Below are 56731 nucleotides of genomic sequence, written 5' to 3' on the forward strand. Positions count from 1 at the left end.
ATAAACGAACGTAATTGCTCTTTGGTCCACAGTCCCATGTGCTCTCCCCAACCTTTCTACTACTTTCATTTTAGTAGGTTTTGGAGTTTACACAAACTATTTTACAGACTCCCGAAGAGTGTTATTGCATTATTTATGGCTATTATTTTGGTATTAACTAGTTTCTTATGGTATCAACAAAAAGGGCTCTTCGCTCTACTAGATGGGTAAAAGAGACAGCAAGGCTGCCGATTGAATGTTGCTTACGGCAGCCTTGTGTATGATACGGTCTGTGGCCTTTGTTTAATGTGAACATAACGAGTATGGAGGTGAATCAATCAATTTCTAGCCATGCTTCATAAAAAATACGTAGTTCTTTTCCCTCTTCTTTGGTTGAAAGAAGATATTTACAGATCATAGTACCTCCCCTGTAACCCAAGCGTTGTGCGGTGCTCCAAAATTCCTCCGCATTCATTTGCTTTTCTCGGTTCATCCAAAGCAATCCATACAAATATTTTCTTTCTTCATCGTCTCCTTCACGTAAAATATTTTTTGTCTCCGAATCTACAAACATGCCGCAGACCATTGAATCTACAAAGGGACTTGAAAGTATATCTGCCGATAGTCCAGGATCATCCAGATACAATTGTACCATCTCTTTATCCTGAAAATTAAAAGAGCGGACTGGGGACAACCGAGCTTTTATTACACACAGTGGTTGTGATTGCATATGTTTATATTTTTCTAATTTTATTTCTCTTGCCTGGATTCGTTCAGTCACTTGCTGCAAGTAGGTGATTTTCTGTTCCAAGTCGGTCTTTGTTTCTCTAAACAACAAGGCTAGTTCATCGGCACTCTTGGTGTCGATCTCTTTGATTTTAAATAATGGAAGCTCCAGACTTCTAAAAAAAATAATATCACAAATATCGAGCATCGTTTGGAAAGAAAAATTCCGGTAGTTGTTATCATTGTTGCGTTCGAAGCGGATCAGGCCCTCTTTATCCCAAAATCTCAAAGTCGACGTAGAAACACCGAGAGCTTCTGATACATCGCTGATCTTCATAAATTTTTCCATGAAATATTTCCTTCCTATAGAAAACTATATTGAATTGTCAAATACCTTTGTACTGATACGGTTATTGACTTTGAAGTAGCTTTAAAGTTTATAATTTTTCATTATAACATACTAATAATGCTAAAAAACTAAACTCTCTGAAAGGCTATATGATTATGAAACAGCTCTTGGACCTCTGACAAAAAAGTGGACACCAATTAACGTTGCTCACGCGATACTTTTGTAGTAAGCAGCTTTAATGTGGTCTGGGGCAATGAACCGTGAGTTCGTTTCTGATTGTAAAAGAGTTCGATGTACTCAAATACGTCTTGTTTTATTTTTTGAAAAAATATCTAAACTAAATCGTTCCCTAGAATTTCCTATCAAGTATAAATTGATAGGGAAATGAAAAGAATTTTTATAACATCACGTCTATATTTTTCTTATCATAAATAGGGAATTATTGTTTTATTAGGAGGAGTCGCAATGAATAGTAATGAAAACGCAGTATAAATTAACATAATGAGATCGCACAAAATGAGGAGAGAACAACGATGATTACTTTACTACTAATTATTATTTACCTCGCGTTTATAGGTCTTGGATTGCCGGATGCTTTGCTTGGCAGTGCTTGGCCCGTAATGAGACATGAAATTGGTGCCACAACCGAAATGGCAGGATATATAGCCATGACGGTCTCATTTTTTACGGTGCTATCCAGCTTATTGGCAAGCAGATTTTTACACAGATTTGGTACAGGGAAAGTAACTTTATTCAGTATCTTATCAACGACGATTGCCCTGCTTGGGTATTCTATATCCAACGAATTCTTATTTCTAATCCTTTTGGCGATTCCTTTGGGATTAGGTGCCGGTTCTGTTGATGCTGCACTAAGTAATTATGTAGCATTGCATTTCAAAGCCAAGCATATGAGCTGGCTGCATTGTTTCTGGGGGATCGGAGCAATGACTGGCCCTTTTGTCATGTCGTTTTCGCTTAATAATGATAATAACTGGCGTGCTGGATATCTTGTGGTAGGGCTGCTCCTTACTTTTGTTTTTGTAATATTACTTTCTTCGTTGTCTTTGTGGAAGATTTTCGAGAAAAGGAAATTAGAAGAGGGGGAAAGTGAGAAAAAACTCATAAGTAATAGAGAGGCATTTAGTATTCCTGGCGTTAAAATGTCCATGATTGCCATGCTTTGTTACAATGGTTCGGAAACAGCCGCTGGGCTATGGATGGCATCTTTTTTTATAGGGAGCAAAGGAATTTCTCCTGTCACTGCTGCAGCGTTCACTTCCTTGTTTTTTATGGGAATCATAATTGGGCGTATTATTTCGGGTTTCCTTTCGACTACTGTATCGAGTAAAATCCTGATCCGATACGGTGGAGTAGTTGGCTGTGCCGGACTACTGCTTCTTATTTTACCAGTCCCATCGTGGGCTGCTGCCGGAGCGTTGTTTATTGTAGGACTAGGTGGAGCACCAATCTATCCAAGTATTGTTCATGCAACACCAGAGCGCTTTGGCGAAAAGGCCTCCTCAAGTGTTATTGGACTCGAAATGGCAAGCGCTTATACGGGGTCCACACTCATTCCATTAGTCATGGGCGTTATCGCAAGCCAATTTGGAATGAATATGGTACCCATAATTCTGCTTATCCTTTTTAGTGTTATGTTTGTATCTACGGAAATGGTCAATAAAGTCTTTAAACATTAACGTGCGCAACGCAGTGCTGCTTAGGTAATCAACTTTAGTTGGAACTGTACTTGCAAAGCAAAGTAGCTCCTAAAGAATGAATCAATCGCTGTCGCAAAAGGGGGCTTTTTTGCTGAAATAGTTGTTGAAATGAAATCGTGTCGTGTCCACAAAATTCCATCGACCCCAGTCACCTCTCCCAGTCTATCATGCTTGGGTTTGAGAAAGTTTACATTATAAAAATCATAGCCAAGGTACTCATTTCTAAAAAGTTCTATCAGCTTTCGTTCCTTGTTCTCTATATAGAGGAGATTCCTCCAAATGCAAACTGACAAGTGGATTGAATCAATGATAATTGTTCGGAGAAAATAAAGTGATAGACTGGCTTCACGGCGGCCGGCTCGAGGAGATGCACATTACATTACGGAACGCTTTAGGATAGTACCGTGCCCGGATGCTATGATCGATTTGAGGAGATGCAGCTCATACTCCTGGTGTATTTGCCCATAGCGTCTACCATGCTGCTAATATTCTGCTATTCTATGTAGCGGATGAATCTGTTAAGGATACGAGATTGTAACAGGTAATGAATGAAATCAAATCGCGGACGGAATGACATTAGGTCTAATACTTATTGACGATGCCAAATCAGCTATGATATTCTGAATGCAATATAAAGGCAATGCAACTTACGGGTTCAACCTCATTCATTGGGGTTGAACCCTTTTTGCGTTGCTGGATATGCAAAGGAGAATAGTTATGACGACAAAAGAGGTATTGCTTCAGCGGTTGGATGCAATTGGAGAGATGCTGGAACAGAAAGGAGAAGCGTTAATGCTTATCGGACTTGGCTCAGTAGGGAAGGAGACTGCTCGAATTGACGATTATTCAGATTTGGATTTCTACGTCGTTGCTGCTCCTAACTGCAAACAACGATTTATCGATCAATTAGACTGGCTTGAGGATGTTCATCCGCTGGCTTATGCCTTCAAGAATTGTGATCTTGGCTATAAGGTGATGTTCGAGGACGGCATATATGGGGAGTATGCTGTATTCGAGGAATCGGAGCTGGAGTCAGCTGTTTATTCGGAAGGAAGAGTCGTGTGGAAGGCTCCAGCTTATGATAATGCTGCGCTTGCTCTTGGAACAAGCAGCATTCCTAGTGTGAGAGGCAGATCAGTTGATTTTGTTGTTAATGAAGCATTAACGAATTTATATGTTGGACTTGGCCGCTACGCCAGAGGGGAGAAATTATCGGCTGCAAAATTTATACAACAGTACCCCATAGATGGTTTGTTATCCATTATGCATTTATTGGAGAAAGAGGTGGATTATTATCCAGATTCATTCGGCAATGAACGAAGAATGGAGAAGCGATTCCCTGTCTTCGCAAGTAGAATTGGCCCGCTAATTCAAGGCTATGATAAAGTGCCAGAATCCGCCTTGTGTATGCTGAATTACCTTGAGGAGATTCATCCTATTAATACAAGATTAAGCGCTGAAATCCGCGCACTAGCTGCGAAGCTGATGACGAACCCGTCTTCAGGATAAAGCAATGCTATTCCTTCCCAAGAGCCTGGCTTCTATAATGAGGTCAGGCTCTTTGCCTTCTGAAAATTAAGGAAATCTTTAGATTCTCCTTAGATAGATTTTAGATTCCAATAGTATAATGAACCTAATAGAATGCATTGTTCAGGCTTTGCCCTTAGCATTGCAGGCTGAAACGAAGTCATTCAGGATATAATTGGAATAGACAATAATAGAACCAATCCTATACATGTGGAGGTGTGACCTTATGTCACAAGAGAGCCAGACAGGTCTTGTACGTATTTCGAATGATGTGGTGACAAGCATTGCAGGCATGGCAGCATTGGAAGTGCCGGGCATTGCAGCTATGTCGGGAGGCATATCTGAGGGAATAGCCAAGCGACTTAGTGGTAAAAGCATACAAAAAGGTATCACCGTAGAAGTCGGTCAACAGGAGGCTGCCATTGATCTGCGTATTATTGTGCACTACGGCAGCAGTATTCAAAAGATATGCACAGAGCTTCAGCACACGGTGCGTGATACGGTAGAGAATATGACGGGTCTGTCCGTTGTAGAGGTGAATGTGAAGGTAGATGGCGTCGCCTTCCGAGAAGAAGAGAAAGCTAGTCGTGCGGACGAGCTATTGCGCGTGAAGTAAGAGGAATAAGCTGTGCATGAACAGCTAAGGTATAGAAGTACAGGGGGAACTATGACATACACGATTCTGATAGCGGATGACGAGCCGGAAATCGTTGAATTGCTGCAGCTGTACTTAGAGAAGGACTACACAATTGTGGAGGCGGAGAACGGAGCACGAGCGTTGGAGCTCATACGGACACAGGACATTCATCTAGCTATTCTGGATATCATGATGCCGGGACTCGATGGCTTGCAGCTCATTAAGAAAATTCGGGCGACGCATCGATTGCCCGTGCTGTTCTTGTCCGCAAGAAGCGAGCATCATGATAAAATTCTTGGCCTTAGCCTTGGAGCAGACGACTATATAGCCAAGCCCTTCAACCCATTAGAAATTGTCGCACGCGTCGAAGCCTTGCTGAGGCGAGTCTATCAATTTGATGTACAGCAGCCCTCCCAAACGGATAATAGACCGATTCAGGTAGGCGAGCTGAAGCTGGATCGGATACAGTGTATTCTGTATCGCGCCAGCCAGCCTGTCCCACTGACACCAACTGAATATAAGATCGTGGATCTGCTGCTGGAGCAGCCAGGACGTGTATATACACGCAAGAAAATATATGAGGCAGTATGGGGAGATTACTATTCGCATGATGATAGTACAATCATGGTACACATTAGCAATCTGCGAGAGAAAATCGAAACGGATTCCAAGCAGCCGGTCTATTTGAAAACGATTAGAGGATTGGGGTACAAAATTGAAGCGCCTCCGGAAATCTAGAGAAAAGCGGCTGCTGCAAACGTCGCTTATGTTCGACTTCTTATTCTTCAATGGCATGCTGCTGCTGGTTCTGGCAGCGGTGTATGTAGGATTCACGCTGGATGTAATCAGAAGGGATGATAATGGCGCGGAGCCAGATCCCGACTTGAAGGTGGAAGCCAGCTATTATAGGGAAGGCAGCGGCAGCGTTGCTGAGCTTGAGCGGCTGCAGCTAAGCGGAGGCTGGCTTGAGCTGTTGAATGCAGATCGTCAGATCGTACGGGTAAAAGGTGTCAAGAGTGATCAGGTTCAAGCATATACCGAGTCAGAGCTGTATGAGCGGCTCAGCAACGCTAGTAGGCAGCCGTATTATTATTCTTTGTCCTCTCTTGAAGGGAATACGGAGGAACGTTATCTATTGCTCAAAATTCCACGGACGATGGTCAACATAAATATAAATCATGCAGAGACTGTGACGACGCTGCATTACCCGTATTCCTTCTACATTTTTCTAGGTATAGGGCTTATTCTGCTGCTTATTTTTGTATATAGCTATTGGGTGGCCAGACGTATTAAGAAGCCGCTGCAGATTCTTACGCTCGGTCTGAAGCAGATGATCGAAGGCAATTATAATACGCGGATTTCCCTCTATGCGGAGAAGGAATTTACCCAGATTGGGGATACCTTCAACTATATGGCTGATGTGATTGAACGGACGACGGCGGAGAAGCGGTATGCGGAGGAGAGCAAGCAGCGCTTAATCGTCAATCTCTCTCATGATCTTAAGACACCAATAACAAGTATTCAGGGTTATGCGCAGGCGCTGAACGAGGGCCGTGGCGAGGACAATGAACGTCAGAAACGTTACTTGAGCTACATTTATAACAAAGCCACTCAAGTGACGAAGCTGATCCAGAACATGCTAGAGCTGCTCAAGGTTGATTCCCCGGACTTCCTGCTCCGAATTGAACGGCAGGAGATTGGCGAGTTCCTAAGAGAAACGATGGCGGAGACTTATGGGGAAATCGAGCAGAAGAAGTTCATCCTTCAGTTCCAGGTTCCTGAAGAGGATGTGTATGCCAGATTCGATTCTGAGCTGTTGTCCAGCGTGCTGCACAACTTAATTTCGAATGCGGTTACGTATAATCCGCCAGGCACCAGCCTGCGTGTGGCATTAATTCCAATGGAGCATGAGATTGCAATTGAAATAGCTGATACGGGAATAGGCATCCCGCAGGAGCTGTGGGCTACGATATTTGATCCGTTCGTTCGTGGTGATGAAGCAAGGTCGACAACGGGAGGCACCGGGCTTGGTCTATCGATTGCTCGGAAGAACACAGAAAAAATGGGGGGCACGCTGCGACTTGGCAGTCATGGCGAGGAGTCGACGTTGTTCACCATCCGATTGCCAAGATAACTAAATGGAAGGTGAACACAGTGACTTTTGCCAAGCTGTTGTTATTTGCATTTTTAATGATTATCATAGGAATAGTTGTTGTTGGAATTAAATTCTAAGGGAGGAAAGCATGGCTAAGCTTAATTTGTTTATTCGTATATGTATAGCCTTAGTGCTCGTGCTGGGCATCGTTTATTTGGGGACGCTGGTTAACTTCATCTTTCGTCCCATCCTATCTTTATTCAGCGTTATTCTAATACCGCTGATGCTGGCCGGCTTTTTCTATTATTTGCTCCGTCCAGTTGTAAACTTCATGGAGAAGCATAAAATTCCCCGGACACTGGCGATTATCATTATTTATATCGTCATTGCTATTCTGCTCGCGGCGTTTGGACTAATCGTATGGCCGTCCTTGCGAACGCAATTAATTAACTTCGTAGAGAATGCGCCTATCCTATTCAATACCCTTACTAATGAGCTTCAGCAGCTAGAGGATAGTGAGTGGTTATCGGGAATTCTTCCGGCAGACTTTAGCCCCCTGTCCCAGCTGACGGAATACTTGAATAAAGGATTTGCTGTGGTAACGAATTACGTTACTGGCTTATTCTCTTTCTTCTCCAACTTCGCGATCATTCTGTTCACCTTCCCGATCATGCTGTTCTACATGCTGAAGGAGGGCGGGAAATTCGGACGCAAAATAGTGAGCTTCATTCCGAAGCGATTCCGCAAGGAAGGCAGTATCGTCGTGGAGGATATCGACAATGCATTAAGCGGATTTATCGTAGGCAGGGTCATCATTAATCTAGCTTTAGGAGTGCTTATGTACTTAGGCTTCCTGCTCATCGGATTGCCTTATGCGCTATTGCTGACGGTCGTAGCCGTTATCATGAACTTCATTCCGTTTGTAGGCGCGATCCTGTCGGCTATACCCGTGTTCATCGTCGGATTTATCGAATCCCCTTCTACGGCGATATGGTCGATTGTTATTATATTAGTCGCGCAGCAGATTCAAGATAACTTAATAGCACCTTATATATTTGGCAAGCAGCTGGATATTCATCCGTTGACAACGATCATACTCATCCTAGTCGGCGGTGATGTAGCGGGCATGATTGGCTTCCTGCTCATTATTCCAGTCTATATGATACTTAAGATTGTAGTTACGAAGAGCTACGAGATGTTCTTCAAGAATCGATGGGAAAATATTTAACCCGCCAGCTCAATGATGCAAGCCTGAGGTTTGTTTCGGGTACATTAGCTTATAATGGAAATATAGACTAATGAGGGATGAATCAGGAGGGCTTGAAGCTTGAGCGGATTGCAATTAAAGGGCTGGTGGATGAAGCTCATCGGCAAAACAGAGGAAGCAGCTGATCTGGACTATCAATCAGATGAGGTGGTTGAGCTCAAGGGTCGTACGTCGACTCGTGTGGTCAGTGCAGAGCTGGGACTTACGATACTCGAGCTCGCTCAGAAGAATGAGATAGAGTGGAGCTTCGAATGTAAAAAAGGGCTGTGTGCCCGATGTCGTTGTTATGTTAGTGAAGGAAGAAAGCATATATCCGAGCCCAATGATAAGGAAATTAAACGTCTTGATCCAGGTGAGATCGCATCTGGCTATCGACTCGGCTGTCAGACACGTATAATCAGTGATGGCAAAGTATCTGTTACGCTGACTCCTTATTGAAAATGGTTGCTTGTAAGGTACCCGTCCTGCCGCTAGATTCATACCATATTGGAATGGTATATGCCATTGACCAAATATGATGAATTCGGAGGGAGCCATGAATAAGGTCGCCTTCATTACAGGCATTACAGGACAGGATGGCATGTATCTTGCCGAGCTGCTGCTGAGCAAGGGCTATGTGGTGCATGGTCTAAGGCGCCGCAGCTCATTGTCCAACACTGGCCGAATCGATCGTCTTGTCGAGGCTGCAAGTCGTGCTGAAAGGCCGTTATTCCTGCATTACGGAGACTTGACGGATTCCACTAATTTGATTCGTCTAGTCCAGAGCATTCAGCCGGACGAAATATATAATCTGGCGGCAATGAGCCATGTGCATGTGAGCTTCGAGACTCCTGAGTATACAGCCAACGCGGATGGTATTGGCACGCTCCGGCTGCTTGAGGCGGTAAGGCTGCTCGGATTGACCGAGAAGACTCGGGTATATCAGGCTTCTACTTCAGAGCTATACGGACTTGTGCAGGCTGTTCCACAGAGTGAGACGACGCCCTTCTATCCTCGCAGCCCTTATGCGGTTGCAAAGCTGTATGGCTATTGGATTACCGTGAACTATCGAGAAGCTTATGGGATGTATGCATGCAATGGAATTTTGTTCAATCATGAGAGCCCAGTGCGGGGCGAAACCTTCGTAACGCGCAAAATAACACGGGCAGTAGCTCGAATTGCTTCCGGCATGCAGGAGACACTGGAGCTCGGCAATCTATCCGCTAAGCGGGATTGGGGCCATGCGCGTGACTATGTCGAAGCGATGTGGAGAATTTTGCAGCAGTCAGAGGCAGAGGACTTTGTCATTGCAACGGGTCAGACAACGGAAGTGCGTGAGTTCGTCCGGCTAGCCTTTGCTGAAGCGGGGATTGAAGTGGCATTCGAAGGCACAGCGGAGGATGAGTTCGGTTATGTTGTCTCCTGCAGCCATCCGAAGCACCAGCTTCCTGCCGGGCAAAAGGTAGTTCAGGTGTCTCCGCGCTTCTATCGGCCGACTGAGGTCGATCTGCTGCTCGGAGATGCGACGAAGGCTCTTACGAAGCTTGGCTGGGAGCCGGCTATCACGCTTACTGAGCTGGTCAGGGAAATGGTGGCAACAGATCTGGAAGAGGTACGCCGTGTATCTGATTTGCGCAAACTCGGGTACGATGTAAGCTTGGATTCGGAATAACTAGCAGCCATAATTTCAAGCGAAGGGGCTGTCTCAAAAGTATGAAGTTCGCTGGAGAGACAGCTCATTTTTAACCAAAATGTTTCAAAACATAAAAAAATAGCCGTACAGGGTGTCTAATCCTGTACGGCTATTTTTCACGATATGCTGTTCATTATCTAAGTTAGGTATCTTATTTCTTAAGCTAATGACTTTATTTCTTTCCATTTCACTCGATCTAGTCCCCAGCAACACCAAACCTATCCATTACTGTGTAGAAGATAGAGAAATAAGCTGCTTAACGAAAGAAAATGTGACGTTAGACGACAAAGGCACGATTCGTTATTTAGCCATTTCCATATATACGAGACTGACTTAAGTCTCAACGATGACTTATGAGACAGCCTTGAGCGGAGCACCTCCATAGGGAACCCCGCACAAGAACCGCTGTATTACAATTCGCGCAGACGCTCTTTAATTCGATTACTAATGTGCTGAATATCCAGCTCGCTAATTCCACCATAGGTAGGGATGTTAATGCCTTGTGCAGCGATGCGATTGGCAACAGGGAACTGCTCCAAGGGCTGCAGATTTTTGTAAGGGGGAAGAATATGCATCGGATAAAAGAATGGGCGGGTCTCGATGCCGTCTTCCTTCAGCATCGCCATGAACTGGTCTCGGCCTGCCGCATCTAATTTGTTCAGGACGATACTGAACATCCAATACACATTTTTGGCCCATGGCTGTTGCACGGGAAGGGTAAGCGCTGATTCCGATTGTAATTGCTCTGTATATAAGGAGGCGACACGTATTCTCTCCCCTACATGCCAATCTACATTTTCTAACTGAGCACAACCGACTGCCGCCTGAAGATTCGTTATCCTATAGTTATAGCCGATAACGGGGAACCAATATTTGCGCACTGGATCGATGCCTTGGCCTCGCAAGGTTCTCATAGTATTGGCTAATTGCTCATCATTCGTCGTAATCATACCGCCTTCGCCAGTCGTAATGATCTTATTGCCGAATAGGCTGAAGGTCGCTGTATGGCCGAGTGATCCGGTTCTCCGTCCTTTGTATTCCGCACCGAGTGCTTCTGCTGCGTCCTCTAGAACGAATAAGCCGTGCTTGTCGGCAATGGCTATAACCGCATCCATATCAGCTGGATGGCCATAGAGATGAACGGGAATGATGCCTTTCGTCTGCGGTGTGATTAAGTCCTCAAGCAGCTCGGCGTTCATATTCCATGTATCCGGCTCACAATCGATGAATACGGGCTTAGCACCGCAATACATGACAGCATTAGCTGTAGCAATGAATGTAAGCGTTGGGACGATAATCTCATCTCCAGGGCCGACTCCATGTGCGAGCAGCGCTAAATGCAGCGCGGTCGTTCCATTGCTGCAAGAAATCGCATATTTAGTGCCGCAATAGGCAGCAAAGTTATCCTCGAAAGCGGTAATATATTTGCCCGTAGATGAGATCCACGTTGAATCGATGCAATCCATTACATATTTTTTCTCATTTCCGTTAAAAACGGGAACGGCAACCGGATAAAATTTGTCCTTCAACATTCTGCCTCCCTCCGTGTTACGTTCGTTCCTCTGTCTGCATGGGTCTGATGATAGTGGCCGGAACTCCGACAGCGAGAACATAATCCGGTATATGGCGAATAACGACGGCGCCCGCGCCAATCATACAGCCTTTTCCTATATGCATGCCGTCAATGGCTATCGCACCTGTGCCGAGAAAGGATTCGTCTCCTACGGTGACGCTGCCCGAAAGCGTGCTTCCTGGAGCGATGTGGCAGGCTTCACCAATGACACTATCATGATCAATGGTAGCGCCGGTATTAATGATAGAGTAGGAGCCAATTCGGCAATCCGGCTGAATAATACTGCCTGCCATAACGGCCACGCCTTTGCCGAGTGATGCACTTGGCGCAATGTAAGCATGTGGACTGACAGCGTTAATAAGCTCGAAGCCAAGACTCTCTGCATACTGAGCCAGTCTCCGTCGTCTGGCATTGTTGCCGATCGCTACAAAGGCGTGACGAATGCCTTGCTCGAGCAGATCTGGCAGACTGCTGTCATCACCAATAACAGGTACACCGAGAACCGCTTTTCCTCGGTCCTGCGAGGTACAGCCGACGATCGATACATGCGGATCAGCTCGCAGCATGTCGATGATCACTTTAGCGTGGCCACCAGCCCCGATAATGACCGCTGAATTAGGAATAGAGTGATTGAGCATGTGGATCGCTCCTTCTGACAGTAAAGATAAGAATAAAAGCAGTTACTCTAATCATATTCAATGGAATGTTTTTTGCTTCACGAATGGCTAGACGTGTGTCTATTTATTGCAATATGGTCGAAATCCCCAGTCTGCTAGGGCAAATGCCGTTGCTAATTCCAACCGTGACAATACTCTAACTATGAAGAAGAAGGGATTGGAGGCTGGGTATGAAACGCAAAGGACGTCGCTCCAAGGGTTCGGTGAAGCGCGGCTCGCGAAATCGAGTAGCTCACAGTAAGCGCCGCAAGCATGCAAAGCCAAGAAAGCTGACAAGACGAGCGAGAAAAGGGAAAAGAAGAAGCAGAAGATTGTCAGGCAAGAAAGGAACGAGGACGAAGCGAAGAGGCAGAGCACATCGTTCCAGCCAGGCAGCTATTCAAGCCATTGATAGGGATGAGCTGCGAGCAGGCAATGCGGCTTTCAGGCAGCAGCTTGCAGGGAGCGGCAACATTATAGAATGGCTTCGCGAGGTATTCAAGCTGGAGCTGGAGCCTTTCCTATGGGAAATGTATCGCCAAGTACTGCAGCGAGAGCCGGATAATGGAGGCTTCCATGCCCATAAAAGCCTGCTTGAGCAAGGGACTCCGAAAGTAATCATAGCCGCATCATTATTGCAGAGCGAGGAAGCTGAGAAGGTGCTAAGCGCTGGAGCAGCGGGAGAAGCCAATACAGCTGCACATATTATTCAAAGCTTATATCCTGCAACCGATCTTGATTTCATCCACGCTATTCATATTCAATTCCTGCTAAGGGAGCCTGAGGGCGATAAGGTGAATAGCTATATTGACGCTTTAAGGCAAGGACTAGCACGGCGGGTATGGATTGCACAGCTGCTGTTGTCTGAGGAAGCACTGAGGCTGTTAAGCGGTGATGAGCTGCCTGCTGTAAGGTCTGACGTAAGCCTTAGACCGAACTATCGTAATGTTGGCATATTTCTATGCTTCGGCTCCCTGACGACGATGGATGGAGAGGGCATCGGACGCTTTATCGTAAGGCTATCTGAGGGCCTATTGTCGCTTGAACAGTCTTATATACTTCATGTGGCAACGACAGATGTCAACATCAGGGAAGTAGCGGCGATATTCGCCCCGCTTAGTGAAGCCTATCGCGATCGGGTGCATCTCTATCACTCGGATAGTATGGATACCATTAATCGGAACGTACCAGCCGAGGTATGGATTGTTCCATATGTCGGAATGGCTCTCGCACAATATTTGCATAAACCGTTCATCGTGTGCTTGCATGACTTGGTTTATATGCATTTTCCAGAGCTGTATTCAGCTGAGCATACTCATTATCAGTACATTCACTCCATTGCGCAGAAAGTAACCGTTAGTGCCTCAGCTGTTGTATTTGATTCCGAATTCATACGAAACCAAGAGGGCCTGTCCTTTCTCCAATTGCCAGCGCATAAAACAGCAGTCGTCCGGTTTGCTGCTCCGCGAGAGGAATACACAACGTTCGGAAGTCAGAGCGAGGAAGCATTCCGTGCCAAATATAAGCTATACAGCCCATATATCACCTTCCCCTCCGTTATTCGCCTTCACAAAAATCATGAGCGCTTAATTGAGGCTTTCTATTTATTCAAGCAGACAGAAGTAGGACTGAACTCTGGGCTTCAGCTTGTCTTCACGGACGATCTGGCCGGTAGACCACGTCAGAGGGAGATTGCAGCAGCGATCCAAATGGTCTCAGATCCCGTCCTTCGATCCTCAATTGTTTTCCTAGGGCGAATTCCATCAGTCGACCTGCCTTCCCTGTATAAACACGCAGTTGGTACGGTTGCGCCGACTTTATTCGAAGGCAGCTGTCCTTTCCCGATATTGGAATCCTTGCTCATGGATACCCCAGTAGCTTTTGGAAGGCTGGAGGTCGTGCAGGAGGTGATCTCGGACATGAGCAGCTTCGCGAGCTTCAATCCGCGAGATGTGCATGAAATGGCAGCGGCCATTGTTCGATTATATACGCAAGGCAAATCAGTCGTTCCAGCGCAAAAAGCCGCCTTGGGCGGCATTCTGCAAAGAAACTGGTCACATGTGGCGAGTGACTACGCCGTCATTCTTGAGCATGTTGCGAGTGCAGCACCTTAATAAATTCTTCTGCCGTAATAACGCCAGTAGGTTTCCCGAAGAACCTCAACATATCTTTTGGCAATATCATCCCATGTCTGGGTCGGGTCATGAATGCCTTGCATAGCAGATGCTTTGTAGGCTGGATAGTTGGCTGTCAGATCCTCAAGCGCTTGAACGATAGAATCCGGGTTATGCGGGTCAAACCAGGCAATCTTGGCACTATGCCGGGCTAGGTGCTCCCGCATAACCGGAATATCGGAACAGAGGACGGGGGTGCCGAGGCGAAGCGCTTCTTCCACCGGATAGCTGCCGCCGCCTTCGGACAGGCTTGGCATGATAAGTGCAACGGCATGCTTGATTAGAGCAGGGATATCTTGATCACTGACGAAGCCAAGCGGAAGGACATCTGTACCTACTCGAAGTCCCGTGGTTTTCATCGTGGATAGCAGAGTAGGAATCCAGCTGTGCTCTGGAGTTGCGTCTGGGAAAGGCAATTGCAGCGTCTCTGTCAAATATCCGGTTAGCACTAACGGATATTTCTGTCTGTCTTTGAATCGGGCGATCGCGAGTAGTAGATTGTTATGGTTCTTATGCGGAGACGTATTGGAAGGATAAATAATATATCTCTGTGGGACTTTACCCGCAAGAGCTGGAGAAACATTGTCTGCGTACAGCTTCGGTATCGGTGTTATCGCATGGGGAATGACATGAGCGGCTGCATTCCGATTGCCGAAATGCGCGATGAGACGATTCTTGACATGCTGAGACGATACGACAACCGAGGTGACATGATCCAGCCATTTTTTGGACAGTACCCAATGCTGCTTCAATTGTTGACCGTTAGTAAACGGAGGTACGTAATCGAATATCGTAGCATCGTGGAACGTACATAGAGTAGGACGATCAATGGCTTTGTGCTCATGTGTATGGGGCCAGTAGAAATAGACGACATCTATATTCGCAAGCAGGAAGGAGGAATCTGGATGGTCGATAACTTTATCGTGATAGATGACCTCCACATTCCTAATGGCATTAAGCTCTTGAATATTCCTAATCATGGAATGGGGGGCGACCACCAGTCTGATCTTATCGACACCAGGCTGTCTTGCCATCGCGCTAGTCAGGTTGTGGAGCAGACGCATACCCCCGCCAATAGAGAAGTTCGGGGACCATATGAGAATCCGCATGTTATTGCCCTCCTGTTGTCTATTTATATCCCGGCCATCTGAAGCAATAGCTCCAGCTTATTCATGTCTACGACGATATTATCCATCCCTACGAGAGCCTTAGGCGGCTGCTCAACTTCACATACCATTTCATAATAATGCACTCCTGCATGCCCGCAGAGCTTCCAGAAATAATTATCGATAAAAGTGTTCGGGGCAAGCTCAATAAGCGTTGCACCTGGCTCGCAGAATGCTACATTGACACTGCCGCTTCCGAAAGGAGCGACGATCATTCGGGCAGAAGAAAAAATAGCGACTTTGTCCTCTGTAGACAATGGAGTGAGCACAATTTTTCTGAAGCCCCTCATCTCCAGCTTGCGCATGACCTCGTCCTCGTTCACGACGAATCTCGCTTCTGCATCCTCTCTTGTAAGGTAAATTCGTTCATAGCCTTTTTTCTTCTTGATTGCCCTGTTATGCTTCAACCGCTCGGCGATGAACTGTGAGCCCCAAGGTGGACATTTGCCAACCATTAGTGGAACGGCAGGCACGATCAGAGCGGAGGCTCGCAGATGGAAATCCGGTCTATCGACTTCTATGATTTTGTCCATCGGTATGCCCAGCATGCTTAATGATTCATAGTGAAAAGGATGCCTAAGCTTGCCAACCAAATATTTATCAATCGGTATCCCGCTCCTCTCAAGCAGATGGAGGCGGGGCAGTATATCAAAAAACCAATGGCCGAAAGTGTTCTGCGTGCCAATATGAAGATGAGGCATATTCCAGCCCCATACAAGCGTCGCAATCGTCTCATCTCTGAATTCGGGGTCTGGCAGCTCCGTGAACTCGAGTAGTGGGCAATCGAGCTCAACATCCCGAAGCCGTTTGTTATCAGGCGTGACGACATAACAATTGCTTGTCATCACGCGTCCATTCGGAATAATAGCCGTGAAGGCCTCGTCAAAGCTGCATTGCTGTACCCAGCGCCTAGGATCGATGCCTCTCACTTCCGGAAGGGTGATGGTTTGTGCAGGATGAATGACCCTATAGAAGTACGGCATCAAGGCAGGAGAAATGCCGGAGGATTGAATCCATTCACTCGTTTTATTATGAAATTGATTAGGAATCGGGAACATATGGTTGACACCTCCTACAGGTTTTCCGAAGGAAAACCACTTCGAAAGCAAAGGCTACAGGTTTTCCGAAGGAAAACCACTTCGAAAGCAAAGGCTACAGGTTTTCCGAAGGGAAACCACTTCGAAAGCCTAGCCACTAGCATAGTGGCTGATCAGGCGGTTCTGATCCTTTAGTAAAGCTCGGAATGGCTCGGGACAGCCCTTGGGAAAAAGCACACCAAGCCCATTCGAATGAGGAAAGTGTATGCGCGGGTAGGCGCTTAACTGTTCCCATAGCACATGTACACCGAAATCTGCAAGCCGTACATTCGTATCATGAAAGAGAATAATACCGTTCTCCGCTACCTTAGGCAGCCAAGATTGAAGGTCATGAAGGACGGCAGTATAGGTGTGGAGGCCGTCAATGTGAAGAATATCAATGGAGCCATCAGGAAAGGATGACAGTGCCTCATCGAAGGAGCTGCGAATAAGAGCGCTGAAGTGGGCGAATTCCCGCGAATGGAACGCCTGTACGGATTCATAGATCACATCGCTGATTTGTCCGTAAGGTCCTGTATGGCTATCACCCTGCCAGGTATCGACTGCGAAGCAGCGGGTTGGCAGCTGGGCATCCTTGACGGCCTGACAGAAGCTGAAAAAGGAGGTTCCATACCAGGTGCCAAGTTCAACAAGAATGTTCGGCTTGGCAAACCGGATAAGGTCGTAGGCGAAGCGGCGATGTCCAGACCAAGCACCTGCTGTCATATATTCATGAGGCAGCTCGGGAGCTTGGTCAGCTGCAAATTGCGGGTTGTGAAACTTCCAGTGCATCGATTAAACCTCCATATACAAGAATAGAAGCACAGAGTTACCCTATTTTATGTTCAGCTTAGGAGATAGGAAAGGGCAATTGAGCCAAGGGTATACACACATTTATTCAGGAAGCATCTTGCTATTGTGACTTGGACTGCTGATGACTACTGATGACTACTGATGGATGCGGTGAATGTACATGCGCCGTTACGCTCGTATAGACGATACATACACTGTTCATAGACCAATTTAAATAGAGCGGAGTGAAGGATCGTATGAGTCGAACGCCTAATAAGGCTGTCCGTAGATCACGCTATCGTCGGAGCAAATCCCGCCGCTCGCAGCGGAAGAATGTACGGCAGAGGATGGTAGGGAAGCGGCAATCTCGGTCATCAGCTATGTCTGGATACCGCCAGACTACGGCGTGGCAGGCTGGCATGAGGGCCATGCAATCCTCGCCTTTGCAGGAGAATAATGATGAGCAATCGCATGTCCAGCAGCTCTGGCAGGCCTACTATAGTCGAACCTTGATTCCTCAGAGACAATACAGCTCCATGATGCAAGCTTTCGTGAAGGGCTGCTGCTCCGTATCTGGAAGACAAGTGCCAAACTGGGTGCTGCTGCCAACTGAGAAAACGGTCGCTGTTGTCGTGCTTGTCATGAACGAGGAACGGTCGATAGACTACTTGATTAAGCAGTTAGAGCGTATGCCGCTTCATGAAATGGTGTTTGTTGTGAACGGCTCAACAGATACCAGTCTTGACCGTATTCGCAGCAGTCGAAGGGCAGTCGTTATTCATGACAGCACCGCGCTTGGACATGATGTTGGAAGAGCGATAGGAGCTAGAATAACAGCTTCCGATATCGTTCTGTTCATCGATGCAGACATTCCAATAGAAGCAGAGCAGCTCATTTCTTTTATACAAAAAGCAGGTTCAGGCATGGATGTTGTACTGAATGATCTGTTTCCGTATGTGGGTAAATTTGCAGATCGGGATGAGGTTTCAATCGTTAAGGAATTTCTGAATCGATCCGCCGCGCGCGAGGACTTAACGATTAATTCCCTTACAGCTGTTCCACATGCCTTAACTCGAAGAGCAATTCAGGTCATTGGAACTGCGAATCTGGCCATACCTCCTAAGGCACAGGCGATTGCCCTGCAGGCAGGGCTTAAGGTAGGCACAGGCGGAAGTGTAGATGTTATTAGACGAAATCGGCTAAGACAGTCGAACATTGGAGCAGGTAATACTATGGCCAGGCTCATTATTGGAGATCACATGGAAGCACTTGGCTTCGCTATGAAGTCGCAGCATCCGAGATTGCAGTATAAGGACAGAGTAAGGGCACGCAATCGTACGGAGCAGAAAGGGGAATAAGCATGTTAACCAGTATCATTATTCCTACCTTCAATGGGCTATCTCTGCTGCGCGAAGCCGTTGAATCCATCCGCCGCTGTACTCCTCAGCCCTATGAGCTGATCGTTGTGGATAATGGATCAACGGACGGTACGATTGCCTATTTGCAGCAGCAGCACATTTTGTTCGTATCGCTCCCTGTTAATACCGGGTTTCCGGTAGCATGTAATTGGGGATTGAAGCTTGCTAGGGGGGATTATCTGCTATTGCTGAATAATGATGTTCTCGTGACAGACAACTGGCTGAACAATCTCCTGCAGGCGTTCAAGGCAACAGATTCGATTGGGATTGCAGGGCCGATGTCCAATTATGTCAGCGGCAAGCAGCAGATGGCGATGGAGGGCAGCTATACGGAGGCAGCTGTGAGAATTGGGGTAGAAGCAGCGGGTCAGCAAGAGCAGGTTAATCGTGTAATCGGTTTCTGTATGCTGTTCTCACGTGACCTCATGCGAACAATCGGACTGCTAGATGAGCAGTTCTCTCCTGGTCACTTCGAGGATGATGATTATTGTTACCGGGCGCGGCTAGCGGGTTATCGGATCGTTATTGCAAAAGATTCGTTCGTCTATCATCATGGCAGTGCCAGCTTCATTCGTAATGATCAGGAATCTGTTGACCGCTTGCTTAAGCGTAACAGACAGCTGTTCATGAACAAATGGGGAGTTGATCCCCATCAGTTCATATAAGCAAGAGCTTGATCGTAGAGAGGGGACGTGACATGCAGGCTGCCAAATCTGGAAGAAGAGCATCTCAACTACGACGAAAACGCAATAAACAGCTGATGAAGAGCAAGAAGCACAAGAAGAGCAAGAGGAATATAAGAAATAGAGGCAGGCAAGGAGCAGTCGAAGCGAGCACCCCACCCTATAATGAGGGCTTCGATATTGGACATTCGGAAGGCTATGGAGCAGGGTATAAGGCTGCTAGGGAAGCTGCCTATCAGGAGGGTTACCGCACTGGATTCGCAGATGGCAAATATGAAGGCGGAGACGCGATTGTAGATCGTATCCTACCGGGAAATCATATTATGCCGGACACCCCATTGGAACAAATTATAGGTGCTGGTATAGCTGCTATGGAAGAAAGGGTCGTCCAGCTGCTGACGGTCCACCAGGTAGGTGACCTGATTATTCAAGCTTTAGAGGAGCAGAAGCCTCTATCCTTAATCAGACTTGGCGATGGCGAGCTGCTTACTCTGGCACAAGAGAAGACGATGTCCATCGAAGAGGTTCGCCAAGAAGGCAGCTTCCTCCCTTATGCAGGAGTACAGGTTCCAGATTTGACGATTCGAGATCAATTGTTCGAGGCTGTGAAGCGTGCGAATATTGTAGGTGTGCCGAAGCTTCGCCAGAGAAATTACCAGCCTTTGGCTGCAGCTGTATTCGATGCCTACGGTGTAGATTTTCGAGGAAGAGCTTTCACGGACTCACTGGTCAATTACGGCTTATATCAATCCGGTTATCTCATGCGGATCTTACAGGGGAGAAGAGTGCTTGTCATCGGGAACATGGCCGATAATCTGGCATCGGAGGTTGCCGCCAAAGGTATTGTGATTGCTGGAATCATTACTCCTGTTCAAGGTGCTCATGATGCTACAAGAGTGGCGCAGGCAGCCACTCAGTATGAGTTCGATCTTGCTATCGTATCTGCAGGTATTGCTGCGGTCCTGATTGTGGAGGAGATTGCCCGTGCTATGGGCAAGGTAGCCATCGATTTCGGCCATATGGCAGATTCTATTGTCAAAGGGGAGGCGCCTTTATTACCATAGCAAGCCTTATGTAGCCGTCCCATACAGGGGCGGCTTCAGTCATTAAGGAGTAGTTCCGATAGATGCAGTCAATGACGAATAAGAGATCGTTGCAGTCGTGCCTGCAGCAATTACAACACCTGAAACGGTTACTTGCAATGAATAAGCGTAAGTTCCAGCAGCCAGCGCACCAGTGAAGTAAGTGACCGGTATTACTCTGTTCAATGCGAAAGCGCCAAGAAGGGTAATAGCGAGAAGATCGGAGCTTACGACTGTTGCAACAGGTACACCATCTTGCAGTAGATCAACAGTAATCGTAGGGTTAAGAGCAACTGCCAGAATAGCTGTGAACGATAGAGTTACATTCACAACCCCATCTAGAATGACTTGATTCGAAGCAGCAGTGACAGGAACAGCGACCGTTACAGCTGTAACAGGAGTACCGGCAGCAGCGATAGGCGTAGGGAATGTTCCTTGCGCACCAACATTGGCAGAACCAGGACCTGCAGGGCCAGTAAGGCCAGTAAGGCCAGTAGCACCAGTAGGGCCAGTGGCTCCAGTAAGACCTGTTAAACCGGTAAGGCCAGTTAAACCAGTTAAACCAGTTAAACCTGTTTCACCCATTTTGTTATCGTCTCCTTTCAAAGAATATACTCAATTATATGTTGATAGAGATAGAGAGTGATGGTAATTGTCTCGGTGTGAGTACCTATTTTATGAAATATTGATAGATTCTACTGAGCTTATAATCTCTGAATCAGAATCCTTTCATTATATAGTGATTCGGCAGTTTCTCTACGATAGAACAAGGGCGGCGGTATTTGCCTTATTTCTGAACGCGAGGGTAATTCGTCCATTTGCATCGTTCTAGTAAAGCATACGATGTTCATATGGAATGGAAACCATCCAGCACCGTTTAGAAAAGAAAGGAGCTGCGGTTTGATTACAAGAGTAGATGCTATAGAAGTAGAAGCTATACAGTTACGAGGTGAGCTTCGTTGAAAGCAGTTATTATGGCAGGAGGGAAAGGGACGCGTTTCTGGCCCAGGAGCACGGAGGCGAAGCCGAAGCAGTTCCTATCACTCACTTCAGAGAATGAATCGATGCTTCAGCAGACGTATAGGCGCTTCCGCAGCTTTCTGGCTGAGGAGGATATATATGTTGCAGTGAGCAGCAATTATTGCCATCTGGTGAAGGAGCAGCTTCCAGAGCTTAGCGACGAGCACATTATTGTAGAGCCAGAGCAAAGAGACACAGCACCCTGCATCGCGCTGACGGCTCATTATTTCCTGAAGCGGGAAAGCGATGAGGTCATCGTTACAGCACCTTCCGATCAATACATTCCGGAATCGACAGAATGGATGGAGGCCCTGCGTATAGCAGAATATGCCGCTAAGGATGATGGGGTCGTCGTTACGCTCGGTATTGTACCTACTAGAGCAGAGACCGGATATGGCTACATCGAAGCGGATGACAGAGGAAGCGCAGGGAAATATGACGATCGGGTAAGGACAGTAAAGGCTTTTATCGAAAAGCCCTCCAGGGAAAAAGCAGAACGTTTGATCCAGTCTTCGAATATGTATTGGAATAGCGGTATTTTTATATGGAAGCCTTCGACAATTGCTTGCTATATGGAGGAGTTCCAGCCGGAGATGTGGTCTATATTCGGTCTGGAGGGGGATGAATTCAGTCAAGCCTACGGGCGTCTAACCAAGCTGTCTATCGATTACGCGCTTGTGGAGAAGCTGAATCGACTATATACGATACCGATTGCATTCATTTGGGATGATGTAGGCACTTGGACATCGCTTGAGCGGATTTTTGATACAGATGAGAATGACAATCTGCTCCTAGGCAGAGTGAATTCCTTCTCAACCCGCAACAGCATCGTATATGCCGAGAAGCGTCCGATCGTCGTGATTGGCGTTGAGGATTTGATTATTGTCTCGACAGACGAAGGTCTGCTCATCTGTCATAAGAAGGAAGAGCAGAACGTGAAGCATGCCTTAGCAGCCATCGATTCCGATCAGGAGGATCGCAAAGCATGAAAGCCTTAATTACAGGAATATCCGGTTTTGTCGGAAGCCATCTTGCGGAGCATTTGCTTAGTCGCCATATTGAAGTGACAGGTACGATTAGAAGCCGCAGTTCGCTGAAGCATATTGGGCATGTACAGCCGGCCATTCACCTGTATGAGTGCGAATTGACGGATTCTTCAGCCGTCGATAAGCTGATTGGAGATGTGAAGCCGGATCTTATCTTTCATCTGGCGGCGCAGAGCTTCGTCCCTGCATCATGGGCGTCTCCTATGGAGACGCTGAACAATAATCTAGCAGGACAAATTCACCTATTCGAGGCGATTAGAAAATCAGGGTTATCCTGCAAAATATTAATTGCTTGCTCCAGTGAGGAATACGGTCATGTGGACGCCAACGAGGTGCCGATTAAAGAGACGAATCCTCTGAGGCCCCTCAGTCCTTATGCCGTAAGCAAAATCGCTCAAAATTATTTGGGTTACCAATATTACAAAACGTACGGTCTTCACACGATTTGTACGCGTACCTTCAATCACACAGGCCCAAGACGAGGGGAGCAGTTCGTTACCTCTAACTTCGCCAAGCAAATTGTGGAAATTGAAAAAGGGCTTAAGCCTCCAATTCTGTTCGTAGGTAATTTGGAAGCCAAGCGAGACTTCACCGATGTTCGTGATGTGGTCCGTGCTTATCGTCTTGCTATGGAAAGCTGTGATCCGGGTGAAGTGTATAATATTGCATCCGGAAGAGGCCTAACCATTCGAGAAATGCTGGATATTCTACTCGCAAGAAGCACGGTATCCATTACAATCGAAGAACGTCCAGAGCGCTTTCGTCCTGCTGATGTAAAAGTGCTTATAGGCGATTACTCCAAATTTCATGCTCAAACCGGGTGGCAGCCAGAAATCCCGTTCGAGCAAACGATGGAGGATTTATTGAATTACTGGAGGACTGAGCTGCAATGAAAAGGAAGAAGACCCTTGGGTAACGATTCGAATCGTCCAAGGGTCTTCTATGTGTGTTAGGTATACGACTGTTTTTATAATAAAGAGAGTGCTTGCAAGCGTGCTTGGATTTTTTGACCCACTGCATAGGGAGAGAACTCCGTATGGATAGTGTGCTTGCCGCTGGCCGCAATTGCTGCACGCCACGGAATATCATGGACGAGCCTTTTCATATACTCAGCTGCATGATGAACATCAGGCTCAGCCCATGTCTGATAGCCTTTATAGGGTCCCCAGTCCTGACCGACTGGAATAAGCTGGTAGTTGACGGGACAAGAATTGGATGCGTTCATGAAATCGATATTGCCAGACCAATTCGTTCCGATGACAGGCTTGCCGAGGTACATCGCTTCAGCCAGGCCGAGTCCGAAGCCTTCTGCACGGTGCAGAGATACGAAGCAATCGACGTTCTGGAGCAGAGAGTTGACTTCTATCCGAGAGAGGACGCGATCGATGAGATAGATGTTGTTATGCTCAGCGACAAGCTGACGAAGGCTGATCATATCCTCTGGTCTGAAGTTCATATTATTGACCTTGAGCACTAAGCCAACACGGGTATCCTGCTTGTCGAAGGCTATCTTGAAAGCTTCAACAACGGCCTGAGGATTCTTGCGCAGCGTGTAGCTCTGGACATCATACATCGTCATAAAGAGGAATCGATCGGCTGGAAGGCTGAAGGTAGAGCGGGTAAGCTCAGGGGCGTAGCTAACCTCAATACCGTGCGGTATTGTAATGACAGGTACCGATGATTTGCGGCTGATGGATTCCGCTGCGAAGCTGCTGCATGTCCATACCTCCTGGACAAGCTTGAAGGCTGGAACGAATTCATCAGGGAAATCGGGCAGCTCCCAATGCCAATAGCCAATATTATACCGATTGTGGAATAACTCATTGCCGAAATGCTCCATAACAGGTGCCATATAGTCTGCGTTCATATGAAACACATTCGTATTGTATAGAGGCTTATCTATTTTCCTGGATGCCCAGCTCATGTCTGACATTCGAGTCGCAACCTTCAACGGGAAGTTGAGCATGCCAAAAGGGATGCCGGAGGTCTCGACAGACTTAGCTGCGAGCCTTGCAGATTCACCAATTCCCATCTCCGCATGAATGAAGCCTATGATATTCATTCCTTTGTCCCTGTTGGCATGCTCCTCAATAGGAAGGGGAAGGCTTTCTTTGGCAGGTCGTCTGCGTCGCCTCGCCGTAGCGGCGGCCCGTTGTCTTCTAGTGCTCCGCTTGCTCCGAAGCTTCCTTCTGCGGCGCAGCAGCTTGCTCTTGTTACGTTTTCTTAGCTTGCGTGTAATATGGGATGACCTTCGAGTCAGGCGCCTTGCGCTTTTTCTAGTGGTGGAGCGTTTGACTTTTTTTCGTCTGGCTATTCTCTTCATCTGTTCAATCCTCTCTGCCAGGGCCTGCCATGCCGTTAATGCTCCGAAGAGCGGATATGCACTTGACTACATCGTATTCAATCAAGCTCAATGGATAATGGACTAGAACCTACGTTGTATCAAAAACGGCTGATGACTAGTAAAGAGCAAACTAAGGGTATCTTTTTTATTGGTATTTGTTATAATGGAACTTATTGACGTAACCGAATAGTTCCGGGGAGCTGGTAGAAGACTGGCTGAGAGGGAATTCCATGACTAATTCCGACCCTTATACCTGATCTGGATAATGCCAGCGTAGGAATCGAAGAGCAGATGTGCTTATGGCTTTTATATAGAAGCACGAGAAGCAGACTTGTCGAACATGCCTATAGTAGGCGTCCTCCATTCCAGGAGGGCGCCTTTTTTGGTTGAATAGGGCAGCCTATTCAGATAACAGGAAGGAACTTCAGGTCATTAACAGCGGAGAGGGAGAGAGAAAGATGAAGAAGATTTGGAACAACAGGAGCACCAAGCCGTGGAGGCTAGCTATCGCCATTATGACTATCGTTATCTTCATTGCAGGCTGTGGCTCTACCAATCATGCACCAGAGAGCTCTGAATCTGGTACGCCATTAACGAAGGTGAAGGTGGTTCTGGATTGGACACCCAATACGAACCACACAGGTCTGTACGTAGCTCGTGACCAAGGCTTCTTCAAGGAGCAGGGGTTGGATATTGAGATTATTCAGCCAGGACAAGATGGAGCGGACAAAATGGTTGCCTCTGGCGGCGCAGAGTTCGGTGTCGGCTATCAGGAATCCCTTACGATGGCTCGTATTGCCGGCGTTCCAATCGTATCTATTGCTGCCGTAATTCAGCATAATACATCTGGATTCGCATCGCCGGTGGACAAGGGTATTGATTCTCCGAAGAAATTCGAAGGAAAAACATACGGCGGCTGGGGAGCTCCTGTAGAAGAGGCCGTCATTGCTTCCATTATGCAAGAGGAGCAGGCGGATGTATCCAAAGTCAATCTGATAAGTATTGGCGACACCGACTTTTTCTCAGCTGTGAAGCGCGACATTGATTTCGCATGGATCTATTATGCATGGACTGGCGTGGAAGCAGAGCTTCGGGGCGAGCCGATCAATATGGTTTATTTGACCGATTACAGTGACAAACTGGACTATTATACACCTGTACTTACAACAAGCGAGCAAATGATTGCCGATAAGCCTGAGATTGTCCAAGCGTTCGTTGCAGGAGCAGCAGCAGGATATGAATATGCTGTTGCAAATCCGGAGGATGCGGCAGAATTGCTGATTAAGGCTGAGCCGGATCTGAATGCCGAGCTCGTTCGTGCCAGCCAGAAGTGGTTAAGTCCTAAATATACAGATGATGCGCCGCGTTGGGGCGAGCAGAAGCTGGAAGTATGGGAGAATTACGCGAATTGGATGTTCGAGCATAAGCTGCTGGAGCAGGAGCTTGAAGCTGATCAAGCCTTCACGAATGAGTTTTTACCACAACCATAATAATGAATGTCTAAGGGGATATGAGAATGGCGAATGCACTAGTAAGTATACAGATCATTCCAACGACACCGGACGGTACGAGTGTTATTCCATTCGTTGACCGTGCGATTGAGATTATACAAGCGTCAGGTGTTCCATACCGGGTTGCTCCACTGGAGACGACGATGGAAGGCGAGATTGGACAGCTGTTCGATATTGTACAGCAGATGAATGAAGCGATGACAGAGATGGGCTGTCCGTCGATTATATCGCAAGTAAAAGTATATTATAATCCAGCAAAAGGTGCTTCTATGGACAGGCTGCTGGAGAAATACCCTGATGGGCAATAATCGTATACGCCTGTATAGCATATGGCCGCCGATAGCTGTACTGGCCGCTCTATTCATCATATGGCAGGCAGCTGTCGATATAGGTGGCATCCCCGAATGGATGCTACCTTCACCGCTTACTATTATCCAGGAAGCTGTTCAAGTATGGCCGCGGCTGATGGAGCATACACTGGCAACTATGCAATTGACATTGCTTGGTTTCGTAGGAGGTGCAGCGGCGGGCTTTGTGCTCGCCGCTTTGCTGCATCTAATCCCTGGTACGCGTACCGCATTCTATCCGCTGCTAGTCTTATCGCAGAATGTGCCAATTGTTGCAATCGGCCCATTGCTGACGATTTGGCTTGGTTATGGCATCCTGCCTAAGCTTATTCTAGTGTGGCTGGTCTGTTTCTTTCCCATATCAGTAGCTATGCTGTCAGGCCTTCGTGATACAGAGCCTTCTCTGCGCAATTATATGTCCATGATCGGTGCAACAAGATGGCAGCTCTTCTGGCGACTTGAGCTTCCGAATACGGTGACGCATCTATTCTCAGGACTCAAAATCGCCGGCTCCTATGCCGTACTTAGTAGCGTCGTTGCCGAGTGGATTGGTGCTCAGAAGGGGCTTGGACATTTCATGCTGCTCTCATCCAAAGGGTATAAGCCAGCAAGTGTGTTCGCAGCAGTGTTCCTCATTGTAGCTTTAAGTTTAACTATATTCGGTATCCTCTCCTTGATAGAGAGGCTCGTCGTGCGCTGGAGACCGCTGAAGGAAGGGAAGAAAGTGTGATGCATCAGGATAGCAGAAATCGTGGTCCCTCAGCATTGGAGCTGAAGGAAGTAGTGAAGCAGTTCGGCAGAGGAGCTGCATGGAAAGAAGTGCTTTGCGGCATCAGGCTGTCAGTCGCTGATGGAGAGTTTGTCTCGATCATTGGCCCTTCCGGCAGTGGCAAAACAACGCTGTTCCAGATTATTGGGGGGCTTGAGCAGCCTACAGAAGGTGAGATCTGGATTAATGGAAAGAATACGACAGGAGCACGCGGTCATATTTCCTATATGCCTCAGCAGGCCTCGCTTATGCCATGGCGCACCGTATCGGCGAATATTGAGCTGGCTCTGCAAATAGCAGGCGTAGGACGGAAGGAAGCAAGATTGTCCGCTCTCGATTGGCTGCAGCGGATAGGCCTGATAGAATATGCGGATGAATATCCTCATCTTCTATCAGGGGGAATGCAGCAGCGAGTCTCATTCCTTCGCGCATTGCTGGCACCTAAGGCACTAATGCTGCTGGATGAACCGTTCGGGGCACTTGATGCGCTGACGAGACAGCAAATGCAGCAATGGTTGATGGCGATCTGGGAGGAGAATCGCAGATCCGTACTGTTCGTGACTCATAGTATTGAAGAAGCGCTGACGTTGTCGGATCGGATTATCGTCTTATCCGCCGCGCCAGCAGTCATTTTGGAGGAAATAATCGTTCCATTCGAAAGGCCGCGCAGCAATATGCTGTGGCTGGATCCGAGGTTCAATGAGCTGAAACAGCATATTTATGAACAGCTTCATCCTCGTGTGGAAGGGAGGGAGTGAACTCGATGGCCAATAACCGTGTAATTGATGCCCATATCCATCTTGATCTATATGAGGAGCTGGAGAGAAATACATTGCTTACCCGCTCCTTCGCAGAGGATAGTGAGGTTGTCGCCCTAATAGCAGTATCGAAGCATGAGGAATCCTGCATCATAAACCGCGAGCTTGCGATGCAATATCCAGGCAAAGTGCATCCGGCTTATGGATTTCACCCCGAACAGCCACTGCCTGATGAGGCTGAGCTTGATCGGTTGTTCGCGTGGATAAGAAGCCGGCATCAGGCGAAGGAGAAGTTCGCGATTGGGGAAGTTGGATTACCGTATTATTCAAGACAGGAAGCGGAATCAACAGGCAGTGAATTCAATGAAGCCCCCTATATGAAGCTGCTAGACCGGTTCGCAGCACTATCCTCAGAGCTGAACCGGCCTCTGGTGCTTCATGCTGTATATGAGGATGCTGCTAAAGCATGCGACTTATTGGAGCTCCATAAGGTTAGAGCTGCTCACTTTCATTGGTTCAAAGGTGATGAAGAGGTTATAGCAAGGATGGCTGCTAACGGCTATATGATCTCGATAACACCGGATGTCGCTTATGAGGAAGAAATTCAATCCCTCGTCAGACGGTACCCGCTTGAGCTCATGATGGCTGAGACAGATGGTCCTTGGCCTTTCGAGGGGGAATATGCGGGTCGCAGCACAGAGCCAGCTATGGCGATTGATGTTGTGAAGCATATTGCACTGCTCAAGCAATTGCCGGAGGATGAGGTCTTCGAGACTCTTTATCAGAATACGGTCCGATTCTATCAATTAAATGAATGGCTGTAATATCAGTAATCATAGAGAGATATGCAGTTGACGGTGCAAGAGGGCCGCAGCTGTGTATCTTTTTTTTGCATCTGAGTAAGGGGATATTGTTCTGTTAGCAGTATGTCTATTTATGATGAAAAGCGACGATTGCCTAGTTGGGAAAGGTACGTTTTGGCGATAATGCAATACGCTGTATATAAACGTTCTCGGCAGAGTAGGACATGGCGGGCGGAGCATAAGCTCAAACATAACGAATATGGGATAGTGCAGCAAGGAGGACGTTATGATATCAATCGGCGTGTTTTGGGGTTACCAGAGTACAACATCCTTCGATCAAGAAGGTATTGGAAGATACTTCTTCCGCTTAATTGAAGGAATGCTATCGAATCTTTCCTACCGGATTACCGTTGCCGTTCAACCTAGCAATCAAGCTGAAGTGCAATCTGTGCTTCAACCTATGAGCAACAAATACCAAGGCAACCTCCAAATTAAGGTGTATACGAATCTAGCAAATCTGAATCAGCAAGCAAGAGTGGATGTATGGATTATACCGTCGGTCAGCCTAGATGCAGCACTGCAATTAGACAAACCGTATATTCTATGCCTCCATGATTTAATATACAGGCATTCAGAGATGAGTGCTTTGTACCGAAGCAAGGCTCCGGAATTTTGTAATCATCTAGATCAGCTTGCCCCCCGGATGTGCCAAAAGGCAGCGGTAGTCGTATTTAATTCAGAGCATATCCGCCAGCATGATGGATTCAAGGTGCTTGGATTGCCACAGGAGAAGACCGTCCTTATTCGTCCTTCGGCGCCTGTCGAGGAATTCCAGTCCTTCGGTGTGATGAGTGAGGGCCTGTTGCGGCAGAAATATCAGCTGCTAGGTCCTTATATTATTTTTCCATCAGCCATACGTTATCACAAAAATCATGAGCGTCTGTCTATGGCGTATCTTAACTTCATGCAGTCTGCTGAAGGCAGGCAATCCAATCTTCAGCTGGTATTCACGGATCATCTGAATAGTCACCCTATGGGGGCTGATATAGCAAATATTATCAATAGCAACCGTCATTCCAAATGGAGCAGCCAGATTCGGTTTCTTGGAAGAGTCAGCTCCAATCACTTGCCGAGCTTGTACCGTTACGCCAAAGGAACAATCGTACCTACGTTATTCGAGGGCAGCCTGCCATTCCCTATTCTAGAGTCCTTGACGATGGATACGCCAACGGCCGTGAGTCGTATTGCTGTAACAGAGGAGCTCGTGAAAGGAATGGATTCTTTTGTACACTTCAATCCTTACTCTGTTCAGGAGATCGAGCAAGCAATCAGTAGGCTGTGGAGGGCAGATCATTCGTTAGTGCTCCGGGAGAAGCAAGAGCTGAGCATCATCCTGAAGAGAAGATGGCTTGATGTTGCTGTAGAATATGGAAGTGTTATTCAGAATGTGGTGGCGAAAGGGAGGCGGGTATAAGGGTGAGTATGACAAGAGATGAATTCTTAAGGGCACTTGCGCCAACTGTTGTTCGTATTCGTGAGGAAGGCTCCTCCATTCTGCCCTCTGTACGGCTTGCTCAAGCTGTACTTGAAACAGGTGGAGTTATTCATTCCTGGTATAACCTAGGAGGGATAAAAGTAGGCGGAGGCAGTCCGAATAAGTATTGGCCAGGCGAAGCGATTAATAAAGGAACATGGGAGTATATAGACGGCAGAAGCGTGGATGCAAGAGCCGCCTTTCGTGTATATAGCAGTGTTTACCACTTCTACAAAGATCAGGAGCTGCTGTTTGCGAGTTCACGATACGCTCGGGTTCGTACTGCAGGGACAGCAGAGCTTCAAGCACAGATGCTGTTGGCGTGCGGCTACGCAACAGATCCAGCGTATGCGAGCAAGCTGATGACGATCATTAATCGCTATAACCTGAAGCAATATGATAGCTTGCCGCTGCCGCAGCAGCCAACAGGCGTCTTAAAGGATGCCAGAAGCGTTCCTATTCTAATGGACGGATTAGTCGTGTCTAGCGGCTATTATATGGCGGGGACAGTGTGGGTTCCTGCCAGGGCTTTGGGCGAATCCTTGGGAGCAGCAATCGGTTGGACGGGCACTAACGTAACGGTGAACGGCACAGAGCTTGCCAGTCAGCTCGTCCTGCGAACCGGTTATGTGACGATAAGAGAGCTGGCAGCGCAGCTCGGTGTGCAAACAGCTTGGGAGCAGGCAACGTACACCGTCACAATACGATGAACAAGCGGCAGCACGTTAGAAGAGTCTGCCGCATGTTTTTCTCATAGAAGCGTAGGGATTTACTTATTTTCTGCGTGAGGCAGCCCAGAATGCCAGAATAATGAGCGGGATGAGAATAAACCACGGAATGGTAATGGTGCCTCCTACAATAAAAGCAAGCGCCAGCATAACGCCAATACCAATAATGATATACAGACAGCCTCTTCCGAACGTTTCCATCGCTTGTCATCTCCTTATTCATTCGATTATTCGCGTCTAATCATACGTAATGATTACCCCGAGAATAGCAAAATCCAACAAGGCTAACGATGAGAATGCGGTGGCAATTGTAATCATGATAGATAGGAATGATCGGCGAGGTTCCCTAATTAATGAGCGGACACATCGTTAAGCCCTTGAAAGGAATTTATTCAAAAGAAACGATAACATGCCTTTCGCTCATTGATTCAATCGTATACCGATAGCTGATTAGTTGCGAATAGTCACTCTTGTATGAATTGGTACCAGCCTAGACAGGGCGAGAACATCCTCGTTATACATCCGAATGCAGCCAAGGGAGACAAGGTGCCCGATCGAAGCAGGATCATTCGTGCCATGAATGCCATAATGCGGTCTGGACAAGCCCATCCAGAAAGCTCCGAAGGGACCTCCAGGATTTTCTTGCTTGTTCACAATCGTGTATTCTCCCGTAGGTGTTTGTGTCATCATCGTACCTATTCCCACAGGAAAGGATCTGACGACTGTGTTGACATCGAGCAAATGCAGCATACGGTCGGACAAATCAACGATAATACGGTATTCCGGCATCGGAATGCTCCTTTTTGTTCATATAGTTGGTTGTAGATGGAGCAGCAAAAAAGAGAAAGAATGCGGGGGCATCCTTCCTCTATGCTTCTGTTATGGTCTGGAACAAGGCAGCGCTGCTGGTAATAGCCGATGTCCGCCGCCTCCATGAAACCCACCGCCATGGAAGCCTCCGTGAAAGGCTGGTCCACCAGGGAATCCACCGTGAAAGCCAGGTCCGAAGCCGCCGCCGATAGGGAAGGGTATAGGCAGTGGTAATACATCAGGGTAAAACTGGGGATACGGATAGGGATAGGGGTATGGATACGGGTAAGGGTATGGAGGCTGACCAAGTACGTTTGGTACGAATGCCATATATGCATTCCTCCTGATCCATTTCTTGCTTGTAGCTTATGCTAGGGGGCTGAGTATGGATACTTGCCCACTAGAAAATGGGCAGGGAGGATTAGACAAGGATGGCATTCTTCATAAACTCGGGGGACAATTGCTGTTAGATTATGGAGCTCGTGGGCTGATGGCTTCGACGTATGACGAAGGACGAAGGTGTAGTAACCGATATAATAAGCGATGATTAGAAAAAAGGTGATTGCAGTCCAAGGATCATTAGCGAATTGCTGCATTTGTGAAGGGTCATTACTCGATTCCCCTGTTGAGAATAGAACCACGAAGTGATAGGCTACTCGGCCTGTGAATAGAGCTACTACAAACGTCTCAATGCCGATATGAGTTCGGTAGTACAGCTGGTCTACACGCTGCTCGAACTTGCTGTGCTTAATCGCATAATAAGCAATAACAGCTCCACAAGCGAGCCCGAGAGCATCTGCACCGAATAGAGCAGGGTGAACAAAACCTGCTGCTAACAGAGCTGATCCGATGAACGAGAATAGACCGATCCGAAACTTGAGGCGTCTCGGGTTGAACGGTTGGAACCCGATCGACCGCTTAAAGCGGCGATAAAAATAAACAACATGAATAATGCAGGTATGGCGTATTGGATCATATTTTCCATTCATGTACATCCCCTTGAAATGCTTGTTATTGTTACTATATAACATAAGCTGTGTGGAGGACATTGACTATAGTCATAAATTGCGAATGACTTTAGTGATGATGTTTAGGGGATTCAGCTTCAACTAGTAAAAAAAGAAGAAGAGCCTGCGATTGCTCGCAGGCTCCTCTTGCATGTAATCCTGTATCCAACTTGGATGAATCTATTGTTGCTTTTGCTCGGTTTGTTGTTTGTATGTGGCAAGCTCAGCTGTTTTCGTAGAAAGCTGCTTGGTCAAGTTCATTAGATTAGTTGTTACGGTCTGTAGCTCTACACGATGACGACTAACCTGCAGCTGTTTGCTTTTCAACGTTGCATCCGAAGTATGCTTAGCTAATCGTTTCTCGATGCTGGCTATAAGCTCTTTTAATTGTGTCTCTTTCTTCCGAGCGTCACTTATTCGCTGCTGAAGCTCAGCGATATCTTTTTGGACACGGTTTATATAAGGCATTCCCAGACTGATGGACATTCGATTACGCTCCTCGAGTTGCTTAGTTACATAAGTGTACTATAGATGCTAACGTTTGGCTAATGGGAGGCTCGAGGAAGTTATTATTTGTATATTTACAGGAATATAATAGGAAATATTGAATCATTGCTGAACATATCGGGTATATAAGTATTATAGTAGAATCATATGTTTCCAATTGCTGGTGTGAGCAGATTATCTTAATGGGAGGTCGTATGATGTTAAGAGATCAGTTGGTTGCGGAAGCCTGTGCTGCTGGAAAAGCTGCTAAACACAATTTGAGGTTCATTCGGAATAATCCGGATAAGGTGGACACAAGCAAATTGCCTGATATGGAAAGCTATCTGCAATTGTTGATTGATATGGAGAAGCAGGAGAAGAGCAGTAAATGGATGTCCGACAAGCTGCCATTACGGACTCGACTGAGAAAGCTTGTAGATCTGTGTATATGGAGCGAATATGAGTGAGTAGATGTGACTGTGTTATATGGCTAGAATCAACAAAAAAAAGACTCCACAAGCAAGGGGGTGACCCCCAATTAGCGAGGCCACTGAAAAAGTCCATAACTTATGAACAGGATACCCTTCCTCGATTTTTACGAGGAAGGGTATCCTGTTTTGCTGTATAATGGCTGTAATAATTCTAGGTGGTGTCTCGGATGATTTCAAACCAACAAACTCTTAACCTTAGCCCGTATATGGGAATTTACGATATAGTCGTACCTAAAGATAATATGCTCCGTCAAATTAATGACCTCGTTGATTTTTCTTTTATCCATGAAGAATTACAAAATAAATATTGCCTCGATAACGGTCGCAATGCTATCACCAAAAGAAATATTAATGCAAAAGTCTAAGTTGTTGAGAAAATCCGTTTACGAGATCGATGAAAAAATGAAGGGTAAATTCCCACCGAAAACAACGACGAACGAATTGTCCGATGAAATGGACTATTGCCAAAAAGTTATAGATGCGGTGGAAAAAGAAGAATCCCTCCGTGAATACCCAAAGGTGAAAGAAAAACTGAACTACTTAAAAGAAATCTTAGCTGATCACCATGAGCACCTTCAACTCAGCAATGATCCAGATGCACGCATAGGTCACAAAACGGCAGACTCCTCGTTCTTTGGCTACAAAACACATCTTGCTATGAATGAAGAACGAATCATTACAGCTGCGGTGATTACGACCGGTGAGAAAAACGATGGAAAACAACTTCAAACTCTCTTTGAAAAAAGTCGTGACACAGGTATGAAGATTGATACCGTCATTGGAGATACAGCCTATTCTGAAAAAGATAATATTCAGTATGCCAATCACAACGAATTACAATTAGTGTCAAAATTAAACCCTAATATCACACAAGGAACTCGTAAACAAGAAGATGAATTTGAGTTTAATAAAGATGCAGGTATGTACGTTTGTAAAGCTGGACATATGGCGATTCAAAGAGCGCGCACAGGTAAGAAAGGTATGAATAAAAACCAAAAGAATACCTACATGTTTGATATTGAAAAATGCAAAGTATGCCCAATGAAAGATGGGTGTTATAAAGAAGGAGCGAAAAGTAAAACCTATTCTGTAACCATCAAATCGACCGAACATAAGGAACATGAGACATTTCAAAATAGCGATGATTTTAAAGAGAAATCGAAAGAACGTTATAAAATTGAAGCGAAAAATAGTGAACTCAAACATAGACACGGGTATGATGTTGCATCGTCCTCGGGTCTTGTTGGCATGCAAATGCAAGGTGCCATGGCCATATTTTCTGTTAATCTCAAGCGAATCATTACACTCATGAAAGATTCAAAGTAAAAGAATAAAAAGAAAGGCGATATCCCGTTCCAATGTGAACGAAATATCGCCTTTTTGATTAAAACAAATCTTTAACAAATTAAAAACGTAAGTTCTTCAGTGGCCTCCCAATTAGCTGGTGGAGTCTTTTAAAATACAATTAGTGCAATGGGGCATTATCCCAATCTAATCTGAGGTCAGCACCAAACGTCCGTACTGACTCTTTGCTTACTGTAATTTTGGGCAATTTATTTTTATCGAAAATGCCTGATATATAAGGGATTAAACACAAAAAATCGAGCGTCCCTTTCGGGACGCTCTTTCATGGGAGAGGAGAAACCGGACGAAGAGCTTATGGGGAAACGTAAGTCTTCTCCGCGGTTGTCTACGACATCTTCCGACGCCGATGACATTATCTTGTCCGGTTTGTGGGGGAATATACCTCTAGCTCCAAAAAAAATCATAAAGGCATCTGAACATTGCAAAAAAGGCGGCTTTTTCATCAAAGGGAAAGTATGGTACGATAGGCGGGACAGTCAGATATGAAGGGGGCAGTTTGCAGTGAGAGTCATTGCGGGAGCGGCGAAAGGCCGCACGCTGAAGGCGGTTCCCGGCATGAATACGAGGCCTACTACAGATAAAGTGAAGGAAGCGATATTCAGCATGATCGGGCCGTTCTTCGAGGGAGGCACGGCGCTGGATTTGTTCGCTGGCACCGGTGGACTCGGTATTGAAGCTTGGAGCAGAGGCATCGAGAAGACGATCTTTATCGACCGGGAAAAAACAAGTATCGACATTATCCGTCTAAATACCGAAGCCGCTGGGATGGGGCGGCATGCGGAAATATACCGTAACGATGCGGATCGCGCGTTGAAGCTTCTGGAGAAACGCGGAATCGCTTTCTCGCTCGTATTTCTTGATCCGCCATACCGGATGATTGAGATGGATCAATTGATCGAGAGTATGGCCGAGCATTCTATGCTGGAGAGCGGTGCCATTATTGTTGTTGAACATGACGCAGCACATGAGTACCCGGAGCATATGAGGCATTTTATACAGCTAAGAAAAACCAAATACGGTGATACAGCCGTAACAATCTACAGGTATATGCCTAATGACAGCGATGGAGGAAACAACGATGCAGACGAATGAAAAATTGCGCATAGCGGTATATCCTGGTAGCTTTGATCCACCTACATACGGTCATCTAGATATTATTCGCCGATCGGCTAAGCAATTCGATCAATTAATTGTAGCGGTGCTCAACAATACGAGTAAGAACCCACTGTTCACTGTAGAAGAGCGCAAGGAAATGCTTCGTGAAATTACAAGTGACATCCCGAATGTAGTGGTGGACAGCTTCCGGGATTTGCTTGTCCGCTTCATGAAGTCCCGCCAAGCTAGTGTGATTGTCCGCGGCATCCGGTCAGTAACGGATTTCGAGTATGAGCTGACTCTGGCATCCACGAACAATCTGCTGGACAACGAGATCGATACGATATTTATGATGACGAATCCCAAATATTCTTATTTAAGCTCCAGCATTGTCAAAGAAATTGCTCAGTTCCATGGTGAAGTCAAGGAGCTCGTTCCGTCTGTCATCGAACAAAGGCTTGTTGAGAAATATACATCGAAGAAATAATTCGGTTATTTTTTGCCCAGGGGCACCATTCGTGGACGATTAGGCAGCTTCATCAGCAAGCCCAGTGCAATTAGTACGAATGTCAGAAGAGCTGCAGCTGTTATGGCATACGGCCATAAAGATGGCAGATCCACAGCTGTCATGGAAGTCGGGATAGCTGGAGTGAATGCAGGCTCCCGTTCTGGCAGCATGGCTGGTGTAGTCCCGAAGAAACGAGCGGGGACGAGCGCCATAGCGTCTTGTGCTGGCTTCCATAGCAATAAGGCAAATGCAGCTGCATGCAGGGAGTGGAGCAGTCTTGCCCCGATAAAAGGAAGCAGCTTCATGTCCGTGCTCTGAATGGTATAGCCGGTTTGTAGAATCGCACTTAGTCCGCTCCAAGCGAGAATAGCTGCAACTGCTGCCGCATTCATGGCGCTCTGGAGTCCTGGTGCTTGCCATATGGCAGCTGCATAAGCACCGATATGGCTCTCAAGTAGGGCGGGCAGCACCATATCGAATGTGCCACTCGGCAGTAAGGTGATTACTAATGGCTGAGCCAGCCTGGCGACAACAGCGGCGAATATCATAAACCCGCCGATCACGAGAAGCTTCTGTACAGTAGAGCTGACAGCGTCTCCGAGTACGTTGCCGAAGCTGCGGCCGTCCCGTTCTCGGCTCTCGGTTACTGCTGCTGCGGCCGTACTAATAAGGCTTGTTCCTGCACTTTTCACTACTATTACGTTCTCCTTGGAACCAGCGCTCTCACGTCTTCGCAGGAGTCTCATCAGGCCAGCGGTCCACAGAGCAGAGAGCCACACAACTCCTGCGATGTAGATACCTAGCTCAGGCTTATGCATGAAGCCTGCTCCGATAATGACGAGCATGAATAGAGGGTTCGGCATATGCGAAAGGGCGAGCAGTCGTTGACCTTCATGCCTGGTGAGTATTCCTTCTCGGCGAAGTGCTGCCGTTCCTTCAGCTCCAGCCTGGAATCCTGACATCCAGCCGAACAGTAGTGGAAGCGCAGCCTCTCCAGGCAGTCTGAACAATACACGCATAATAGGCCGAAGAAGGACGCCGATCCCATGGACTAGGCCGAATGCTGAAATAATCTCGAATAGGACGAGAAATGGCAGCAGGCCGGGAAACACAATGTTCCACCATATGGTCAGTCCTTGCAGCGAAGCTTGAAAAGCTTCATCCGGCTGCCTAATAATTGTAGCCACAAGTAGGATTGAGATGAGGCCTAGTAGAACCGTTCGTGTCATATGCGGATCAACTCCAATAGTATCGCATTATATTTTTGGACAAACCTGTCATTATTAAATGTACGCTCTCAGGGCAAGGGATAGACCAAGTCGTATCTATGTAAGGAATGTTGTTAAGAGGCAAACCGTAACGCCCTGCGAATGGAGCGCTTGGTTTGTCTTATTTATTTGAGGCTAGGGGGTGAACTTGTGAAGGGGAATATTCGTGAGAATAGTTGGAGGCGAACGACTCTCATTGCGATGGCTACTGCGCTTTTCATGTGGATACTGCTCTATGCGCCAACGCCATTCGTTATCTATGAACCGGGGATTGCGGTGCCAACGGAGCCAATGGTATCGATAGGATTGGAGGATGGCCAAGCTGAATCAAGCACCGGAGCCGGAGAGCAGGGAGCAGATGAAGGAGCATTCATGCTGACGACGGTCAAGCTGAGCACAACGAATTATTGGCAGGTGCTGCGTTCTTCCTGGAATTCGAACATGGGTGCTTATCGTAAGGATGATATATTGCGAGGATACTCGGAAGAAGAGTATATGGAGCGAATGACAGTCATTATGACAGGCTCGCAAAATAATGCAATAGAAGCAGCCTATCGATACGTAGGCATTCCATATCGTTCGTTAGCCCAATTCGTAGCAGTGTCAGATGTGAGCATGGATAATTCTGGTACTAGTCTGCAGGCGGGTGATTCCATTGAAATGGTCGAGGGGAATCCTATTGCTAGCTTGGAGGAGCTGGCTGAATCTCTGCAAGGTAACAAGACGGGGGATATGCTCGCAATAACTGTCAGACGATCAGATGCTCTTCTTGATATGAATGTGGAGCTTGGAAAGATTGTGCAGCCTATGACGGTAAGCCACTTGCCAGAAGCTCTAGGCAATGTGCAGTTGACGGAGCTTCGAACCCTGCAGCCTAATGACAGCAGCCTCCTTATTTCAATAGATGCTGGAGCAATTGGAGGACCCTCCGCAGGGCTGATGTTTGCTCTGCAATCTGTAGATCTCCTTAGTGATAAGGAATTGACTAGAGGGCTGGTCATTGCTGGAACGGGTACGATTAACCCGAATGGGGAAGTAGGTCCAATAGGTGGTATCGCATACAAAATCGTAACGGCTGAAGAGAAAGGGGCCAAGCTGTTCTTGGCTCCGGCGGCTAATTACGAGGAAGCAGCTCATAAAGCAAAGGCTATAGGCAGCAGTATGCAGGTCATTAGTGTGGGGTCTTTGGAAGAAGCCGTTCAAGTTATTGATCAGTATAGAGAACATGGATGAAAATAACCCCGTAAGCTGCTGCACGATTCTTGTGCAGGCAGCTTAATGTCCCTTACACGATGATCGGCTTGTCCGTATAATCGCGATATAACGCAACAGCTGAACGATGACCGGGCTGAGCCAGCATATAGGCTGCAGTAGCTTGGGTATCCAGCTCCAAGTAACGGTAGCTGCCAGGCGGTCTAGCAGCGCTTAGCAGGACAGGCAGCTTCGCTTCCGTACGCATTCTCCGCAGAAGCTGTCTGCCTTTCTCACTGAATCCTAGGACGCGCAAATATTGTACACCTGAGGCAAGCCGCTCTGCGGTGAAATCCTCTTTGGCATGATTGAGCAATATAGAGAGGAGTGAGCGCTGAAGCTTCGTTCGCGTATAACGCTTCGTCTTGAGAACGCCCAGAAACGGCTCGAACGCAAGCTCATCTAATCTCGGCAGCGCTTGGATGATCCGATGCTCAAGCCCCTCAGAAATTTCACGCAGCGTTGATAGCTGGTGAGCGGTACTTGTACTGATAGCATGGATAAGTGGCTGAATGAACGTATCCCAGCTTACCGGACTCCGGGCTGCTGCCCATTCCCGTTCCATTACAGAGAATGTAGTAGCAGGTACATAAGGTCGAGCACCCTCCAGCTCTCCACCTTCAAGCAGCAGCTTTCTGATTGCTGTGGCGCTGGCGATTGCTTGATCGGTAACGGTAGTCTGTCCGTATTCTGATTTCTCGCGGCGTATCGTATGCGGCTCCATCCGTCCATTAATGCGCTCTAGCGCAATTAAATAATGAAGGCCAAGGGTGTGATTCGGAAGCGCGTAGGGGAATGCTGCGGCTTCGTGAAGTCCGGTTGCGAATAGATGATCAGCAATGGCAGCACTATAAGCACTAGGATAGCTGACGCCAGTCTCCAGCTTCTGCTTAAGCAGTGCTTTGAAATCCTCGGGCTCACTAGCAACGACGCGCGCAGCTGCCTGCATGGATTCGAGCTCTCCGCTTTCTGTGCCGAAGCAGAACGCATCGACGACACCAGTCGCTTCAAGCAGTGAAACGGCACCATATGCGAACCATTCCGCTGCTTGCGTTGCGTATGCGGTCGGGAGCTCGATCACGAGGTCGCAGCCGCCTCTCAGTGCAGCTTCAGTCCGCGTCCACTTGTCCATAACAGCAGGCTCGCCGCGCTGCAGGAAGTGGCCGCTCATGACGGCAACGACCGTGTCAGCTCCTGTTATTTTGAGCGATTGCTGCAAATGATATTGATGACCGTTGTGAAATGGGTTATACTCAACTATTAGTCCTACTGTACGCATAGCAGCTCTCCTTGCTTCCCGTTGGATATATGTCCCATCATAGCACAGAGCAGCGCGATATATTCACCAGAAATCAGGACAATATATGAAAAACGCTGTGAAAATGTTGACAAAACATCGTAAAAATAGATATAATAATTTTTGTTTGTTTGGGGTGATATGATGCAGTTTCATGTTAAAGAAACAATGTCCAAAGGGATTAAGGCGACGGTCAACGAAACGCTTGATGTGTCGACCCTATTTGAAGGACGAATCGATGTCGTAAGCACGGGTCCGCTCCATGTGTCACTTCAAGTGGCCGGGAACGAAGGCGGCATTACCGTCGATGGCCAACTGGACATCGATTGGGAGCTAGCTTGCTCCCGTTGTCTAGACCCACAGCAAGAGCATACGACAATTCCTTTCTTCGAGCAGTTCGAGCCTTCTTCCAAGGAAGAAGATGAGCCTGAAGACGATGAAGGAGACTACATTGCGGTAAGAGAAGAAATTCTAGACTTGAAGCCTTATGTGGAAGAAGCGCTTCAGCTCTTTATGCCTTTTGCTCCGCTGTGCAGTGACGATTGTAAAGGTCTTTGTCACACATGCGGACAGAACCTCAATGAACACACTTGCAGCTGCACGACGGATCGCATCGATCCCCGTCTAGCCGTGCTCAAGGATCTGTTTAAAGAACAATAGCGTAAAGCCTATCGATTCTGTGAAGGAGGTGGGAAACATGGCAGTACCTCAAAGAAGAACGTCCAAAACTCGCCGCGACAAACGTCGCACGCACTTTAAGCTGGCAGTACCAGGAATGGTGAAATGCGAGCAATGCGGAGAGCTGAAATTGGCTCACCACGTATGCAAAGTGTGCGGATACTACAAAACGAAAGAGATTATTTCCCAATAATCTCGGGATTTTCCCACAATAGCACTTCATTACGATGAGGTGCTATTTTTTATTGCCTCATTGCTTAACGGGGCTATTTTTTATATAATTGTTTAGTACCAGGTGATAATATCAGCCATTATTCTGTGCGGTCACGCTTGTACGCATGGCTCGCATTGTCCATAGATGGGTAGCCACACGTCATGCGGTGAAAGATAGAGAAGAAGTCACTATACTGAAAAGGTGGTGGAGGGCGATCGAACGAATGCCCAAACGGCAGCGGCATCAGCTGCTTGCCCGATTAATCGATGAAAATCCGTTTATGACCGACCGGGAGCTTACGAGGCATCTCAAGGTAAGTATCCAGACGATTCGGCTTGACCGAATGGAGCTGGGCATTCCTGAGCTTCGGGAGAGATTGAAGCTGATGGCGGAGCGTTCGTATGATTCAGTCCAATCTCTGCCGCTGCATGAGGTGATAGGTGATATTGTCGATCTGCAGCTGGATCAAAGTGGAATTTCGATTTTTGAAATACGAGAAGAACATGTTTTCTCGCGAACCGGCATTGCCCGCGGTCATCATGTGTTTGCACAAGCAAATTCGCTGGCAGTAGCTGTAATAGATGATAAGATCGCTTTGACGGTCACTGCAGATATTCGCTTTATTAGACCGGTTAAGCTTGGTGAGAAATGTATTGCCAAAGCTTACGTTCGTTCGATTTCTGGAGAACGGCGCAAAGCGAAGGTTGAACTCTTTACTTATGTAGGCGATGAGATGGTGTTTCAAGGGAACTTTGTCATTTACCGGTCCGCGGGGGATAGGGATAATGAAGGAGGAGACAGTCATGCGGATCGCGATTGATGCGATGGGTGGCGACCACGCTCCAGGTCTTATTGTACAAGGGGCATTGGAAGCGGCTAGAGAGTGGCCAGATACGGAGCTGCTTCTTGTCGGAGACACGGCTGCTATCGAGCCGTTACTGAATGGGCAGAAGCCTGCCAACATTACGATATGCCATGCTGATGATGTGATTACTCCTGATGATGAGCCAGTAAGAGCGGTTCGCCGCAAGAAAGGCTCTTCGATGGTTGTTGCTGGTCAATTGGTCAAAGACAAGAAGGCAGACGCGATGCTCTCGGCAGGCAATACAGGCGCATTAATGACAACAGGCCTTCTCGTTGTTGGGCGATTGGACGGAATTGAGCGTCCCGCACTAGCACCTATGCTTCCGACTATGGATGACATCGGTGTGTTGGCCCTTGATCTAGGTGCTAATATGGATGCCAAGCCGGAGCATTTATTACAATATGCGATTATGGGAAGTATTTACCGGGCCAAGGTGCATGGACTGGAGAAGCCGAGAGTCGGGTTGCTGAATGTAGGTACTGAGCCAGGCAAGGGCAATGAGCTGACGAAGGCTGCTTTTGACTTGATGGAGCAGGCTCCTATTCATTTTATCGGTAACGTAGAGGCCCGTGATCTGTTGAATCGCAGCTGTGACGTGCTCATCTGTGATGGCTTTGCTGGCAACATACTGCTGAAGTCGATGGAGGGAACAGCAGGGACGCTGTTTACGTTCTTGAAGAGCTCCTTCTCGGAATCATGGATGACGAAGCTGGCTGCTGCCATTATGATGCCTAAGCTTCGCAAGCTGAAGAATAAAATGGATTATAAGGAACATGGCAGCGCGCCGCTGTTAGGATTGAACGGTCTAGTTATGAAATGCCATGGGTCATCCGACGCGGTTGCTGTCAAGAATGCAGTGCGCCAAGCGCGGATAGCGATTCAGGGTCAATTAACCGAGTCGATTGCAGCGGAAATTAGCGGGAAGTGAGTGTGGAGTAATGAATTTACATCCTGTAGGAATTATTGGAACGGGCAAATATGTTCCCGACCGAATTTTATCTAATCAAGAGCTAGAGCAAATGGTTGAAACAAACGATGAATGGATCGTAACTCGTACCGGGATTCGTGAGCGTCGAATGGCTGCTCCAGAGCAGGCTACTTCAGACCTCGCTTATGAAGCATCCATTATTGCGATCAAGGCGGCAGGACTTACTGCCGAGGACATCGATCTGATTGTCGTTGCGACAATTACCCCGGATATGAGCTTCCCTTCGACAGCATGCCTGCTGCAAGAGAAGCTTGGCGCCAAGCAAGCGGCAGCATTCGATCTATCCGCAGCTTGCTCCGGATTTATTTATAGCCTTGCAACAGCTTCGAGCATGATTGCGTCTGGTATGTACAAGCATGTACTAGTTGTAGGAGCAGAGACGTTATCTCGTATAACGGATTATACGGACCGCAACACTTGCATACTCTTCGGTGATGGAGCGGGTGCGGCAGTGCTCGGTCGAGTGCCGGAAGGTCGCGGCTTCCGTTCCTTCGAGCTTGGTGCTGATGGTCGTGGCGGCGATCTGCTCAAAGTAAGCGGCGGCGGTTCACGCATTCCGGCATCAGAGGACAGTGTGGCTTCGAAGCAGCACTTCATTCATATGGCTGGCAATGATGTATTCAAGTTCGCTGTGCGTATTATGGGCAGCGCAGCGGAGGATGCATTGAAGAAAGCTGACTTGACGAAGGAAGATATTGATCTGCTTATTCCGCATCAAGCGAATATTCGGATCATTCAATCTGCACTGAATCGCCTTGATTTGCCAGAGGACAAGTGTATGATTAACTTAGACAAATACGGCAATGTGTCAGCGGCATCGATTCCGATCGCACTTGCAGAAGCAGTTGAGCAAGGGCGTGTCAAAGAAGGCGATTGCTTAATGTTGGTAGGATTTGGCGGCGGCCTGACATGGGGCGCGTCTGTACTGATCTGGTAACGGAGGAGATTGATTAGTGAGTAGAATTGCATTCGTATTTCCTGGTCAAGGGGCTCAGGTGGTAGGAATGGGCAAGGATGCCTATGATACTATCGAGAACGCACGAGCTGTATTTGAATCAGCAGATGAAGCTCTAGGCTTCAAGCTTAGTGATGTAATCTTTGCAGGACCAGACGAGGTGCTCAAGCAGACAGCGAACACACAGCCGGCACTTTTGACAGTAAGCGTAGCTTTGCTGAAGGCGCTGGAGAGCCAAGGTATGAAGCCTGATTATGTTGCTGGACACAGCCTTGGTGAATATAGCGCATTGGTGGCAGCCGGCGTACTGTCATTCGAAGATGCGGTACGTACAGTTCGTGCACGCGGTCAGTTCATGGAGCAGGCGGTTCCTGGCGGTCAAGGAGCAATGGCTGCTGTTCTTGGAGCAGAGCGTGAAGCGCTGGCAGAGCTCTGCCAGAAGATAACTTCTGAAGGTACTGTTGTTGAGCTGGCGAACGTGAACTGTCCTGGACAGATCGTTGTTTCGGGATCAGCAGCGGGCGTTCTGCAGGTCGTTGAGCGTGGGAAGGAAGAGGCTGGCGCCAAAAGAGTTATTCCTCTGGAGGTTAGCGGTCCATTCCATTCTTCGCTAATGAAGCCTGCGGCAGACAAGCTTGCTGAGGTATTGCAATCCGTTGTCATGACAGATTCTGCAGTGCCCGTTATTGCGAATGTTACTGCAGCGCCTGTTACAGAATCAGCAGCTATTAGGAATTTGCTTGTGGATCAGGTCTACTCTCCTGTCCTATGGGAGGATAGTATCCGTTACATGATCAAGCAAGGCGTAGACGTGTTTGTTGAGATTGGATCTGGTACCGTGTTAGCAGGTTTGATCAAAAAAATCGATAAAAACGTACGTGTTGTATCCATTAATAGTGTTGCTGCTGTGGAATCCCTATCCATCTAAGAGGGGTCTCGGCAGCAAGGATCTTTTGCTAAAGGAGGGATTACAATGTTCGCAAGTCTTGAAGGTAAAACTGCGCTTGTAACAGGGGCATCCCGCGGTATAGGCAGAGCGATTGCGGTCGCACTGGCTGAAGCTGGAGCCGACGTTGCTATTAATTACTCAGGCAGCGAGGCGGCAGCGGCAGAAACGGTGCAAGCCGTGGAAGCGCTTGGTCGCCGCGCGATTATGCTCAAAGCCAATGTCGGTAAGGTGGATGAATTTGAATCGATGGTGAAAGAAACGATCGCTCAATTCGGAACACTTGATATATTGGTGAATAACGCGGGCATTACAAGAGATAATTTAATTATGCGTATGAAGGAAGAGGAATTCGATCAAGTTATTGAGACGAACCTTAAAGGTGTGTTCAACGGGATCAAAGCGGTAACGCGTCCGATGATGAAGCAGCGTTCTGGACGTATTATTAATATCTCATCCGTTGTTGGCGTACTGGGTAATCCAGGACAAGCCAATTATGTGGCTGCGAAAGCAGGTGTCATTGGGCTGACGAAGGCTAGTGCACGTGAGCTTGCCTCGCGAGGCATTACAGTCAATTGCATTGCCCCTGGCTTTATTCAGACGGAAATGACCGATAAGCTGCCTGCCGAAACGCGGGAAGCATTATCTACTCAAATTCCGCTGGCCCGTCTTGGTAATCCGGAAGATATCGCAGCAGCTGTTCGGTTCCTTGCATCCGATGCTGCAGCATATATGACTGGACAAACCGTGCATATTGATGGCGGCATGTATATGTAATGCTGCTTAAAACCGCCGCAGGCCGTAATAAAACGGTTACGTATGGCATTTTGTCGTTAATTCTCGTATAATACCAAAGAGGAGGTGAACCGGATGTCCGAAGTAGTAGAACGTGTAAAACGTATCGTCGTCGACAGACTTGGCGTAGACGAAGCTGAAGTCACGCTGGAAGCTTCCTTTAAAGATGACCTCGGCGCTGACTCTCTTGATGTCGTTGAATTGGTCATGGAGCTGGAAGACGAGTTTGATATGGAAATTTCTGATGAAGATGCAGAGACCATCACCACTGTGGGAGAAGTAGTTAAATACATACAATCTCATACGTAAGGAAGAACAGGGTCCCGTTGTAACAAACGGGACTTCTCTCCATCTGAAGCAGGAATTATCATCACATTATGAATTTGAGCTGTAAGCTTTATATATAGAAGAAGATGTGGAAGTCGTCGCATCTATATTGCAGTCCTTAGAGGTGAATAGAATGAAACAGAGAGTTGTCGTTACTGGCATGGGGGTTATTACCTCATTGGGCTCCGAATTGGAGCAATTCTGGGGGAACCTGCTGGAAGGGAAATCGGGTATATCACACATTGAAGCCTTTGATGTAGCGGAGTATCCAACCCGAATTGCAGCAGAAATCAAAGATTTCAACCCTGAAGCATTTGGTTTAGATAAGAAAGAAGCACGTCGTATGGATCGTTTCGTTCAGTTTGCTTCAGTTGCCAGCCTGGCAGCTGTCAAAGACGCTGGACTGGATATCAGTGAGACTGGCAATGCAGATCCAGAGCGTGTCGGCGTAATGGTCGGCTCTGGCATCGGCGGACTTGGAACTTGGGAAGACCAGCACAACATTTTGCTGGAGAAAGGCCCTAAGCGGGTAAGCCCATTCTTTATTCCGATGATGATCGCGAATATGGGATCTGGTCAAGTATCTATGCTTACCGGCGCTAAAGGTCCGAATAGTACAACCGTAACTGCTTGTGCCACAGGTACCCATTCAATTGGCGATTCTTTTAAAATGATTCAACGCGGTGATGCTGACGTTATGATCTGCGGAGGTGCGGAAGCAACCATTCGCCCTACAGGGCTTGCTGGCTTCTGCTCCATGCGGGCTATGTCGGTACGCAATGACGAGCCAGCTAAGGCTAGCCGTCCGTTCGATACAGATCGTGATGGGTTCGTGATGGGTGAAGGTGCTGGCGTTCTTATTCTAGAATCCCTGGAGCATGCTCAGAAGCGTGGAGCTCGTATCTATGCAGAAGTAATCGGTTATGGCATGAGTGGAGACGCACATCATATGACTGAGCCTGATCCGGATGGAGCTGCACGGTGTATGGTCAAAGCGCTTAAGGATGCTGGAATCGCACCTGAAGAAATTGATTATATCAATGCACACGGTACTTCGACTCCGGTCGGTGACCGTTCTGAGACGAAAGCGATTAAGAAAGCTTTCGGCGATCATGCTTACAAAGTTGCAGTCAGCTCGACGAAATCGATGACGGGTCACTTGTTAGGCGCGGCTGGTGGCGTTGAGGGTGTCATTATTGGCTTAACGCTGAAGAATGGCATTATCGCACCGACGATTAATTTGGACAATCAAGATCCGGAATGCGATTTGGATTATGTACCGAATAAGCCTCGTGAAGCGAATGTGCGGGTAGCCCTGTCCAACTCATTCGGATTCGGCGGCCATAACGCGACGATCGTGATGAAAGTTTATGAAGCGTGATTCCTTTAGTGAGCTGCAGACTCGTCTGCAGCTCCGTTTCAAACAGCTGAAGCTGCTGAAGCAAGCCTTTACGCATACGTCCTATGTGAATGAACATAAGCATGGAACGATCGAACATAACGAACGTTTGGAGTTCCTCGGTGACGCGGTACTCCAGCTGCTTGTTTCGGAATTTTTGTTCACTGCCTACCCGCAGCGGCCAGAGGGGGAACTGACACGGATGCGGGCATCCGTCGTCTGTGAGCCATCACTCGCTCAGTTCGCTGAACAGCTGGATCTAGGCTCCCATGTCCTGCTAGGACGAGGAGAAGAGCAGCTTGGGGGAAGGCAGCGGCCAGCATTGCTTGCTGATTTATTCGAAGCTTTTGTAGGGGCTATCTACTTGGATGCAGGAATACAGAGGACTCGCGAATTTCTGGAGACACATATGTTCCCGAACATTGAGTCCAATGATAAGGGCATGCTTGTCAAGGATTTCAAGTCCAAGCTGCAAGAACGGGCTCAGCATACAGGGCTAGGCTCGGTGGAATACCGCATCACAGAAGAACGAGGTCCAGCTCATGATCGTGAGTTTGTCGTCGAGGTTTATATCGGCGAGATTGCTTATGGCAGCGGCAGCGGCAGAACAAAGAAGGAAGCGGAGCAGCGCGCTGCATCAGAAGCGTGGCAATCGCTCTCCAAGGAATAATTACAGTAAGAGCTGTGTTGAAATAGTCATTAGACTACTTCAACATAGCTCTTTTTAGTTAGTTGTTATAATGTAGCTGATCTCCACGAGCAAACCCAGCTTGAAAAGCCGAAAAACAACCTTAAGTGTCGGATAAAGTAGCTGACACTTTATCGTAAACACCTTAGATCAGCTGAAAACAACCTTAGGTGCGCGTAAGGTGGCTTAGAAACAACTTGTAAGCGGGATAACAGCAATAAAGAAAATAAAGCAGCTAAACAGATGTATAGTTGCGAGGAAGCGTGTTTTCTACCGATAATGAGCAGCTATAAAAGAAAAACAGCCGAACAGGAATGGAGATCCTGTTCGGCTGTTTTGTAGCCTTTTAATGCTGGGCAGTTAAGTTAGCTTTTGGATTGTCATTCGGTTTCGGCGCATCAGGCTTGTGGTGCGTGAGGCGATTATAGGCTTTGTGAAGCAGAGGCATAACATAATAATCTAGACCGTAGCGGCCGCCGTTGGTGCCTGCTGTGAATACGAGGATACCAAGCAGCATCAGCCATGGATTCGTGCTAACCGTTCCTGCGAATACGAACATGAAGTTCATTAATAGTCCGAAGAATGCTGCTGTTGCTGTCAAAGCCCCAAGTATGAGGCCTACTCCGACAAGGAACTCGCCGAGCGGTATAACGAAGTTGATGAGCTTGACATTCGGCAGTGCAAAATGCTCTAGAAAAGCGGTAAAGTTCGGATACACTGGCTGTTGTGTAGCCTTATCCATCACAGGGTTGTTCACTGCATTTGTTAAAAAGCCGTCTGCTGCAAATCCTCCAACCAGTTTATGGTAGCCTGCCGTCATCCATTGCCATCCCAAGAATAAACGGATAATAGTAACAACTCCAGCCGCCCATCGATTCTCTCTCCAGAATTTCATCATTTTAACCGACTCCTTTTCTCTTGATCTGGTTTCAGTATATGTCTTCGCGACATCATAGAATGTGATATATTTCACAATTATCCTTATATATATGTCAAAATGGTTAACGAGGAAAGGGGAGATGTGATACAATAAGTGGCGAGGTGAAAGCCAAATTATGTTCTTGAAACGGATAGAATTATCTGGATTTAAATCATTTGCCGACAAAACCGAAATGGAATTCGTTACGGGCATCACTGCTGTAGTTGGACCTAATGGCAGCGGAAAAAGTAATATTTCGGACGGCATTCGCTGGGTGCTCGGTGAGCAGAGTGCGAAAAGCTTGCGCGGAGGCAAAATGGAAGATATCATTTTTGCCGGCAGCGACGCGAGGAAAGCGGTCAACTATAGTGAAGTTTCGCTAACGCTCGACAATGGGGATGGAGCCTTGCCCCTTGAGTATAATGAAGTGACGGTAACCCGTCGTGTTCATCGCAGCGGCGATAGTGAGTACATGATCAATAAGCAGCCTTGCAGGCTGAAAGATATTACCGAGCTATTCATGGATACGGGCATCGGTAAAGAAGCTTATTCCATAATTGGACAAGGACGTATCGAAGAGATTTTAAGTACTCGCTCAGAGGACCGCCGAGGTATATTTGAAGAGGCTTCCGGCATTGTCAAATATAAATCGCGTAAACGTGAGGCACAGAGGAAGCTTGAGGATACAGAGAACAACCTGCTGCGTATCCACGATCTCGTGTCCGAGCTGGAGGATCAGGTTGGGCCGCTTCGGGATCAGTCTGAGAAAGCGATACACTTTAAGCAACTAAGGGAACAGCTGAAGACGCAAGAGATTTCGATGTATGTGCATAATATTGAGAACGTACATAGCAATTGGTCGGAAGCGAATGCCAAGCTTGATCGGTTGAACAAGGAAGAGCTTGAGCTCTCAACTGTCGTAAGCAAGCATGATGCGCTCCTAGAGAAGGATCGACTTGCTCTACGTGAACTAGAGGAAGCGCTGGATCAGCTGCATGAGGCTATGCTCCAATATAGTGAAGAGTATGAGAAATGCGAAGGGTTCGGAGAAGTTCTGAAAGAGCGTAAGAAAAACCTCGATCAGAACAAACGGCAGCTTGAGGAGTCTATTGCCGTGCAGGATGAGCGCATAGCCTCTCTGACTACAGAGGAGGCTGATTTTCGCGGCCGCGCGGCTGCTCTGGAGCTTCAATTAGCCGACATCAAGGTGAAGCTGGCCGAGGAAGAGACTAATCTGATCGGTGTTGTGGGCAGCACTGGCGGCGATGCAGAAGAAACGTTAAAGGGCGAATTGCTGGAAGTGCTAAGCACAATGGCTCAGCTGCGCAACGAAATTCGTTATGCTGGTCAGCAGCAGGAAGCTGTACAGCGCCGAATGGAGCGATTAACAGAGGAACAAGCCAAATGGACAGAGCAGCATCGGAAGCTGGCAGCACGTCGAGCTGAGCTTACGAAGCAGCTGGAAGCGACGCTGGATGCGATTTCTTCCAATCGGACCAAGTACATTGGCGAGGCAGAGAAATCCAAGGACATTGGGCAGTATGTGGAGGATGCAACGACAGCGATACGCAAATGGGAGCAGAAGCTTGATGCACAGGTTTCCCGCCGCGATACGATGAAGGAAATGCAGGATGCCTTAGACGGCTTTATGCAGGGTGTAAAAGAGGTCCTCAAAGCTTCGCGCCGCTCATCCGGAGGTATCACAGGCGTTCATGGCGCTGTTGCCGAGCTCATGAGAGTGCCAGAGCGTATCGAGACTGCTGTAGAAACAGCGCTAGGCGGTGCTTTGCAGCATATCGTCATGGAGGATGAGAAATCAGCTCGGACAGCGATTAGCTTCCTGAAGCAGCGGCAGCTGGGACGAGCAACCTTCCTCCCGCTCGACGTTATTCGTGGAAGGCAGGTGCCTGAGCATGACAAGCGTATGGCAGAAGCCGTTGAAGGCTTCGTCGGTGTAGCTGCTGATCTCGTATCCTGTGAACCAAGATACGAGTCGATTGTGAACAACTTGCTAGGCAATGTGCTGCTCGCAGAGACGCTGGAGCAAGCCAATCGCATTGCATCCAAGTGCCAGTATCGATTCAGAGTCGTTACATTAGACGGTGATGTCGTGAATGCAGGCGGCTCGATGTCAGGGGGCAGCCTTCAGAAGAAAGGGGCAAGCCTGCTCGGACGCCAGCGCCAGATTGAGACACTGGACCAGGAGATCAAAGAAGGCGAAGCTACAATCGCTAACCTCCGGGCTAAGCTCAGTGATCTGCGTAAGGAGCAGTCGATTCGTACGCAGAACATGGAAGAGCTTAGAGAGATTTCGGAGCAGCGCCGCATAGAGGAGCAGCAGTTCCGTGCCGAGCTCCAGCAGCTTGAGAATGAAGCGAAGCATCTTAGCGAGCAGGAGCAGCTCTTCTCTGCAGACAAGAACAGTCATCTGGAAGAGAAGCAGACGATGCAGTCAACCGCTGAGGCGGCAGAGGTTAGGCTGGAGCAGCTTACAGCGGACGAGGCGAGATTGCAAGAAGCCATTCGAATTGCGGAAGAGCGCCGTAAGGCAAGTGAATCTGCGAAGGAAGTGCTGCAGAGTCAGCTGACCGACCTCAAGATCGCGGCAGCTAAGACGGATCAAGAGAAGCAATCGTTCGAGGATCAGGCAGCTCGTGTTCGCTCCGATATTCAACGGGCTAAGCAAGAGCTGGCGAACTTCCGCTCTTTGTTCAAGCAGCAGGAAGAAGAGCTTGAGCGCCATGCGGTAGAGACCGTATCGCAGATAGAGCAGCTTAACCATCTGCGGCTGAAGAAGCAGGAATGCGCCGAACAGACGGATCTTAAGCGTTCATCCCGAGCAGACCGGCTGAAAGAGCTGGAGCATGGCGAGAGCGAGACGAAGGAACAGCGCGCTCAGCTTCGCCATGTAGAGGAGCAAATGCGTCAGACCGAGATCGCTGCGAACCGTCTGGATGTAGAGCTGGACAACCTGCTTCGCAAGCTCAGTGAGGAATATGAGCTTAGCTTCGAGCTTGCCAAAGAGAACTATCCGGTTCCTGAGGACATCATTGGCACTCAGAACGCTGTACGTGATATTAAACGTCAGATTACTGCGCTTGGAGATGTCAACCTTGGCGCTATCGACGAATATGAGCGTGTGAAGGAGCGTTATGAGTTTCTTACCGAGCAGAAGGATGATCTGGTAGAAGCGAAAACGACGCTGTATCAGGTAATCCGGGAGATGGACGATGAAATGTCCAAACGGTTCAAGACGACCTTCGAACAGATTCGCGGTCATTTCGTCGTCGTATTCGCGAAGCTGTTCGGTGGAGGACGTGCCGATCTAGTGCTAGTAGAGCCTGATCGGGTGCTGGATACCGGAATTGACATCGTCGCTCAGCCGCCGGGCAAGAAGCTGCAAAACCTGCAGCTGTTGTCTGGAGGAGAGAGAGCCTTGACAGCGATCGCCTTGCTGTTCGCTATTTTACAGGTTAAGCCTGTACCATTCTGTGTGCTTGACGAGGTTGAAGCTGCGCTGGATGAGGCGAACGTATCCCGCTTCGCGCAATATTTGCGCGAATTCTCGGAGCTTACACAGTTCATCGTGGTTACACACCGCAAAGGTACCATGGAAGAGGCGGATGTCCTCTATGGGGTAACGATGGAGGAAGGCGGCGTGTCGAAGCTCGTATCTGTCCGCTTGGAAGAAGAGGAAGAGCAGGCATCCGCATAATGTGCTTTATTGGTAATAAAGCGATATAATAAGGCACAACAATAGGATAGAGGAAGTGTGAGAAGATGAGTTTTTTCAAAAAGCTGAAGGAAAGCATCTCTTCCAAAACGGAAGCGGTCACGAATATATTCAAAGAGGGATTAACCAAGACTCGCGCAGCTATCGTCGAAAAGGTTGAGGAACTTATTACTCGCCGCAAAAAAATCGACGAGGAGTTCTACGAGGAGCTGGAGGAAATCTTGATTGGCGCCGATGTTGGCGTCAATACGGTGATGAAGCTGATTGATGAGCTTCGTGTAGAGGTGAAGAAGCAGAAGATCGAAGACGCGGCTGATCTGCAGCCGGTCTTGTCCGAGAAGCTGATAGGACTGCTCAAAGGGGAGAACAACCCCGGACTGCAAATGTCGAAGAGCGGCATCACCGTTATTTTGTTCGTAGGGGTTAATGGCGTTGGCAAGACAACTACGATCGGCAAGCTGGCGCATAAGTTCAAGAGTGAAGGCAAGAGCGTCCTTCTCGCCGCAGGTGACACTTTCCGCGCAGGGGCTATTGAGCAGCTTGAAGTGTGGGGACAGCGTGTCGGTGTAGACGTTATTAAGCAGCAATCGGGCTCTGATCCAGCAGCGGTTATGTTCGACGCCGTTCAAGCGGCGAAGCAGCGTGGCGTTGATATATTGCTCTGCGACACAGCAGGCCGTCTGCAGAACAAGTCCAACCTGATGGAGGAGCTGAACAAAATATTCCGTGTTATCCAGCGTGAAATTCCAGATGCTCCGCATGAGGTATTGCTCGTGCTCGATGCAACGACTGGACAGAATGCATTAAGCCAAGCCAAGCTGTTCGGAGAGAAGAGCGGCGTTACAGGCCTTGTCTTGACGAAGCTGGATGGCACAGCTAAGGGCGGTATCGTCATTGCAATCCGCAATGAGCTTAATTTACCAGTTAAGCTGGTTGGTCTCGGTGAGAAAATGACGGATCTGCAAGAGTTCGATTCCGAGCAATTCGTTCATGCTTTATTCGCTGGGCTGATCCAAAAAGCGGAGCAAGAAGACCGCTTGCAAGGTGACAAGGAGTAAAGCTTGACAGTGGCATTCGTCTTCGTGTATGATAAAAGACGTTGTAATGCTGTAAAGGGATTTACCTTGACGCTTGACAGATGGAAGGAGCAAAAGGGATGAATGCAAATGAACCAGATGCTCTTGCCAAGATGACAAGAATCAACTTACTCTTTGACTTCTATGAGCCGCTGCTCACTGAGAAACAGCGGACCTTTTTGAAATATTATTTTCACGATGACTTCTCGCTCGGTGAGATCGCAGCTGAGTCCGGCATTAGCCGGCAAGCGGTGTACGAGCATGTGAAGCGGGCCGAACAAGTGCTTGAGAGCTACGAGAGCAAGCTGAAGCTGCTGGTGAAGCACGAAACGATGCAGCAGCTTGCCGCGGAGCTAGAGCAGACTGTGACGGACCTGCCTATAGACGACCAAGCGAAACATAGACTGCTTGCAGTCATTGAACAATTGATAACGACAGAACAAACGGTGATGACGGAGGTGATGGATCATGGCGGCATTTGAGAGCTTGACGAGCCGATTGCAAAATGTGTTCAGCAAGCTGAGAGGCAAAGGCAAAGTAACGGAAGATGACGTAAACGAAGCAATGCGCGAAGTACGGCTTGCGCTGCTCGAGGCAGACGTTAACTTTAAAGTCGTCAAAGATTTTATCGCCAAAGTGAAAGAAAAGGCGCTTGGTCTGGATGTGTCGAAGAGCTTCACGCCTGGCATGGTCATTATTGATATCGTCAATAAAGAAATGACAGAGCTGATGGGCGGCACGCAGAGCAAGCTTGCCAAAGCGAATAAGCCACCAACCGTCATTATGATGGTGGGCTTGCAGGGCGCAGGTAAAACAACGACATCCGGCAAATTGGCCAAGCTGCTTCAGAAAGGCAATCATAAGCCGCTGCTTATCGCGGGAGATATTTATCGTCCTGCGGCAATCAAGCAGCTTCAGGTGCTGGGAGAGCAGATTAATGCTCCGGTCTTCTCCTTAGGAGATCAGACTTCACCGGTTGAGATTGCACGGGCTGGCTTGCAGCATGCCAAGGATAACGGCAACGACTATGTTATTATCGACACGGCTGGCCGTCTTCATATTGACGAGGCGCTGATGGAGGAATTGAAACTAATTCACCAGCATACCTCACCGGATGAAGTGCTGCTGGTCGTCGACGCGATGACTGGACAAGATGCCGTGAACGTCGCTCAGAGCTTCCACGAGCAGCTCGACCTTACAGGTGTGGTGCTGACGAAGCTCGACGGCGATACGAGAGGTGGCGCGGCGCTGTCTGTTAAGGCAGTAACCGGCAAACCGATCAAGTTCGCAGCAATGGGTGAGAAGATTGACTCACTCGAGCCGTTCCATCCAGACCGGATGGCTTCACGGATTCTCGGAATGGGAGATATGCTCTCACTCATCGAGAAAGCCCAAGCTAACATTGATACAGAGAAGGCGGCGGAGATGGAGCGCAAAATGCGCAATGCCGAATTCACATTCGATGATTTCCTGGAGCAGATGGAGCAGGTTCGTAATCTAGGTCCAATTGATCAACTGATGGATATGCTGCCCGGCATGAACAAGATGAAGGGCGTCAAGGATATGAAGGTTGACGAGAAGCAGATCGGACGTGTTGAAGCGATTGTTCGCTCGATGACGAAGGATGAGAAGCAAAAGCCGGAAATTATGAATCACAGCCGTCGCAAACGGATTGCAACAGGCAGTGGTACATCGGTAGCTGAAGTGAATCGACTGATCAAGCAGTTCGATGATATGCGCAAAATGATGAAGCAATTCTCGTCGATGATGGGTCCCAAAGGTCCAAAAGGCGGTAAAAAAGGATTAAAGGGTATGCTCGGAAAAGGGATGAAGTTCCCGTTCGGCTAACCTGTTGCATATAGCTTGAAGGATTTGAAGTTGATTAGTTGAAGGAGGTGAATTTCATGGCAGTACGTATTCGTTTGAAACGCATCGGTGCTCACAAAGCGCCTTTCTATCGCGTAGTTGTTTCCAACTCCCGTTCCCCACGTGACGGTCGCTTTATCGAAGAAATCGGTACTTACAACCCGGTTGCACAACCGGCTCAAGTAAGCATCGACGAAGAGAAAGCATTGAAATGGTTGCAAACAGGAGCACAAGCTTCTGATACCGTTCGCGAC

Annotated in this window: 56 protein-coding genes, 1 pseudogene and 1 riboswitch (1 of these 58 cut by a window edge); of the genes and pseudogenes, 41 read left to right on the top strand and 16 right to left on the bottom strand. The window is 47.7% G+C overall.

The features are described from left to right. Positions 1-313: 313 nt before the first annotated feature. Positions 314-1054 carry a MerR family transcriptional regulator gene (locus AC6ESP_RS03935; RefSeq protein WP_497095383.1) on the bottom strand — a complete coding sequence of 247 codons (741 nt, stop codon included), beginning with the start codon at positions 1052-1054 and terminating at the stop codon, positions 314-316. Positions 1055-1587: 533 nt separating this feature from the next. Between AC6ESP_RS03935 and AC6ESP_RS03940 the strand changes: the two genes are divergently transcribed. The 8 genes from AC6ESP_RS03940 (at position 1588) to gmd (ending at position 9949) form a co-directional block, all read left to right on the top strand. Continuing rightward, positions 1588-2751, top strand: coding sequence for an MFS transporter (locus tag AC6ESP_RS03940; RefSeq protein WP_497095384.1), 1164 nt, complete (start codon positions 1588-1590; stop codon positions 2749-2751). 738 nt (positions 2752-3489) lie between these two features. Then, positions 3490-4281, top strand: coding sequence for a hypothetical protein (locus AC6ESP_RS03945; protein ID WP_497095385.1), 792 nt, complete (start codon positions 3490-3492; stop codon positions 4279-4281). Positions 4282-4525: 244 nt separating this feature from the next. After that, positions 4526-4915, top strand: a complete 390-nt coding sequence (locus AC6ESP_RS03950) for an Asp23/Gls24 family envelope stress response protein (RefSeq protein WP_497095386.1) — start codon at positions 4526-4528, stop codon at positions 4913-4915. A gap of 51 nt (positions 4916-4966) precedes the next feature. Continuing rightward, positions 4967-5674: a response regulator transcription factor gene (locus AC6ESP_RS03955; RefSeq protein ID WP_497095387.1), complete on the top strand. Its 708-nt coding sequence runs from the start codon at positions 4967-4969 to the stop codon at positions 5672-5674. 28 nt (positions 5675-5702) lie between these two features. Then, entirely contained in the window at positions 5703-7070 is a 1368-nt protein-coding gene (locus AC6ESP_RS03960) for a sensor histidine kinase (protein ID WP_497095388.1), read from the top strand. A gap of 109 nt (positions 7071-7179) precedes the next feature. Beyond that, entirely contained in the window at positions 7180-8259 is a 1080-nt protein-coding gene (locus AC6ESP_RS03965; protein ID WP_497095389.1) for an AI-2E family transporter, read from the top strand. A 99-nt stretch (positions 8260-8358) separates the two neighbouring features. Further along, positions 8359-8736, top strand: coding sequence for a 2Fe-2S iron-sulfur cluster-binding protein (locus AC6ESP_RS03970; RefSeq protein WP_497095390.1), 378 nt, complete (start codon positions 8359-8361; stop codon positions 8734-8736). Between the two features lie 97 nt (positions 8737-8833). Beyond that, complete coding sequence (gmd, locus tag AC6ESP_RS03975) at positions 8834-9949, top strand: GDP-mannose 4,6-dehydratase (RefSeq protein WP_497095391.1); 1116 nt, start codon at positions 8834-8836, stop codon at positions 9947-9949. Positions 9950-10380: 431 nt separating this feature from the next. Here gmd and AC6ESP_RS03980 read toward each other — a convergent pair whose 3' ends face one another. Continuing rightward, a complete protein-coding gene (locus AC6ESP_RS03980; protein ID WP_497095392.1) occupies positions 10381-11502 on the bottom strand; it encodes a DegT/DnrJ/EryC1/StrS family aminotransferase in 1122 nt (373 codons plus the stop codon). Positions 11503-11518: 16 nt separating this feature from the next. After that, complete coding sequence (locus tag AC6ESP_RS03985) at positions 11519-12181, bottom strand: acetyltransferase (RefSeq protein ID WP_497095393.1); 663 nt, start codon at positions 12179-12181, stop codon at positions 11519-11521. 209 nt (positions 12182-12390) lie between these two features. Here AC6ESP_RS03985 and AC6ESP_RS03990 point away from each other — a divergent pair, with 209 nt between their 5' ends. After that, a complete protein-coding gene (locus AC6ESP_RS03990) occupies positions 12391-14313 on the top strand; it encodes a glycosyltransferase (RefSeq protein WP_497095394.1) in 1923 nt (640 codons plus the stop codon). Here AC6ESP_RS03990 and AC6ESP_RS03995 read toward each other — a convergent pair. From AC6ESP_RS03995 to AC6ESP_RS04005, 3 genes are all read right to left on the bottom strand, one after another. After that, a complete protein-coding gene (locus AC6ESP_RS03995; RefSeq protein WP_497095395.1) occupies positions 14310-15482 on the bottom strand; it encodes a glycosyltransferase family 4 protein in 1173 nt (390 codons plus the stop codon). The two genes, AC6ESP_RS03990 and AC6ESP_RS03995, sit on opposite strands and share 4 nt — an antisense overlap. A 23-nt stretch (positions 15483-15505) precedes the next feature. Then, entirely contained in the window at positions 15506-16597 is a 1092-nt protein-coding gene (locus AC6ESP_RS04000; RefSeq protein WP_497095396.1) for a glycosyltransferase family 61 protein, read from the bottom strand. Between the two features lie 129 nt (positions 16598-16726). Continuing rightward, complete coding sequence (locus AC6ESP_RS04005) at positions 16727-17407, bottom strand: class I SAM-dependent methyltransferase (RefSeq protein WP_497095397.1); 681 nt, start codon at positions 17405-17407, stop codon at positions 16727-16729. Positions 17408-17787: 380 nt separating this feature from the next. On the opposite strand from AC6ESP_RS04005, the gene AC6ESP_RS04010 reads away from it, so the two are divergent. The 3 genes from AC6ESP_RS04010 to AC6ESP_RS04020 are packed head-to-tail and all read left to right on the top strand — an operon-like array spanning position 17788 to position 20572. Next, complete coding sequence (locus AC6ESP_RS04010; RefSeq protein ID WP_497095398.1) at positions 17788-18765, top strand: glycosyltransferase family 2 protein; 978 nt, start codon at positions 17788-17790, stop codon at positions 18763-18765. A gap of 2 nt (positions 18766-18767) precedes the next feature. Continuing rightward, the gene (locus AC6ESP_RS04015; protein ID WP_497095399.1) at positions 18768-19490 is read left to right on the top strand and encodes a glycosyltransferase family 2 protein; all 723 of its coding nucleotides are present in this window, start codon (positions 18768-18770) and stop codon (positions 19488-19490) included. An 8-nt stretch (positions 19491-19498) separates the two neighbouring features. After that, positions 19499-20572 (top strand): GT-D fold domain-containing protein, encoded by a 1074-nt coding sequence (locus tag AC6ESP_RS04020; protein ID WP_497095400.1) that lies wholly within the window; start codon positions 19499-19501, stop codon positions 20570-20572. Between the two features lie 42 nt (positions 20573-20614). Here the strand turns inward: AC6ESP_RS04020 and AC6ESP_RS04025 are convergent, their stop codons facing one another. After that, positions 20615-21175: a hypothetical protein gene (locus AC6ESP_RS04025; RefSeq protein ID WP_497095401.1), complete on the bottom strand. Its 561-nt coding sequence runs from the start codon at positions 21173-21175 to the stop codon at positions 20615-20617. Between the two features lie 374 nt (positions 21176-21549). Between AC6ESP_RS04025 and AC6ESP_RS04030 the strand changes: the two genes are divergently transcribed. Continuing rightward, positions 21550-22599, top strand: coding sequence for a mannose-1-phosphate guanylyltransferase (locus AC6ESP_RS04030; RefSeq protein ID WP_497095402.1), 1050 nt, complete (start codon positions 21550-21552; stop codon positions 22597-22599). Further along, the gene (locus AC6ESP_RS04035; protein WP_497095403.1) at positions 22596-23549 is read left to right on the top strand and encodes a GDP-mannose 4,6-dehydratase; all 954 of its coding nucleotides are present in this window, start codon (positions 22596-22598) and stop codon (positions 23547-23549) included. Before AC6ESP_RS04030 ends, AC6ESP_RS04035 begins: the two co-directional genes overlap by 4 nt. A gap of 74 nt (positions 23550-23623) precedes the next feature. On the opposite strand, the gene AC6ESP_RS04040 is transcribed toward AC6ESP_RS04035, so the two are convergent. Next, complete coding sequence (locus tag AC6ESP_RS04040; protein ID WP_497095404.1) at positions 23624-24979, bottom strand: glycosyltransferase; 1356 nt, start codon at positions 24977-24979, stop codon at positions 23624-23626. A 206-nt stretch (positions 24980-25185) separates the two neighbouring features. Then, positions 25186-25298, top strand: a riboswitch (TPP riboswitch). Positions 25299-25458: 160 nt separating this feature from the next. Between AC6ESP_RS04040 and AC6ESP_RS04045 the strand changes: the two genes are divergently transcribed. From AC6ESP_RS04045 to AC6ESP_RS04075, 7 genes are all read left to right on the top strand, one after another. Beyond that, complete coding sequence (locus AC6ESP_RS04045; protein ID WP_497095405.1) at positions 25459-26490, top strand: ABC transporter substrate-binding protein; 1032 nt, start codon at positions 25459-25461, stop codon at positions 26488-26490. 26 nt (positions 26491-26516) lie between these two features. Further along, positions 26517-26819, top strand: a complete 303-nt coding sequence (locus AC6ESP_RS04050; RefSeq protein WP_497095406.1) for a thiamine-binding protein — start codon at positions 26517-26519, stop codon at positions 26817-26819. Further along, complete coding sequence (locus AC6ESP_RS04055) at positions 26809-27588, top strand: ABC transporter permease (RefSeq protein WP_497095407.1); 780 nt, start codon at positions 26809-26811, stop codon at positions 27586-27588. The genes AC6ESP_RS04050 and AC6ESP_RS04055 overlap by 11 nt, the downstream gene beginning before the upstream one ends. Next, positions 27588-28385: an ABC transporter ATP-binding protein gene (locus tag AC6ESP_RS04060; RefSeq protein WP_497095408.1), complete on the top strand. Its 798-nt coding sequence runs from the start codon at positions 27588-27590 to the stop codon at positions 28383-28385. The genes AC6ESP_RS04055 and AC6ESP_RS04060 overlap by 1 nt, the downstream gene beginning before the upstream one ends. Before the next feature lie 5 nt (positions 28386-28390). Next, positions 28391-29209: a TatD family hydrolase gene (locus AC6ESP_RS04065; RefSeq protein ID WP_497095409.1), complete on the top strand. Its 819-nt coding sequence runs from the start codon at positions 28391-28393 to the stop codon at positions 29207-29209. Between the two features lie 265 nt (positions 29210-29474). Then, positions 29475-30662, top strand: a complete 1188-nt coding sequence (locus AC6ESP_RS04070; protein ID WP_497095410.1) for a glycosyltransferase — start codon at positions 29475-29477, stop codon at positions 30660-30662. An 8-nt stretch (positions 30663-30670) separates the two neighbouring features. Continuing rightward, positions 30671-31432, top strand: a complete 762-nt coding sequence (locus tag AC6ESP_RS04075; protein ID WP_497095618.1) for a glucosaminidase domain-containing protein — start codon at positions 30671-30673, stop codon at positions 31430-31432. A gap of 63 nt (positions 31433-31495) precedes the next feature. Here AC6ESP_RS04075 and AC6ESP_RS04080 read toward each other — a convergent pair whose 3' ends face one another. From AC6ESP_RS04080 to AC6ESP_RS04100, 5 genes are all read right to left on the bottom strand, one after another. Continuing rightward, on the bottom strand, positions 31496-31651 hold the full coding sequence (locus tag AC6ESP_RS04080; RefSeq protein ID WP_497095411.1) for a hypothetical protein: 156 nt from the start codon (positions 31649-31651) through the stop codon (positions 31496-31498). A gap of 249 nt (positions 31652-31900) precedes the next feature. Continuing rightward, positions 31901-32239, bottom strand: coding sequence for a L,D-transpeptidase (locus AC6ESP_RS04085; RefSeq protein ID WP_497095412.1), 339 nt, complete (start codon positions 32237-32239; stop codon positions 31901-31903). A 90-nt stretch (positions 32240-32329) separates the two neighbouring features. Next, positions 32330-32590: a hypothetical protein gene (locus AC6ESP_RS04090; protein WP_497095413.1), complete on the bottom strand. Its 261-nt coding sequence runs from the start codon at positions 32588-32590 to the stop codon at positions 32330-32332. A 41-nt stretch (positions 32591-32631) separates the two neighbouring features. Beyond that, positions 32632-33249 carry a CcdC protein domain-containing protein gene (locus AC6ESP_RS04095; RefSeq protein ID WP_497095414.1) on the bottom strand — a complete coding sequence of 206 codons (618 nt, stop codon included), beginning with the start codon at positions 33247-33249 and terminating at the stop codon, positions 32632-32634. 198 nt (positions 33250-33447) lie between these two features. Further along, on the bottom strand, positions 33448-33753 hold the full coding sequence (locus tag AC6ESP_RS04100) for a hypothetical protein (RefSeq protein WP_497095415.1): 306 nt from the start codon (positions 33751-33753) through the stop codon (positions 33448-33450). Positions 33754-33971: 218 nt separating this feature from the next. Here AC6ESP_RS04100 and AC6ESP_RS04105 point away from each other — a divergent pair, with 218 nt between their 5' ends. The 4 genes and pseudogenes from AC6ESP_RS04105 to coaD all read left to right on the top strand — a co-directional run bounded on the left by AC6ESP_RS04105 (position 33972) and on the right by coaD (position 37191). Then, positions 33972-34220 carry a hypothetical protein gene (locus tag AC6ESP_RS04105; RefSeq protein WP_497095416.1) on the top strand — a complete coding sequence of 83 codons (249 nt, stop codon included), beginning with the start codon at positions 33972-33974 and terminating at the stop codon, positions 34218-34220. 191 nt (positions 34221-34411) lie between these two features. Next, positions 34412-35570 (top strand): annotated as a pseudogene (locus AC6ESP_RS04110) (transposase). A gap of 540 nt (positions 35571-36110) precedes the next feature. Then, positions 36111-36701 (top strand): 16S rRNA (guanine(966)-N(2))-methyltransferase RsmD, encoded by a 591-nt coding sequence (gene rsmD / locus AC6ESP_RS04115; protein ID WP_497095417.1) that lies wholly within the window; start codon positions 36111-36113, stop codon positions 36699-36701. Further along, positions 36688-37191 carry a pantetheine-phosphate adenylyltransferase gene (gene coaD, locus AC6ESP_RS04120; protein ID WP_497095418.1) on the top strand — a complete coding sequence of 168 codons (504 nt, stop codon included), beginning with the start codon at positions 36688-36690 and terminating at the stop codon, positions 37189-37191. The genes rsmD and coaD overlap by 14 nt, the downstream gene beginning before the upstream one ends. A 5-nt stretch (positions 37192-37196) precedes the next feature. Here the strand turns inward: coaD and AC6ESP_RS04125 are convergent, their stop codons facing one another. After that, positions 37197-38441 (bottom strand): nucleoside recognition domain-containing protein, encoded by a 1245-nt coding sequence (locus AC6ESP_RS04125; RefSeq protein ID WP_497095419.1) that lies wholly within the window; start codon positions 38439-38441, stop codon positions 37197-37199. Positions 38442-38630: 189 nt separating this feature from the next. Here AC6ESP_RS04125 and AC6ESP_RS04130 point away from each other — a divergent pair, with 189 nt between their 5' ends. Further along, a complete protein-coding gene (locus AC6ESP_RS04130) occupies positions 38631-39713 on the top strand; it encodes a YlbL family protein (RefSeq protein WP_497095420.1) in 1083 nt (360 codons plus the stop codon). Positions 39714-39765: 52 nt separating this feature from the next. On the opposite strand, the gene AC6ESP_RS04135 is transcribed toward AC6ESP_RS04130, so the two are convergent. Beyond that, complete coding sequence (locus AC6ESP_RS04135) at positions 39766-41010, bottom strand: nucleotidyltransferase (protein ID WP_497095421.1); 1245 nt, start codon at positions 41008-41010, stop codon at positions 39766-39768. A gap of 186 nt (positions 41011-41196) precedes the next feature. Between AC6ESP_RS04135 and AC6ESP_RS04140 the strand changes: the two genes are divergently transcribed. The 10 genes from AC6ESP_RS04140 (at position 41197) to rnc (ending at position 48865) form a co-directional block, all read left to right on the top strand. Beyond that, the gene (locus AC6ESP_RS04140; protein WP_497095422.1) at positions 41197-41688 is read left to right on the top strand and encodes a YceD family protein; all 492 of its coding nucleotides are present in this window, start codon (positions 41197-41199) and stop codon (positions 41686-41688) included. Positions 41689-41725: 37 nt separating this feature from the next. Further along, on the top strand, positions 41726-41899 hold the full coding sequence (gene rpmF, locus AC6ESP_RS04145) for a 50S ribosomal protein L32 (protein WP_006036546.1): 174 nt from the start codon (positions 41726-41728) through the stop codon (positions 41897-41899). A gap of 244 nt (positions 41900-42143) precedes the next feature. Then, the gene (fapR, locus tag AC6ESP_RS04150; RefSeq protein ID WP_497095423.1) at positions 42144-42740 is read left to right on the top strand and encodes a transcription factor FapR; all 597 of its coding nucleotides are present in this window, start codon (positions 42144-42146) and stop codon (positions 42738-42740) included. Beyond that, on the top strand, positions 42724-43713 hold the full coding sequence (gene plsX, locus AC6ESP_RS04155) for a phosphate acyltransferase PlsX (RefSeq protein ID WP_497095424.1): 990 nt from the start codon (positions 42724-42726) through the stop codon (positions 43711-43713). The genes fapR and plsX overlap by 17 nt, the downstream gene beginning before the upstream one ends. 10 nt (positions 43714-43723) lie before the next feature. After that, positions 43724-44710 (top strand): beta-ketoacyl-ACP synthase III, encoded by a 987-nt coding sequence (locus tag AC6ESP_RS04160; protein WP_497095425.1) that lies wholly within the window; start codon positions 43724-43726, stop codon positions 44708-44710. 16 nt (positions 44711-44726) lie between these two features. Then, complete coding sequence (gene fabD, locus AC6ESP_RS04165; protein WP_497095426.1) at positions 44727-45656, top strand: ACP S-malonyltransferase; 930 nt, start codon at positions 44727-44729, stop codon at positions 45654-45656. Positions 45657-45701: 45 nt separating this feature from the next. After that, on the top strand, positions 45702-46451 hold the full coding sequence (gene fabG / locus AC6ESP_RS04170) for a 3-oxoacyl-[acyl-carrier-protein] reductase (protein ID WP_497095427.1): 750 nt from the start codon (positions 45702-45704) through the stop codon (positions 46449-46451). Positions 46452-46544: 93 nt separating this feature from the next. Further along, positions 46545-46778, top strand: coding sequence for an acyl carrier protein (locus tag AC6ESP_RS04175; RefSeq protein WP_497095428.1), 234 nt, complete (start codon positions 46545-46547; stop codon positions 46776-46778). 151 nt (positions 46779-46929) lie between these two features. Further along, positions 46930-48177, top strand: coding sequence for a beta-ketoacyl-ACP synthase II (fabF, locus tag AC6ESP_RS04180; protein WP_497095429.1), 1248 nt, complete (start codon positions 46930-46932; stop codon positions 48175-48177). Next, positions 48167-48865: a ribonuclease III gene (gene rnc, locus AC6ESP_RS04185; protein WP_497095430.1), complete on the top strand. Its 699-nt coding sequence runs from the start codon at positions 48167-48169 to the stop codon at positions 48863-48865. The genes fabF and rnc overlap by 11 nt, the downstream gene beginning before the upstream one ends. A 364-nt stretch (positions 48866-49229) precedes the next feature. Here rnc and AC6ESP_RS04190 read toward each other — a convergent pair whose 3' ends face one another. Further along, on the bottom strand, positions 49230-49781 hold the full coding sequence (locus tag AC6ESP_RS04190; protein WP_497095431.1) for a DoxX family protein: 552 nt from the start codon (positions 49779-49781) through the stop codon (positions 49230-49232). Between the two features lie 157 nt (positions 49782-49938). Here AC6ESP_RS04190 and smc point away from each other — a divergent pair, with 157 nt between their 5' ends. The 5 genes from smc to rpsP form a co-directional block, all read left to right on the top strand. Then, entirely contained in the window at positions 49939-53517 is a 3579-nt protein-coding gene (gene smc, locus AC6ESP_RS04195) for a chromosome segregation protein SMC (protein WP_497095432.1), read from the top strand. A 65-nt stretch (positions 53518-53582) separates the two neighbouring features. Next, complete coding sequence (gene ftsY, locus AC6ESP_RS04200) at positions 53583-54593, top strand: signal recognition particle-docking protein FtsY (RefSeq protein WP_497095433.1); 1011 nt, start codon at positions 53583-53585, stop codon at positions 54591-54593. A gap of 98 nt (positions 54594-54691) precedes the next feature. Further along, complete coding sequence (ylxM, locus tag AC6ESP_RS04205; RefSeq protein WP_497095434.1) at positions 54692-55093, top strand: YlxM family DNA-binding protein; 402 nt, start codon at positions 54692-54694, stop codon at positions 55091-55093. Next, complete coding sequence (gene ffh / locus AC6ESP_RS04210) at positions 55080-56459, top strand: signal recognition particle protein (RefSeq protein ID WP_497095435.1); 1380 nt, start codon at positions 55080-55082, stop codon at positions 56457-56459. The genes ylxM and ffh overlap by 14 nt, the downstream gene beginning before the upstream one ends. Positions 56460-56515: 56 nt before the next feature. Further along, positions 56516-56731: the 5' portion of a 30S ribosomal protein S16 gene (gene rpsP, locus AC6ESP_RS04215; RefSeq protein ID WP_387751333.1), read on the top strand. The gene runs 57 nt beyond the window's last position; only the first 216 of its 273 coding nucleotides appear in the window; it begins with the start codon at positions 56516-56518; its stop codon lies off the right edge, out of view.

The organism is Paenibacillus xinjiangensis (genome assembly GCF_059686975.1).

Excerpts from the sequence above, each read along its gene's own strand:
- ylxM (WP_497095434.1), top strand. The coding sequence starts at position 54,692 with ATGAATGCAAATGAACCAGATGCTCTTGCCAAGATGACAAGAATCAAC.
- AC6ESP_RS03990 (WP_497095394.1), top strand. The coding sequence starts at position 12,391 with ATGAAACGCAAAGGACGTCGCTCCAAGGGTTCGGTGAAGCGCGGCTCG.
- AC6ESP_RS03965 (WP_497095389.1), top strand. The coding sequence starts at position 7,180 with ATGGCTAAGCTTAATTTGTTTATTCGTATATGTATAGCCTTAGTGCTC.
- fapR (WP_497095423.1), top strand. The coding sequence starts at position 42,144 with ATGCCCAAACGGCAGCGGCATCAGCTGCTTGCCCGATTAATCGATGAA.
- ffh (WP_497095435.1), top strand. The coding sequence starts at position 55,080 with ATGGCGGCATTTGAGAGCTTGACGAGCCGATTGCAAAATGTGTTCAGC.
- AC6ESP_RS04105 (WP_497095416.1), top strand. The coding sequence starts at position 33,972 with ATGTTAAGAGATCAGTTGGTTGCGGAAGCCTGTGCTGCTGGAAAAGCT.
- fabF (WP_497095429.1), top strand. The coding sequence starts at position 46,930 with ATGAAACAGAGAGTTGTCGTTACTGGCATGGGGGTTATTACCTCATTG.
- coaD (WP_497095418.1), top strand. The coding sequence starts at position 36,688 with ATGCAGACGAATGAAAAATTGCGCATAGCGGTATATCCTGGTAGCTTT.
- AC6ESP_RS04035 (WP_497095403.1), top strand. The coding sequence starts at position 22,596 with ATGAAAGCCTTAATTACAGGAATATCCGGTTTTGTCGGAAGCCATCTT.
- AC6ESP_RS04140 (WP_497095422.1), top strand. The coding sequence starts at position 41,197 with ATGTCCAAAGGGATTAAGGCGACGGTCAACGAAACGCTTGATGTGTCG.
- AC6ESP_RS04090 (WP_497095413.1), bottom strand. The coding sequence starts at position 32,590 with ATGGCATTCGTACCAAACGTACTTGGTCAGCCTCCATACCCTTACCCG.
- AC6ESP_RS03995 (WP_497095395.1), bottom strand. The coding sequence starts at position 15,482 with ATGCGGATTCTCATATGGTCCCCGAACTTCTCTATTGGCGGGGGTATG.
- rnc (WP_497095430.1), top strand. The coding sequence starts at position 48,167 with ATGAAGCGTGATTCCTTTAGTGAGCTGCAGACTCGTCTGCAGCTCCGT.
- AC6ESP_RS04050 (WP_497095406.1), top strand. The coding sequence starts at position 26,517 with ATGGCGAATGCACTAGTAAGTATACAGATCATTCCAACGACACCGGAC.
- AC6ESP_RS03985 (WP_497095393.1), bottom strand. The coding sequence starts at position 12,181 with ATGCTCAATCACTCTATTCCTAATTCAGCGGTCATTATCGGGGCTGGT.
- ftsY (WP_497095433.1), top strand. The coding sequence starts at position 53,583 with ATGAGTTTTTTCAAAAAGCTGAAGGAAAGCATCTCTTCCAAAACGGAA.
- gmd (WP_497095391.1), top strand. The coding sequence starts at position 8,834 with ATGAATAAGGTCGCCTTCATTACAGGCATTACAGGACAGGATGGCATG.
- AC6ESP_RS04100 (WP_497095415.1), bottom strand. The coding sequence starts at position 33,753 with ATGTCCATCAGTCTGGGAATGCCTTATATAAACCGTGTCCAAAAAGAT.
- fabG (WP_497095427.1), top strand. The coding sequence starts at position 45,702 with ATGTTCGCAAGTCTTGAAGGTAAAACTGCGCTTGTAACAGGGGCATCC.
- AC6ESP_RS04135 (WP_497095421.1), bottom strand. The coding sequence starts at position 41,010 with ATGCGTACAGTAGGACTAATAGTTGAGTATAACCCATTTCACAACGGT.
- AC6ESP_RS04015 (WP_497095399.1), top strand. The coding sequence starts at position 18,768 with ATGTTAACCAGTATCATTATTCCTACCTTCAATGGGCTATCTCTGCTG.
- AC6ESP_RS04010 (WP_497095398.1), top strand. The coding sequence starts at position 17,788 with ATGTCTGGATACCGCCAGACTACGGCGTGGCAGGCTGGCATGAGGGCC.
- rpmF (WP_006036546.1), top strand. The coding sequence starts at position 41,726 with ATGGCAGTACCTCAAAGAAGAACGTCCAAAACTCGCCGCGACAAACGT.
- AC6ESP_RS03960 (WP_497095388.1), top strand. The coding sequence starts at position 5,703 with ATGTTCGACTTCTTATTCTTCAATGGCATGCTGCTGCTGGTTCTGGCA.
- AC6ESP_RS03935 (WP_497095383.1), bottom strand. The coding sequence starts at position 1,054 with ATGGAAAAATTTATGAAGATCAGCGATGTATCAGAAGCTCTCGGTGTT.
- AC6ESP_RS03940 (WP_497095384.1), top strand. The coding sequence starts at position 1,588 with ATGATTACTTTACTACTAATTATTATTTACCTCGCGTTTATAGGTCTT.
- AC6ESP_RS03955 (WP_497095387.1), top strand. The coding sequence starts at position 4,967 with ATGACATACACGATTCTGATAGCGGATGACGAGCCGGAAATCGTTGAA.
- AC6ESP_RS04000 (WP_497095396.1), bottom strand. The coding sequence starts at position 16,597 with ATGTTCCCGATTCCTAATCAATTTCATAATAAAACGAGTGAATGGATT.
- AC6ESP_RS04055 (WP_497095407.1), top strand. The coding sequence starts at position 26,809 with ATGGGCAATAATCGTATACGCCTGTATAGCATATGGCCGCCGATAGCT.
- AC6ESP_RS04175 (WP_497095428.1), top strand. The coding sequence starts at position 46,545 with ATGTCCGAAGTAGTAGAACGTGTAAAACGTATCGTCGTCGACAGACTT.
- AC6ESP_RS04190 (WP_497095431.1), bottom strand. The coding sequence starts at position 49,781 with ATGATGAAATTCTGGAGAGAGAATCGATGGGCGGCTGGAGTTGTTACT.
- AC6ESP_RS04085 (WP_497095412.1), bottom strand. The coding sequence starts at position 32,239 with ATGCCGGAATACCGTATTATCGTTGATTTGTCCGACCGTATGCTGCAT.
- AC6ESP_RS04070 (WP_497095410.1), top strand. The coding sequence starts at position 29,475 with ATGATATCAATCGGCGTGTTTTGGGGTTACCAGAGTACAACATCCTTC.
- AC6ESP_RS04025 (WP_497095401.1), bottom strand. The coding sequence starts at position 21,175 with ATGGGTGAAACAGGTTTAACTGGTTTAACTGGTTTAACTGGCCTTACC.
- AC6ESP_RS04075 (WP_497095618.1), top strand. The coding sequence starts at position 30,671 with ATGACAAGAGATGAATTCTTAAGGGCACTTGCGCCAACTGTTGTTCGT.
- AC6ESP_RS04080 (WP_497095411.1), bottom strand. The coding sequence starts at position 31,651 with ATGGAAACGTTCGGAAGAGGCTGTCTGTATATCATTATTGGTATTGGC.
- AC6ESP_RS04160 (WP_497095425.1), top strand. The coding sequence starts at position 43,724 with ATGAATTTACATCCTGTAGGAATTATTGGAACGGGCAAATATGTTCCC.
- smc (WP_497095432.1), top strand. The coding sequence starts at position 49,939 with ATGTTCTTGAAACGGATAGAATTATCTGGATTTAAATCATTTGCCGAC.
- AC6ESP_RS03950 (WP_497095386.1), top strand. The coding sequence starts at position 4,526 with ATGTCACAAGAGAGCCAGACAGGTCTTGTACGTATTTCGAATGATGTG.
- AC6ESP_RS04005 (WP_497095397.1), bottom strand. The coding sequence starts at position 17,407 with ATGCACTGGAAGTTTCACAACCCGCAATTTGCAGCTGACCAAGCTCCC.
- AC6ESP_RS04045 (WP_497095405.1), top strand. The coding sequence starts at position 25,459 with ATGAAGAAGATTTGGAACAACAGGAGCACCAAGCCGTGGAGGCTAGCT.
- AC6ESP_RS04040 (WP_497095404.1), bottom strand. The coding sequence starts at position 24,979 with ATGAAGAGAATAGCCAGACGAAAAAAAGTCAAACGCTCCACCACTAGA.
- plsX (WP_497095424.1), top strand. The coding sequence starts at position 42,724 with ATGCGGATCGCGATTGATGCGATGGGTGGCGACCACGCTCCAGGTCTT.
- AC6ESP_RS04060 (WP_497095408.1), top strand. The coding sequence starts at position 27,588 with ATGCATCAGGATAGCAGAAATCGTGGTCCCTCAGCATTGGAGCTGAAG.
- AC6ESP_RS04125 (WP_497095419.1), bottom strand. The coding sequence starts at position 38,441 with ATGACACGAACGGTTCTACTAGGCCTCATCTCAATCCTACTTGTGGCT.
- AC6ESP_RS03980 (WP_497095392.1), bottom strand. The coding sequence starts at position 11,502 with ATGTTGAAGGACAAATTTTATCCGGTTGCCGTTCCCGTTTTTAACGGA.
- AC6ESP_RS04095 (WP_497095414.1), bottom strand. The coding sequence starts at position 33,249 with ATGAATGGAAAATATGATCCAATACGCCATACCTGCATTATTCATGTT.
- AC6ESP_RS03945 (WP_497095385.1), top strand. The coding sequence starts at position 3,490 with ATGACGACAAAAGAGGTATTGCTTCAGCGGTTGGATGCAATTGGAGAG.
- AC6ESP_RS04065 (WP_497095409.1), top strand. The coding sequence starts at position 28,391 with ATGGCCAATAACCGTGTAATTGATGCCCATATCCATCTTGATCTATAT.